The 56,653-nt window shown below is 60.4% G+C and carries 52 protein-coding genes, 3 tRNA genes and 2 pseudogenes (2 of these 57 running past the window's edge); 23 read left to right on the plus strand and 34 right to left on the minus strand.

What is annotated here, in order from left to right; translation table 11 throughout:
* The 15 genes and pseudogenes from RWK44_RS19785 to RWK44_RS19855 all read right to left on the minus strand — a co-directional run.
* A protein-coding gene (locus RWK44_RS19785) for an NADH-quinone oxidoreductase subunit J (RefSeq protein WP_003547387.1) crosses the window boundary here: on the minus strand, positions 1-357 show its 5' portion. Its footprint begins 258 nt before the window's first position; only the first 357 of its 615 coding nucleotides appear in the window; the start codon lies at positions 355-357; the stop codon falls past the left edge of the window.
* A 144-nt stretch (positions 358-501) separates the two neighbouring features.
* Positions 502-993 carry an NADH-quinone oxidoreductase subunit NuoI gene (gene nuoI / locus RWK44_RS19790; RefSeq protein ID WP_017959943.1) on the minus strand — a complete coding sequence of 164 codons (492 nt, stop codon included), beginning with the start codon at positions 991-993 and terminating at the stop codon, positions 502-504.
* Positions 994-1,033: 40 nt separating this feature from the next.
* Positions 1,034-2,077, minus strand: coding sequence for an NADH-quinone oxidoreductase subunit NuoH (nuoH, locus tag RWK44_RS19795; protein ID WP_017959942.1), 1,044 nt, complete (start codon positions 2,075-2,077; stop codon positions 1,034-1,036).
* 11 nt (positions 2,078-2,088) lie between these two features.
* Positions 2,089-4,170, minus strand: a complete 2,082-nt coding sequence (gene nuoG / locus RWK44_RS19800) for an NADH-quinone oxidoreductase subunit NuoG (RefSeq protein ID WP_316029291.1) — start codon at positions 4,168-4,170, stop codon at positions 2,089-2,091.
* 215 nt (positions 4,171-4,385) lie between these two features.
* Entirely contained in the window at positions 4,386-5,102 is a 717-nt protein-coding gene (locus tag RWK44_RS19805) for a 5' DNA nuclease (protein WP_131640336.1), read from the minus strand.
* A 2-nt stretch (positions 5,103-5,104) separates the two neighbouring features.
* Positions 5,105-6,409 carry an NADH-quinone oxidoreductase subunit NuoF gene (gene nuoF / locus RWK44_RS19810; protein WP_316029292.1) on the minus strand — a complete coding sequence of 435 codons (1,305 nt, stop codon included), beginning with the start codon at positions 6,407-6,409 and terminating at the stop codon, positions 5,105-5,107.
* Positions 6,410-6,419: 10 nt separating this feature from the next.
* On the minus strand, positions 6,420-7,586 hold the full coding sequence (locus RWK44_RS19815) for an NADH-quinone oxidoreductase subunit E (RefSeq protein WP_077976229.1): 1,167 nt from the start codon (positions 7,584-7,586) through the stop codon (positions 6,420-6,422).
* A 16-nt stretch (positions 7,587-7,602) separates the two neighbouring features.
* Positions 7,603-7,875 carry a hypothetical protein gene (locus RWK44_RS19820; protein WP_012756961.1) on the minus strand — a complete coding sequence of 91 codons (273 nt, stop codon included), beginning with the start codon at positions 7,873-7,875 and terminating at the stop codon, positions 7,603-7,605.
* Positions 7,875-9,065 (minus strand): NADH-quinone oxidoreductase subunit D, encoded by a 1,191-nt coding sequence (locus RWK44_RS19825; protein WP_018069465.1) that lies wholly within the window; start codon positions 9,063-9,065, stop codon positions 7,875-7,877. The genes RWK44_RS19820 and RWK44_RS19825 overlap by 1 nt, the downstream gene beginning before the upstream one ends.
* 61 nt (positions 9,066-9,126) lie before the next feature.
* Positions 9,127-9,478 (minus strand): annotated as a pseudogene (locus RWK44_RS19830) (four helix bundle protein).
* Between the two features lie 73 nt (positions 9,479-9,551).
* Positions 9,552-10,154: an NADH-quinone oxidoreductase subunit C gene (locus RWK44_RS19835; RefSeq protein WP_131640339.1), complete on the minus strand. Its 603-nt coding sequence runs from the start codon at positions 10,152-10,154 to the stop codon at positions 9,552-9,554.
* Between the two features lie 18 nt (positions 10,155-10,172).
* On the minus strand, positions 10,173-10,757 hold the full coding sequence (locus tag RWK44_RS19840; protein WP_003578567.1) for a NuoB/complex I 20 kDa subunit family protein: 585 nt from the start codon (positions 10,755-10,757) through the stop codon (positions 10,173-10,175).
* Positions 10,748-11,113: an NADH-quinone oxidoreductase subunit A gene (locus RWK44_RS19845; protein WP_010055493.1), complete on the minus strand. Its 366-nt coding sequence runs from the start codon at positions 11,111-11,113 to the stop codon at positions 10,748-10,750. Before RWK44_RS19845 ends, RWK44_RS19840 begins: the two co-directional genes overlap by 10 nt.
* A gap of 246 nt (positions 11,114-11,359) precedes the next feature.
* A tRNA-Asp gene (locus tag RWK44_RS19850) sits at positions 11,360-11,436 on the minus strand.
* A gap of 84 nt (positions 11,437-11,520) precedes the next feature.
* A tRNA-Asp gene (locus RWK44_RS19855) sits at positions 11,521-11,597 on the minus strand.
* A 404-nt stretch (positions 11,598-12,001) separates the two neighbouring features.
* Between RWK44_RS19855 and RWK44_RS19860 the strand changes: the two genes are divergently transcribed.
* The 3 genes from RWK44_RS19860 to RWK44_RS19870 all read left to right on the plus strand — a co-directional run bounded on the left by RWK44_RS19860 (position 12,002) and on the right by RWK44_RS19870 (position 13,331).
* Positions 12,002-12,077, plus strand: a tRNA-Val gene (locus RWK44_RS19860).
* Between the two features lie 100 nt (positions 12,078-12,177).
* Positions 12,178-12,576 carry a hypothetical protein gene (locus RWK44_RS19865; protein ID WP_131664226.1) on the plus strand — a complete coding sequence of 133 codons (399 nt, stop codon included), beginning with the start codon at positions 12,178-12,180 and terminating at the stop codon, positions 12,574-12,576.
* 542 nt (positions 12,577-13,118) lie between these two features.
* A complete protein-coding gene (locus tag RWK44_RS19870; protein WP_131664227.1) occupies positions 13,119-13,331 on the plus strand; it encodes a hypothetical protein in 213 nt (70 codons plus the stop codon).
* Positions 13,332-13,681: 350 nt separating this feature from the next.
* Here RWK44_RS19870 and RWK44_RS19875 read toward each other — a convergent pair whose 3' ends face one another.
* Positions 13,682-14,230 (minus strand): glutathione peroxidase, encoded by a 549-nt coding sequence (locus RWK44_RS19875; RefSeq protein ID WP_131664228.1) that lies wholly within the window; start codon positions 14,228-14,230, stop codon positions 13,682-13,684.
* Positions 14,231-14,362: 132 nt separating this feature from the next.
* Complete coding sequence (locus RWK44_RS19880) at positions 14,363-14,716, minus strand: hypothetical protein (RefSeq protein ID WP_017993619.1); 354 nt, start codon at positions 14,714-14,716, stop codon at positions 14,363-14,365.
* 165 nt (positions 14,717-14,881) lie between these two features.
* Between RWK44_RS19880 and RWK44_RS19885 the strand changes: the two genes are divergently transcribed.
* Positions 14,882-15,487 (plus strand): class I SAM-dependent methyltransferase, encoded by a 606-nt coding sequence (locus tag RWK44_RS19885; protein WP_020049484.1) that lies wholly within the window; start codon positions 14,882-14,884, stop codon positions 15,485-15,487.
* Here the strand turns inward: RWK44_RS19885 and RWK44_RS19890 are convergent, their stop codons facing one another.
* On the minus strand, positions 15,488-15,889 hold the full coding sequence (locus RWK44_RS19890; RefSeq protein ID WP_245503874.1) for a (R)-mandelonitrile lyase: 402 nt from the start codon (positions 15,887-15,889) through the stop codon (positions 15,488-15,490).
* Positions 15,890-16,124: 235 nt separating this feature from the next.
* Here RWK44_RS19890 and RWK44_RS19895 point away from each other — a divergent pair, with 235 nt between their 5' ends.
* Positions 16,125-17,111: an aldo/keto reductase gene (locus RWK44_RS19895; protein ID WP_020049482.1), complete on the plus strand. Its 987-nt coding sequence runs from the start codon at positions 16,125-16,127 to the stop codon at positions 17,109-17,111.
* A gap of 74 nt (positions 17,112-17,185) precedes the next feature.
* Here the strand turns inward: RWK44_RS19895 and RWK44_RS19900 are convergent, their stop codons facing one another.
* The 5 genes from RWK44_RS19900 to clpP form a co-directional block, all read right to left on the minus strand.
* Positions 17,186-19,396 carry an esterase-like activity of phytase family protein gene (locus RWK44_RS19900; RefSeq protein WP_206116668.1) on the minus strand — a complete coding sequence of 737 codons (2,211 nt, stop codon included), beginning with the start codon at positions 19,394-19,396 and terminating at the stop codon, positions 17,186-17,188.
* Between the two features lie 293 nt (positions 19,397-19,689).
* Positions 19,690-19,965: a DNA-binding protein HupB gene (gene hupB / locus RWK44_RS19905; RefSeq protein WP_003547346.1), complete on the minus strand. Its 276-nt coding sequence runs from the start codon at positions 19,963-19,965 to the stop codon at positions 19,690-19,692.
* Positions 19,966-20,171: 206 nt separating this feature from the next.
* Positions 20,172-22,589, minus strand: a complete 2,418-nt coding sequence (lon, locus tag RWK44_RS19910) for an endopeptidase La (RefSeq protein WP_222375329.1) — start codon at positions 22,587-22,589, stop codon at positions 20,172-20,174.
* 402 nt (positions 22,590-22,991) lie between these two features.
* Positions 22,992-24,269 carry an ATP-dependent Clp protease ATP-binding subunit ClpX gene (gene clpX / locus RWK44_RS19915; protein WP_003547337.1) on the minus strand — a complete coding sequence of 426 codons (1,278 nt, stop codon included), beginning with the start codon at positions 24,267-24,269 and terminating at the stop codon, positions 22,992-22,994.
* Positions 24,270-24,565: 296 nt separating this feature from the next.
* Positions 24,566-25,201, minus strand: a complete 636-nt coding sequence (gene clpP / locus RWK44_RS19920; protein ID WP_017959926.1) for an ATP-dependent Clp endopeptidase proteolytic subunit ClpP — start codon at positions 25,199-25,201, stop codon at positions 24,566-24,568.
* A 274-nt stretch (positions 25,202-25,475) separates the two neighbouring features.
* Between clpP and RWK44_RS19925 the strand changes: the two genes are divergently transcribed.
* Together RWK44_RS19925 and RWK44_RS19930 are read left to right on the plus strand one after the other, a co-directional pair.
* A complete protein-coding gene (locus RWK44_RS19925; protein ID WP_206105884.1) occupies positions 25,476-26,891 on the plus strand; it encodes a GGDEF domain-containing protein in 1,416 nt (471 codons plus the stop codon).
* Positions 26,892-26,953: 62 nt separating this feature from the next.
* Entirely contained in the window at positions 26,954-28,198 is a 1,245-nt protein-coding gene (locus tag RWK44_RS19930; protein WP_316029293.1) for a cytochrome P450, read from the plus strand.
* 148 nt (positions 28,199-28,346) lie between these two features.
* Here the strand turns inward: RWK44_RS19930 and RWK44_RS19935 are convergent, their stop codons facing one another.
* From RWK44_RS19935 to RWK44_RS19950, 4 genes are all read right to left on the minus strand, one after another.
* Entirely contained in the window at positions 28,347-30,476 is a 2,130-nt protein-coding gene (locus RWK44_RS19935) for a putative bifunctional diguanylate cyclase/phosphodiesterase (protein WP_316029294.1), read from the minus strand.
* Between the two features lie 262 nt (positions 30,477-30,738).
* A complete protein-coding gene (locus RWK44_RS19940; RefSeq protein ID WP_131664329.1) occupies positions 30,739-31,083 on the minus strand; it encodes a cupin domain-containing protein in 345 nt (114 codons plus the stop codon).
* Positions 31,084-31,106: 23 nt separating this feature from the next.
* Positions 31,107-32,390: an O-acetylhomoserine aminocarboxypropyltransferase gene (locus RWK44_RS19945; RefSeq protein ID WP_131664236.1), complete on the minus strand. Its 1,284-nt coding sequence runs from the start codon at positions 32,388-32,390 to the stop codon at positions 31,107-31,109.
* A 117-nt stretch (positions 32,391-32,507) separates the two neighbouring features.
* Positions 32,508-32,936, minus strand: coding sequence for a CoA-binding protein (locus RWK44_RS19950; RefSeq protein ID WP_316029295.1), 429 nt, complete (start codon positions 32,934-32,936; stop codon positions 32,508-32,510).
* Positions 32,937-33,074: 138 nt separating this feature from the next.
* Between RWK44_RS19950 and RWK44_RS19955 the strand changes: the two genes are divergently transcribed.
* Positions 33,075-33,398: a hypothetical protein gene (locus tag RWK44_RS19955; RefSeq protein ID WP_131664238.1), complete on the plus strand. Its 324-nt coding sequence runs from the start codon at positions 33,075-33,077 to the stop codon at positions 33,396-33,398.
* Between the two features lie 477 nt (positions 33,399-33,875).
* Complete coding sequence (locus tag RWK44_RS19960; RefSeq protein WP_168282669.1) at positions 33,876-34,712, plus strand: EamA family transporter; 837 nt, start codon at positions 33,876-33,878, stop codon at positions 34,710-34,712.
* Here RWK44_RS19960 and RWK44_RS19965 read toward each other — a convergent pair.
* Both RWK44_RS19965 and RWK44_RS19970 read right to left on the minus strand, forming a co-directional pair.
* A pseudogene (locus tag RWK44_RS19965) lies at positions 34,713-35,545 on the minus strand (enoyl-CoA hydratase).
* A gap of 96 nt (positions 35,546-35,641) precedes the next feature.
* The gene (locus tag RWK44_RS19970) at positions 35,642-35,872 is read right to left on the minus strand and encodes a DUF1127 domain-containing protein (RefSeq protein WP_131664241.1); all 231 of its coding nucleotides are present in this window, start codon (positions 35,870-35,872) and stop codon (positions 35,642-35,644) included.
* Positions 35,873-35,957: 85 nt separating this feature from the next.
* Between RWK44_RS19970 and RWK44_RS19975 the strand changes: the two genes are divergently transcribed.
* The 7 genes from RWK44_RS19975 (at position 35,958) to RWK44_RS20005 (ending at position 42,753) form a co-directional block, all read left to right on the plus strand.
* A complete protein-coding gene (locus RWK44_RS19975; RefSeq protein WP_029872870.1) occupies positions 35,958-36,857 on the plus strand; it encodes a LysR family transcriptional regulator in 900 nt (299 codons plus the stop codon).
* Positions 36,858-37,172: 315 nt separating this feature from the next.
* Entirely contained in the window at positions 37,173-37,637 is a 465-nt protein-coding gene (rplM, locus tag RWK44_RS19980; protein WP_003558420.1) for a 50S ribosomal protein L13, read from the plus strand.
* A 2-nt stretch (positions 37,638-37,639) separates the two neighbouring features.
* Entirely contained in the window at positions 37,640-38,107 is a 468-nt protein-coding gene (gene rpsI / locus RWK44_RS19985; protein ID WP_003558419.1) for a 30S ribosomal protein S9, read from the plus strand.
* A 307-nt stretch (positions 38,108-38,414) separates the two neighbouring features.
* The gene (gene cml / locus RWK44_RS19990; RefSeq protein WP_316029296.1) at positions 38,415-39,602 is read left to right on the plus strand and encodes a CmlA/FloR family chloramphenicol efflux MFS transporter; all 1,188 of its coding nucleotides are present in this window, start codon (positions 38,415-38,417) and stop codon (positions 39,600-39,602) included.
* 221 nt (positions 39,603-39,823) lie between these two features.
* Entirely contained in the window at positions 39,824-40,786 is a 963-nt protein-coding gene (speB, locus tag RWK44_RS19995) for an agmatinase (RefSeq protein ID WP_221992902.1), read from the plus strand.
* A gap of 61 nt (positions 40,787-40,847) precedes the next feature.
* Complete coding sequence (gene argC, locus RWK44_RS20000; protein WP_221992904.1) at positions 40,848-41,780, plus strand: N-acetyl-gamma-glutamyl-phosphate reductase; 933 nt, start codon at positions 40,848-40,850, stop codon at positions 41,778-41,780.
* Positions 41,781-41,961: 181 nt separating this feature from the next.
* Positions 41,962-42,753, plus strand: coding sequence for a sulfite exporter TauE/SafE family protein (locus RWK44_RS20005; RefSeq protein ID WP_316029297.1), 792 nt, complete (start codon positions 41,962-41,964; stop codon positions 42,751-42,753).
* A gap of 23 nt (positions 42,754-42,776) precedes the next feature.
* Here RWK44_RS20005 and RWK44_RS20010 read toward each other — a convergent pair whose 3' ends face one another.
* The gene (locus RWK44_RS20010; protein ID WP_222329629.1) at positions 42,777-43,880 is read right to left on the minus strand and encodes a COX15/CtaA family protein; all 1,104 of its coding nucleotides are present in this window, start codon (positions 43,878-43,880) and stop codon (positions 42,777-42,779) included.
* 116 nt (positions 43,881-43,996) lie between these two features.
* Between RWK44_RS20010 and RWK44_RS20015 the strand changes: the two genes are divergently transcribed.
* Together RWK44_RS20015 and RWK44_RS20020 are read left to right on the plus strand one after the other, a co-directional pair.
* On the plus strand, positions 43,997-44,206 hold the full coding sequence (locus RWK44_RS20015; protein WP_003547289.1) for a DUF2842 domain-containing protein: 210 nt from the start codon (positions 43,997-43,999) through the stop codon (positions 44,204-44,206).
* A gap of 223 nt (positions 44,207-44,429) precedes the next feature.
* Positions 44,430-45,686, plus strand: coding sequence for a GNAT family N-acetyltransferase (locus RWK44_RS20020; RefSeq protein ID WP_316029298.1), 1,257 nt, complete (start codon positions 44,430-44,432; stop codon positions 45,684-45,686).
* Here the strand turns inward: RWK44_RS20020 and RWK44_RS20025 are convergent.
* Positions 45,683-47,860, minus strand: coding sequence for an exopolysaccharide transport family protein (locus tag RWK44_RS20025; protein WP_316029299.1), 2,178 nt, complete (start codon positions 47,858-47,860; stop codon positions 45,683-45,685). The two genes, RWK44_RS20020 and RWK44_RS20025, sit on opposite strands and share 4 nt — an antisense overlap.
* A gap of 190 nt (positions 47,861-48,050) precedes the next feature.
* Here RWK44_RS20025 and RWK44_RS20030 point away from each other — a divergent pair, with 190 nt between their 5' ends.
* Genes RWK44_RS20030 through RWK44_RS20045 form a run of 4 tightly spaced genes read left to right on the plus strand, consistent with a single transcriptional unit; the run spans position 48,051 to position 52,658 of the window.
* Positions 48,051-48,626: a polysaccharide biosynthesis/export family protein gene (locus RWK44_RS20030; protein WP_020049461.1), complete on the plus strand. Its 576-nt coding sequence runs from the start codon at positions 48,051-48,053 to the stop codon at positions 48,624-48,626.
* 3 nt (positions 48,627-48,629) lie between these two features.
* A complete protein-coding gene (locus RWK44_RS20035) occupies positions 48,630-49,799 on the plus strand; it encodes a glycosyltransferase family 4 protein (RefSeq protein ID WP_025394066.1) in 1,170 nt (389 codons plus the stop codon).
* Positions 49,800-49,854: 55 nt separating this feature from the next.
* Positions 49,855-51,417: an undecaprenyl-phosphate glucose phosphotransferase gene (locus tag RWK44_RS20040; protein ID WP_316029300.1), complete on the plus strand. Its 1,563-nt coding sequence runs from the start codon at positions 49,855-49,857 to the stop codon at positions 51,415-51,417.
* Complete coding sequence (locus tag RWK44_RS20045) at positions 51,414-52,658, plus strand: O-antigen ligase family protein (RefSeq protein WP_168343125.1); 1,245 nt, start codon at positions 51,414-51,416, stop codon at positions 52,656-52,658. Before RWK44_RS20040 ends, RWK44_RS20045 begins: the two co-directional genes overlap by 4 nt.
* A gap of 25 nt (positions 52,659-52,683) precedes the next feature.
* On the opposite strand, the gene RWK44_RS20050 is transcribed toward RWK44_RS20045, so the two are convergent.
* The 3 genes from RWK44_RS20050 to RWK44_RS20060 all read right to left on the minus strand — a co-directional run bounded on the left by RWK44_RS20050 (position 52,684) and on the right by RWK44_RS20060 (position 55,873).
* Positions 52,684-53,517, minus strand: a complete 834-nt coding sequence (locus tag RWK44_RS20050) for a carbohydrate ABC transporter permease (RefSeq protein ID WP_168343126.1) — start codon at positions 53,515-53,517, stop codon at positions 52,684-52,686.
* Positions 53,517-54,410 carry a carbohydrate ABC transporter permease gene (locus RWK44_RS20055; RefSeq protein ID WP_025394062.1) on the minus strand — a complete coding sequence of 298 codons (894 nt, stop codon included), beginning with the start codon at positions 54,408-54,410 and terminating at the stop codon, positions 53,517-53,519. The genes RWK44_RS20050 and RWK44_RS20055 overlap by 1 nt, the downstream gene beginning before the upstream one ends.
* A gap of 125 nt (positions 54,411-54,535) precedes the next feature.
* A complete protein-coding gene (locus RWK44_RS20060; protein WP_131661160.1) occupies positions 54,536-55,873 on the minus strand; it encodes an extracellular solute-binding protein in 1,338 nt (445 codons plus the stop codon).
* A 176-nt stretch (positions 55,874-56,049) separates the two neighbouring features.
* Here RWK44_RS20060 and RWK44_RS20065 point away from each other — a divergent pair, with 176 nt between their 5' ends.
* Positions 56,050-56,653, plus strand: partial view of a GNAT family N-acetyltransferase gene (locus RWK44_RS20065; RefSeq protein WP_131664330.1) — the 5' portion only. Its footprint extends 11 nt past the window's final position; 604 of the gene's 615 nt are visible here — the first part of the coding sequence; its start codon is at positions 56,050-56,052; its stop codon lies beyond the right edge, outside the window.

A 56,653-nucleotide genomic window follows, 5' to 3' on the forward strand; every position in this document is an offset into this window, starting at 1 on the left:
GATCTCAGGCGAGATGACGCTGCCGCCGATGACGACGATCAGTTCGGCTGCGAGGATCACCCCGATCAGCCCGCCGATCGGCGCATATTCGAGAACGCCGGCCCTCAGTTCGGTGAAGTCGATATCGAGCATCATCACCACGAAGAGGAAGAGGACGGCGACGGCGCCGACATAGACGACAAGCAGGATCATCGCCAGGAATTCGGCACCGAGCAGCAGGAAGAGGCCGGCCGCATTGAAGAACACCAGGATCAGAAAGAGAACCGAGTGAACCGGGTTCTTCGCCCAGATGACCATGAACGCCGACGCCACCGCGACAAAGGCGAAAAGATAGAAAAATAGAGCCTGCAGACCCATGTTGGTGCCTTTTTCATCTTCCCCCGGGCAGCCGGGAGTTTCCCTGCCCGATGGTGCTTTCCCTGGCGCTAACCGGCAAAGCTCCTGTGCATGTTGACCACGACAGGAGCGCTTAAGCTCCAGCGCGGCATTTCAAAATCTCAATCAGCGGTACGGCGAGTCGATCGCGATGTTGCGGGCGATTTCGCGCTCCCACCGGTCTCCGTTATCCAGAAGCCGCGCCTTGTCGAAGTAGAGCTCTTCGCGGGTCTCCGTCGCAAATTCGAAATTCGGGCCTTCGACGATCGCGTCGACCGGGCAGGCTTCCTGGCAGAAGCCGCAATAGATGCACTTCACCATGTCGATGTCGTAGCGCACCGTACGGCGCGTGCCGTCATTGCGGCGCGGACCCGCCTCGATGGTGATCGCCTGGGCAGGACAGATCGCCTCGCAGAGCTTGCAGGCGATGCAGCGTTCCTCGCCGTTCGGATAACGGCGCAGCGCATGCTCGCCGCGGAAACGCGGGGAGACCGGACCCTTTTCGAAGGGATAGTTGATCGTCGCCTTCTGGCGGAAGAAATAGCGCATCGACAGAAAGAACGCGCCGACGAATTCCTTGAGAAACAGCGAGTTGATGGAGCCGGACAAGCTTGCCATCTTTAACCTCCAATTTTGCCGAAAACGAGAGCGGGCATCATCATGCCCAACCCATCAGTTTCAGCACGAATGCAACGATGACGACCATGGCGAGCGACAGCGGCAGGAAGACCTTCCAGCCGAGGCGCATGAGCTGGTCGTAGCGGTAGCGCGGAACAAAGGCCTTGACCATCGCGAACATGAAGAACACCAGGCAGGCCTTCAGCGTGAACCAGATGATGCCGGGGACCCAGTTGAGGATCCAGATATCGACCGGGGGCAGCCAGCCGCCGAGGAAGAGGATCGTCGTCAGCGCGCACATCAGGCAGACGGCCGCATATTCGCCGAGCATGAACATCATGTATGGCGAGGAGCCGTATTCGACCATGAAGCCGGCAACGAGTTCCGATTCAGCTTCGGGAAGGTCGAAGGGCGGGCGGTTCGTCTCGGCAAGTGCCGAAATGAAGAAGATGATGAACATCGGGAAGAGCGACAGCCAGTGCCAGTCGAGGAACGACGCCGGCAAGCCGAGCATGGTGCCGAGGCCGGTATGCTGCGCATTGACGATATCGGTCAGGTTCAGCGAGCCGACGCAGAGAAGCACGGTGACGATGACGAAGCCGATCGAGACTTCATAGGAGACCATCTGTGCCGCCGAGCGCAGCGCGCCGAGGAACGGATACTTCGAGTTCGAAGCCCAGCCGCCCATGATGATGCCGTAGACCTCGAGCGAGGAGATCGCGAAAATATAGAGGATGCCGACATTGATGTTGGCGATCACCCATCCGTCGGCCAGCGGCACCACCGCCCAGGTGGACAGCGCCAGAAGCACCGTTACCAGCGGGGCCAACAGGAACACCGCCTTGTTGGCGCCGGCCGGAATGATCGGCTCCTTGAAGACGAACTTCAAAAGATCGGCGAAGGACTGGAACAGGCCGAAGGGACCGACGACGTTCGGGCCGCGGCGCAGCTGCACGGCTGCCCAGATCTTGCGGTCGGCGAGCAGCACATAGGCGATGAAGACGAGCAGGCAGACGAGAAGCAGCAGCGACTGGCCGACCATGATGATCGCCGGCAAGACATAGCTTGAAAAGAAAGAATCCATAGTCCCTGCCCTTACTCTGCCGCGACTTTGAAGTTGTTGCGGGCCAATGCCGAGCACTCCGCCATGACAGCCGAGGCACGCGCTATCGGGTTCGTCAAATAGAAGTCTTTCACCGGCGACGCAAACCCGGATTTGTTCATCTTGCCGGCTTTTTTCGCAACTGCGGCAATTTGGGCGCTATTGGCTTCGGCGATCTCGTCGATGGCAGCGAAATGCGGGAAAGCGGCATAGAGCCGGACACGCAATTCGCTGAGCGAATCGAAGGGAAGCTTCTTGCCGAGCACGTCGGAAAGGGCGCGGATGATCGCCCAGTCCTCGCGGGCATCACCCGGCGCAAAACCTGCACGGTTGCCCATCTGGACGCGGCCTTCGGTGTTGACCCAGGTGCCGGACTTTTCGGTATAGGCTGCGGCTGGCAGGATGACGTCGGCATGGTGTGCGCCGTTATCGCCATGCGAGCCGATATAGACGGTGAGCTTGGCCTTCTTGGCGGTGAAGTCGAGTTCGTCTGCACCGAGCAGGAAGAGCACGTCCATCGCCGTCAGCATCTCGGCTGCGTTGACGCCCTTGGCGCCCGGCACGAAGCCGAGGTCGAGGCCGCCGACACGCGCGGCAGCGGTGTGGAGGACGGCAAAGCCGTTCCAGCCTTCGACGACCGCGCCGACGGAACCGGCAAGCTTGGCGGCACTGGCGAGAACGCCGGCGCCGTCGGTGCGCGAGAGCGCCCCCTGGCCGATGATGATCATCGGCTTGGCGGCATTCTTCAGCACGTCCGCGAAGGCGTGGGTGCCGTCGACCAGATCCTTCAGCGTGTCGGGACCGCCGCCGAGGTAATCATAGCTGTAGCGCAGTTCAGCACGCTCGCCGATCACGCCGACCGGGAACTTGCCGCGGCGCCAGCGCTTGCGGATGCGGGCGTTGAGGATGGCAGCCTCGAAGCGCGGATTGGCGCCGATGATCAGCAGCGCGTCGGCCTGGTCGATGCCCGAGATCGTCGGGTTGAAGAGATAGCTTGCACGGCCGAGCGACGGATCGAGTGCCGCCCCATCCTGGCGACAGTCGAGATTGACCGACCCCAGCGACTTCACCAGTTCGGAGAGTGCATACATTTCCTCGACGGAAGCGAGGTCGCCCGATATCGCGCCGATCTTGTCGCCCGAGGTGGCGCCGACGGCGGCCTTGATAGCGCCGAAGGCTTCGGCCCAGGTGGCGGGCTGCAGGCGGCCGTCGCGGCGAACATAGGGCCGGTCGAGGCGCTGGGTCTTCAGTCCATCCCAGATGAAGCGGCTCTTATCGGAAATCCACTCCTCGTTGATCGCCTCATTGACGCGCGGCAGGATGCGCATGACTTCGCGGCCGCGGGTGTCGACGCGGATCGCCGAACCGACGGCATCCATGACGTCAATCGATTCGGTCTTGTTCAGCTCCCACGGGCGCGCGGTGAAGGCGAAGGGCTTCGAGGTGAGCGCGCCGACCGGGCAAAGGTCGACGACATTGCCCTGCAGCTCGGAGGTCATCGCCTGTTCGAGATAGGTGGTGATCTCGGCATCCTCGCCGCGGCCGATCAGGCCGAGTTCGGAAATGCCGGCGACCTCGGTGGTGAAGCGGACGCAGCGCGTGCAGTGGATGCAGCGGTTCATCACCGTCTTAACGAGCGGGCCGATATACTTGTCCTCGACGGCACGCTTGTCTTCCTGATAGCGCGAGGTGTCGATGCCGAAGGCCATCGCCTGGTCCTGCAGATCGCATTCGCCGCCCTGGTCGCAGATCGGGCAATCGAGCGGATGGTTGATCAGCAGGAATTCCATCACACCTTCGCGGGCCTTTTTGACCATCGGGGTGTTGGTGAAGACCTCAGGCAGTTCGCCGTTCGGGCCGCCGCGGATATCGCGCACGCTCATGGCGCAGGAAGCCTGCGGCTTCGGCGGTCCGCCCTTCACCTCGACAAGGCACATGCGGCAGTTGCCGGCAACCGACAGGCGCTCATGGAAGCAGAAGCGCGGAACCTCGGCACCGGCATCCTCGCACGCCTGCAATAGCGTGTAATGATCCGGAACTTCGATCTCGTTGCCGTCAATCTTCAGTTTTGCCATCGTCGCTCAGTCCTGTTTCCCCGTTTGCCTGATGACGGCAAACAAACCTATTTTTGCAGCACTCTCATTGCCAAGCCGGATCTTTCGTCCTGCCGACATCTGATGTCGCCCAAATTCTCTGTCGCGCGTTCCAGATCCGGAACCCGCACCGGCATCCTGAGGCCCCCGCCCGTCCGCCGACCTGCCCATCTTTCCGGCCGATCGACACGGCCAGTTCATTTCTTTCTGCGGCCCCGCCCTGCCAGAACTTTGGCTTGGCCGGTCCAGTCGTCACGCAGAATGCGGCCGTTGAAGCCGAGTTCGGTGTCGAACCGGTCGATTTCCTCGTCGGTCCAGGCAGCAATCTCGGCGAAGCTGCGAATGCCCTTGGCGTTCAGCACCTGCTCCAGCTTCGGGCCGATGCCGGCGATCAGCTTGAGATCATCGGTCTTCCCCCGCGCAACCGGTTTTGCCTTCACGGCCACCTTTGGCTCGCTGGCCTTCGTTTGACTGGCTGGCTTCGCTTGGCTGACTGGCTTCGGCCGGCTGGCTGGCGTCGGCTCGCTGACCGGTTTGACGACCGTCAGTCTCGGTCCTGCCTTTTGCTCGGCCGACGGCTTGGTGACCGCCTTCACGACCGGGCGAATATTCTCCGGCCGGATATCGACATCGGGCTTCAGTTCGTCCGGCGGCGTGTCATCGAGGGCGGCCGCGACCTTGCTGGTGGTTTCCAGGGCGCTCTGGAAGGCCCCGAAGAACGCGCCGGCCATCTGGGTCGAGAAACCGAAGCCGATCGCCGTTGCGGCGGCAAAGGCTGCAGCGGGATGCGCCATCAGCGGATGCACCGGCATCGCCCGTGCGTTTTCCAGCATCTCGGCAGCAAGACGGCCGAACCCGGCCGCGAAATCGGCGGCCTCTTCGTTTTTCCTACCCTTGGATGCATTGTCCGCCATGACTATTCAGCCGCCTCCAGAACCGCGCCGTGATCAAGCGCGCTCGCCGTATACTGGTCGATGCGCTTTTCGATCTCGGGACGGAAGTTACGGATCAGACCCTGCACCGGCCATGCGGCGGCGTCGCCGAGCGCGCAGATGGTGTGGCCTTCGATCTGCTTCGTCACCTGGAACAACATGTCGATTTCGCGCTTCTGGGCATTGCCCTTGGCCATGCGCTCCATCACGCGCCACATCCAGCCCGTGCCTTCGCGGCAGGGCGTGCACTGGCCGCAGCTCTCATGCTTGAAGAAGGCGGAGATACGAGCGATCGCCTTAATGACGTCGGTGGACTTGTCCATGACGATCGCGGCCGCCGTACCGAAAGACGAGCCGACACCGCGCAGGCCGTCGAAATCCATCGGGCAGTCGATGATGTCCTTGGCCGGAACGATCGGGCAGGATGCGCCGCCCGGAATGACGGCAAGCAGGTTGTCCCAGCCGCCGCGGATGCCGCCGGCATGGCGGTCGACCAGTTCGCGGAAGGTGATGCCCATTTCCTCTTCGACGGTGCACGGCTTGTTGACGTGGCCGGAGAGCATGAACAGCTTGGTGCCGACATTGTTCGGACGGCCGATGGCCGAGAACCAGCCGGCGCCGCGGCGCAGGATCGTCGGCGCAACAGCGATCGATTCGACGTTATTGACCGTCGTCGGGCAGCCATAGAGCCCCATATTGGCCGGGAACGGCGGCTTCAGACGCGGCTGGCCCTTCTTGCCTTCGAGGCTTTCGAGCAGCGCGGTTTCTTCACCGCAGATATAGGCGCCAGCGCCGTGATGGACGAAGATATCCATGTCCCAGCCGAGCTTGTTGTTCTTGCCGAGCAGGCCATAATCATAGCACTCGTCGATCGCCGCCTGCAGCGCCTCGCGCTCGCGGATATATTCGCCGCGCACGTAAATGTAGGCCGCATTGGCGCCCATAGCGAAGCTCGCGATGACACAGCCTTCGATCAGCGTATGCGGATCGTGGCGCATGATGTCGCGGTCTTTGCAGGTGCCGGGCTCGGATTCGTCGGCGTTGACCACGAGGTAGTGCGGGCGGCCGTCGCTTTCCTTCGGCATGAAGGACCATTTGAGGCCTGTCGGGAAGCCGGCGCCGCCACGACCGCGAAGGCCTGACGCCTTCATCTCGTTGATGATCCAGTCGCGGCCCTTTTCGAGGATCTGCTTGGTGCCGTCCCAGTGGCCGCGGCTCATCGCGCCCTTCAGGGACTTGTCCTTGAGGCCGTAGATGTTGGTAAAGATGCGGTCATTATCTTGTAACATGCTTCACCTCTTACCGCGGCTTCTTGCCGAAGACCTTGATATATTCCGCTTCCCCGCCCTTGGCGAGCGCCTTGGCCTGCTTGACCCAGTCATCGCGCTCGATGCGGCCGCGGAAATTCAAATAGCCATCGACCCATTCGCGTTCGGCCTTCTTCCAGCCTGCGACCTGCGCGAAGGTGAAGATGCCGATTTCGTTCAACGTCGCCTCGATCTTCGGGCCGACACCCGAGATCATCTTCAGATCGTCCGGGGCGGCGGGCTTTTCGATACCGGCTGGACGGTTCTTGTCGGTCAGGGCAGGCTTTGCCGCCGTGGCAGCCTCGGCCTTGACGGCAGCTTTCGGCGTCGGTTCGGCAGCCGCAGTGCCGGAGACCGGCTGCTCCTCGGCTGCCTTTGCGTTTTTCGCAGCCGCCTTGGGCGCCGTTGCCGGCGTCTTCAGGGTAGCATTGGTCTCGGCATCGGTGCTTTTTGGGCGGGCGGCCTCGGAGGGCGGCACCGGCGCGCGGTCGACCGGAGCCGACACGGTTTCGGCATCGGCCTTCTTGGCGCGCGTCCTTGCCTTCGGCTCTTCGGTCGTCAGCGAGGTCAGGCCGCCTTCAGGCGCCGAAAACACCCGGTCGATCTGGGTGCCAGGCTTGATGCTGGCGCCATTGCCGGCGGCAAAGACGTCGATGATTTCTTCGAGACGCTCGGGCGTCAGGTCCTCATAGGTGTCCTTGCCGATCATCACCATCGGCGCATTGACGCAGGCCCCGAGACATTCGACCTCTTCCCAGGACAGCGTGCCTTCGGCATTGCGCTCGAAGGCATGGGCATGGATCTTGCTCTTGCAGACCGACATCAGCGCTTCCGAGCCGCGCAGCATGCAGGGCGTCGTACCGCACACCTGCACATGGGCGCGGGTGCCGACCGGATGCAGCTGGAACTGCGTATAGAAGGTCGCGACCTCGAGCACGCGGATATAGGCCATGTCGAGCATGTCGGCGATCTTTTCGATCGCCGCGCGCGTGACCCAGCCATCCTGCTCCTGCGCCCGCATCAACAGCGGGATGACCGCCGATTGCTGGCGGCCGGCGGGGTATTTCTGGATCGTCTTGTCCGCCCAGACCGCATTCTCATCGCTGAAGGCGAATGCGGCAGGCTGGAATTGATCTTCGGCTAATCGACGAACGGACATTCTTCCTCACGCCTTGTCAGTTTAGGGTTCCACACCGCGAAGCGGTCAAAGACTGCATTTCGCAGGCATAGGCCGACTGGTCTTTTTGCATAAACACTACGAATTTGCTGCCGTTCGGAATGGCAGCCTTGATCTGATAGCCCTTGGACAAAAGCTCACCCATGGACGATTGCTGCGCCGGCGGCGTCTCTTCCTTATGGCCCAGCGGCGTGCCAAGGCTATCGGACTCCTGAGCCGAAACCCCGGATGCCGAAAGAAGAATGACGACGGCCAGCGGCAGAAGCTGCATCAGCGGTCCACCTCGCCGAAGACGATGTCGAGCGAGCCGAGGACGGCCGCGACGTCGGCAAGCTGGTGGCCGCGGCACATGAAGTCCATCGCCTGCAGATGGGCGTAACCCGGCGCACGGATCTTGCAGCGATAGGGCCTGTTGGTGCCATCGGAGACGAGATAGACGCCGAACTCGCCCTTCGGCGCCTCGACGGCGGCGTAAACCTCGCCGGCCGGCACATGGTAGCCTTCGGTATAGAGTTTGAAGTGGTGGATCAGCGCTTCCATCGAGCGCTTCATCTCGCCGCGCTTCGGCGGCACGACCTTGCCGTCGATCGACGAGAATGGACCGGTCTTCGCATCCGAGAGCAGGCGGTTGACGCATTGCTTCATGATACGGACCGATTCGCGCATCTCGATCATGCGGATCAGATAACGGTCGTAGTTGTCGCCATTCTTGCCGATCGGGATGTCGAATTCGAGATCGGAATAACATTCATAGGGTTGGGCGCGACGCAGATCCCAGGCAGCACCCGAACCACGCACCATGACGCCGGAGAAGCCCCAGGCCCAGCATTCCTCTAGCGAGACAACGCCGATATCGACGTTGCGCTGCTTGAAGATGCGGTTACCGGTCAACAGGTTGTCGATGTCGTCGAGCGCCTTCAGGAACGGATCGCACCAGGCGCCGATATCCTGCACGAGCTGTTCGGGCAGATCCTGGTGGACGCCGCCCGGACGGATATAAGCGGCATGCATGCGTGAGCCGCTGGCGCGTTCGTAGAACACCATCAGCTTTTCGCGCTCTTCGAAGCCCCAGAGCGGCGGCGTCAGCGCGCCGACGTCCATTGCCTGCGTCGTGACGTTCAGGAGGTGCGAGAGGATACGGCCGATTTCGGAATAGAGAACGCGGATCAGCTGGCCGCGAATCGGGATCTCGATGCCGAGCAGCTTTTCGACGGCCATCGCATAGGCATGTTCCTGGTTCATCGGCGCGACATAGTCGAGGCGATCGAAATAGGGCACGGCCTGAAGATAGGTCTTGGTCTCGATCAGCTTCTCGGTACCGCGATGCAAAAGGCCGATATGCGGATCGACACGCTCCACAATTTCGCCGTCAAGCTCCAGGACAAGACGAAGAACGCCGTGCGCCGCCGGATGCTGCGGTCCGAAATTGATGTTGAAGTTGCGGACGTTATGTTCGGTCATGGCGATCAACTCGCTTAGAGTGAGTAGTGGCTAGTGAGTAGTGATTAGTTTTGACCGTTCACTATTCATCAGCTTTCCGGTGCTGAACGCTTCGAATAAGCGATCCCAGCATCTTTCCAATTTCGTCACATCGGTCGAGCAATTCGTCCAAGGCCGAGGCTTGAAGAAAGCCAATTCGTCCGGCGATGATCAAATGCGTCTCCAATTCTTTCAACGAGCCCTGAGCGATCTTAAGAAATTGGGCGAACGAGCCTCGATTTTCTCTTCCATAGCCCTCCGCGATATTCGCCGCCACGGAAGCAGAAGATCGTCTAATCTGGCTGGTCAACCCATAAATCTCTTCCCGCGGGAAAGGTTCTCGTCACCTCATAACAAACAACAGACAGCTCAATAGCAAATTGCCAGACTTTCAAGTCACGGTAGGAAGTGATTTTCCCGTTCGTCACCCGGATATCTGCCCGCTACTCACTACCGACTATTCACTACTCACTGCTTCGCCTTTTCGTCACCGGGGAGAACATACTCAGTCCCCTCCCAAGGCGACATGAAGTCGAAATTGCGGAATTCCTGTTTCAGTTCCACTGGCTCGTAAACGACGCGCTTTGCCGCGTCGTCGTAGCGTACTTCGACGAAACCGGTGGTCGGGAAGTCCTTGCGCAGCGGATGGCCTTCGAAGCCGTAGTCGGTTAGGATGCGGCGCAGGTCCGGATGGCCAGTGAAGAGCACGCCATACATGTCCCAGGTCTCGCGCTCGAACCAGTCGGCGCCCGGATAGACGGGGCAGGCCGACGGAACCGGCGTATCCTCGTCGGTGGCGACCTTGACGCGGATGCGCAGGTTCTTCTTCGGCGACAGCAGGTGGTAGACGACGTCGAAACGCAGTTCGCGCTGCGGCCAGTCGACCCCGCAAATATCGATCAGGTTGACGAAACCGCATTTGGCGTCGTCGCGCAGGAAGGCCAGAAGTGCGACCAGGTTTTCACCCGTGGTCGTCAGCGTCAGTTCGCCATACTTCATCTGCGATGCGGCGATCAGGTTGCCGCGCGCTTCGCCAAGGTAGGACGCAAGCTCAGTCAGGGCTTCACTCATATGCCTTGTCCTTAACCCTTAGCGTTCGATCGTGCCGGTACGCCGGATCTTCTTCTGCAGCAGAAGCACGCCGTAAAGCAGCGCCTCTGCCGTGGGGGGACAGCCCGGCACGTAGATGTCGATCGGCACGATGCGGTCACAGCCGCGCACCACCGAATAGGAATAGTGATAATAGCCGCCGCCATTGGCGCAGGAGCCCATCGAGATGACATAACGCGGCTCGGGCATCTGGTCGTAAACCTTGCGCAGAGCGGGCGCCATCTTGTTGGTCAGCGTGCCGGCGACGATCATCACGTCGGACTGGCGAGGCGAGGCGCGCGGCGCAAAGCCGAAGCGCTCGACGTCATAACGCGGCATGGACAGTTGCATCATTTCGACAGCGCAGCAGGCAAGACCGAAGGTCATCCACATCAGCGAGCCGGTGCGGGCCCAGTTGATCAGCTCATCGGTCGAGGTGACGAGGAACCCCTTGTCGGCGAGCTCGTTGTTGATCTCGCCGAAGAAGGCGTCGTTGCTGCCGATCGGCTTGCCGGTCGAGGGATCGATAATCCCCTTCGGCTGCTGGGCAACAAGCGGCTGATTGCTCACAGGGGCTACTCCCATTCCAGGGCTCCCTTCTTCCATTCATAGATAAAGCCGATGGTCAGCACGAGAAGGAAGACCATCATGGACCAGAAGCCGAACCAGCCGATGGCGCCGAAAGACACGGCCCAGGGAAAGAGGAAGGCGACTTCGAGGTCGAAGATGATGAAGAGGATCGACACGAGGTAGAAGCGGATGTCGAACTTCATGCGGGCATCGTCGAAAGCGTTGAAGCCGCATTCGTAAGCCGAAAGCTTTTCCGAATCAGGCGCTTTGAAAGCCACAGCGAACGGCGCGATGAGCAGCGCCAGGCCGATGACGAGCGCAATAGCAATGAAGATAGCGATCGGAATATAGGAACTGAGCAGTTCAGTCATCATGTTCATCCCTGCTTGCCGGAGGCGCCAGACGGCGCATTTGGGCAAATGCCCGGCAAGCGAACGTGCGTTGCAACAAGCCGTGGTTAGCGCAGCCAGAGCCCCGGCGCAAGACTTTTACAGAAGCAATTCGACCAGTATCCGAGGGACCCTATCAAGCACATGCAATGATGTCGCGACAAATCCGCGCAAGCCGCTTCAGCGCGCATGGCTGACCACTGGAAACTGCATGGCTTTCAGGAGAAATGGCGCGAGTGACGGGGCTCGAACCCGCGACCTCCGGCGTGACAGGCCGGCACTCTAACCGACTGAGCTACACCCGCGCATTGATCGGCCACGTTGCGGCCGCGAGGATAAAGAGAACCGGACAAACGACAAATCGCATTTGCGTTTTACAAGACTTGAAATGGCGCGAGTGACGGGGCTCGAACCCGCGACCTCCGGCGTGACAGGCCGGCACTCTAACCAACTGAGCTACACCCGCAATTCATTTCAAGCAGTCCGGATGCCCTAGCACCCTCTCCAAAACGGCTGCCCGTTTCGATGAGCGGCTAACTACGGGGTTCGCCTTTTAGTGTCAAGCAGGTTTGGAGACAAAACCATGACAGTCCGCGAATTGTTTCGGTGGGTTGGATGCCAGACGAACAAAAGTCGGCACTTCCGTCTTCCGCAGCGATGCTCAGGCGCAGACGCAGTGCCTTCGAAACGAAGATGCCCGCCGCCCTTCCCTCGCCTTTCCACAGCCGAGGCGAGCCTGAGCGGCATTGCAAGACAAGGGACCACCACCAAAAAAATCAAAAAATCTTCACAAACACTCTTGCGGTTTTGCCGCGATCCGCATAGATCACGGCCACCAACGCGGCAGGCCGATCCGGCTTCGTTTGCGATGGGCGATTAGCTCAGTTGGTAGAGCGCCTCGTTTACACCGAGGATGTCGGCGGTTCGAGTCCGTCATCGCCCACCATTTCTAATATTTCCCGCTGCTTGTTCATCAGATTAGGCTTCCGAATTAGCTCGCTAATCCGGTCACGATCTGCGCAACGTGTTTCGTCAGGAGACACCTCATGAAAACCGTTGCCATCATCTCTGCGCTGCTTCTCGCTGGCGTGGCTGCACTGCCGTGCATTGCCAAAGAGCCCGCGCAAGAGGTTTTCCTGTCTGCCGGAGACCAGACGATCACGACCTCGGGAGAAACCCCGGCCCGAGAAGCCAGGACCTATCTCCTGAGAATGCCGTCAGATCTGCCGATTATTTTTTCGGTCGATGCCGACAATTCAGCCTGCAGCCTGGAAATCAAGAAAACCAGCCAGCGCGGCGTCTTAAGCACAATCAGCCGATTCCCCGCGTCTTTCAGAGACAGCGGTCAAAGTGGCGATGAATATACATTTTCGTTTTTCCAAAACCGGGTTTCATTTATGAGCGGCGCCCGATGTGCCTTCTCATTTTCTCTGACGCAGATGTGACATCGTGATCGGGGCGATGGAGCATGCTTCGTCGTTTGGAGGCCGCTCGTCGTCTGCCATTTCCTGCCTTCACCAGTTTTTTGTCCTCAGCGTAATCCAGACGCTTCCGCGACGGCTTTGCGGGCAAGCTCTCTGATGACGAGCTAGAGGCTTGGTGGGGGCTCGCTTTGCCCGCGCCCACCTCCGGAAACACAGATGCCGTGAAAGGCACTGACACGTGGCTAACGCTGGCACAAGCGCTATGCGTCGCCTCTTACGAAGCCCTCGCGACGGGTTAGCTCCCACACGGGGCATCTATATCTGCAGAGACTGTCGGCCTCGAATCGAGGCCGCGTTCGGCAACACGTTCCAGCGCAGCAAGGCGTCACGCCGGCAGGTTCACGTGCGGCCCCCGCCTGAAAGCCAGCACTCCACCAAACGGACTACTCCCGGCCGCCGCGCCACCTCCTATTGGGCGAATGGATAGGGGACGGCAAAAGTGGGAGTATTCGTCGCCCGGAAAACCTCCGCGCTTGAAGGTTCATCACGCCTGGAGGTGTGCCATGAGGACCCTGCGCTCCGCATTGACGCTGTGCATCGCGATTGCCCTTTGCACACCAAGTGCAAGGTATGTCACCCTGCCCGGATATGCATTCAAGACGAACCCGACATGCCAGCGCCACGAACCAAAGACGAAATTCGACAAGAGGTGCGACTGGCCGAGAGTGGGCTTCAAGAACTTTACGCCCCCGCTTGTGACCGTGCTTGGGATCTGAAGATCCTGCTCAGTTTCGCAGATCTTTGCAGTCCAGACTCGCTTGGGTAGCCCCGGGGCATTTGTGCCTCTGTGACTGCGACAGAGTCTCCATGCCTTCGCTGGGATCTCCCCACCAAACTATATAGCACTTCGGAATCCCGAAATTGGTTGCGGGGTTGAAATCATTGCATGTTTTTTCCCGTCGACACCTCGCGAAACGCGGCAAATTTCGGGATGACGAAGCGGCATTTTTCCCGCGTCTTTATGAATGGCGCCTGATGCGCTTTCTCGTTTTCTCCGACTGAGATGTGAGAGCGCGATCGGGTAATGAACATCCCTCTGTCTGGTGGGGGCTCAGCCCCTACCGCGTCAGGCCTTCGCCAATTCCCTCTCCACAGCGGAAACCAGCCTCGAATCGTCGGCCGTCACATCGGGCGCGAAGCGGGCCGCGACTTTGCCGTCGCGGCCGATTAGGAATTTTTCGAAGTTCCAGAGGATGTCGTCCTCATCGCCGCCTGTCAGCCCATGGGATTTCAGACGTTCGCGCATCGGGCCGTCGCCCGTCGTCGCGGCACCCGACTTGGTCAGCTGCCGGTAAAGCGGGTGCTGGGCCTCGCCCTTGACCGAGATCTTCGAGAAGATCGGGAAGGTGACGTCATAGGTGCTGGTGCAGAAATCGAGGATCTCGGCGTCGGTGCCGGGCTCCTGGCCCTTGAAGTCGTTGGCGGGAAAGGCGGCAATGACGAAGCCGCGCTCGCGCTTTTCTCCATAGAGCTTTTCCAGCCCGTCATACTGCGGGGTTAGCCCGCATTTCGAGGCGACGTTGACGATCAGAATCACCCTGCCCTTGTATTCGTTGAGCGTGGTCTCACGACCATCCACAGTCTTGACCGGGATATCCAGCACATTGCCCGTCACAGGAACCTCCAATTTCGTAAGGATATGTATCGCCAAGCTTAGCGATATCGCCGCCCTTGTCATCAGCGTCGGGATCAACTTGGCTTCCACAGGACGCCGGTGCGGCTTCTGGCCGCACCGGGCCTCAGCACCTCAGGCGGGAGACGTTTCCTTCACATCGTCGAGCAGGAAGTGCACGACGAGATAATCCGTCTTGTAATGGCGGCCGCTGTCCGACACGGAATCGACACTGCCGCCGTCCTTCGGGTGCCAGGCGTGGTAATGGGGATTGGTGGTGATCAGCGTGATGGCCTTGCCATCTCTTTCGCCAAGCCGGAAGCGCATCTCGGCGAGCGGCCAGATCCGCTCGTAATCCTGCATGGTGATTCGCGCCTTCAGCGCCTTGCGCTGCAGCGGCGCTTCGCCGGCCTCGGCTGGTGTTTCCAACATCACCTCCTCAGCTCCGCTGATGATGGCGTTGAATTCTTCAGGCCACATGCGTTTCATGAAATCGCTCCTCCCGAGGCTTTTTCGTCAGTTCACAGATGGAACTTAGCGGTTTGTTCGAAAGAAGCAAATTCCTGTCATGCGGTTGTCATCGGTGCCGGCTGCTCCTACCTTCCCGTCAAACCGCATCAGGGCCGTCGGTCGCCCGCAATCCCGAGATCAGAAATGAAGACACGTGAAGAAAGGCAGGCGCTCCGGGCGAGCATGCCGCGCACCCCGCTCAGCGCCCATCATATGGAAAACGCCCGGCTGCTGCCGGATCGCGGCGAATTGCTTTATCGGATCCCGAACGGCGGCATCGGCGTCGAGGTCGGAGCAGCCTTCGGCGAATATACGGCGGAGATCCTCGAAAAGAACCGCCCGGCGCAGCTCTACCTCATCGATCCCTGGTCGATGGATCGCTATAGCTCCGGACTCGATGCGATCCACACGAATTTCGCGGCCGAGATCGAGGCCGGCCGGCTGCATCTGATGCAAGGCACATCGCTCGAGAAGCTTGCCGAATTCGCGGACGATTTCCTCGACTGGGCCTATATCGATACAGACCATTCCTTCGAGCTCACCTGGCAGGAACTCCTGCTCTGCGAAAAGAAGGTGAAGCGGACGGGGCGTATCGCCGGGCATGATTTCTGCACCGGCAATACGGTCAAGCCGATCGTTTATGGCGTCGTCGAGGCTGTCACCAAGTTCTGCAAGGATTACGGCTGGCAATTCGAGTTCCTGACGGTCGAATCGCACGCGCATTTTTCCTATTGCCTGAAGCGGCTCTGATTACGCCTGGCCGGAATATTGCTCGTCGCTGACCTTTTCCATCCAGTCGACGTGGCTGCCGTCCAGCGCCTCATGAATGGCGATGTGTGTCATCGCCGTATCCGGGGCAGCACCGTGCCAATGTTTTTCGCCCGGCGCGAACCAGACGGTATCGCCGGCGCGGATCTCGCGGATGTCCCCGCCCCAGCTCTGGGCGAGGCCCTTGCCCGATGTAACGATCAGCGTCTGGCCGAGCGGATGCGTATGCCAGGCGGTGCGGGCACCGGGTTCGAAGGTGACCGAGACCGCCCTCGCCCGTGCGGGTGCCGGCGTTTCCATCAGCGGATCCTGGCGAACGGCGCCGGTGAAATAGTCGGCCGGTGGCTTCGTCGAGGGGCGAGAGCCGACGGGTTTGATCTCCATGATCTTTCCTTTTCCATCCATGCGGTTGAAGCCTTGTAACAGAACGATATTTCATCGGAGCGACCAATCAAAGCCGGATCGACAATTGCCGTAAAGTCACCCGGCTGATAGTGCCATTGTCTTTCATCAGCGGGTCGCATCTTGCTTGAATCATGCGACGCGCTTTGGCGCTTTGTTTTTATGCATGCCGTTGTCCCGCACACGCCCGAGCGGCATGCAGTAGGGAGGATTTTTCATGAAACACCATGCTTTCGGCCGGATGCCCTTCACCGTCACCAATGTCGGCTTCGGCGCTTGGCAGATCGGCGGCTCCTGGGGTGATATCAGTGAAGCCGACGGACGCGCGGCGCTGAATGCCGCGCTCGATGCCGGCATGACATTCATCGATACGGCGGATGTCTATGGCGACGGCCGCTCGGAAAAGATCATTGCCGACGTGCTGAAGACGCGTGGCGACGAACGGCCGATGGTTGCCACCAAGGCCGGCCGCCGCCTCAACCCGCATGTCTCGGAAGGCTATACAAAGGCTAATCTTGAAGGCTTTATCGACCGCAGCCTGACGAATCTTGCCGTCGACAGTCTGGACCTCGTGCAACTGCACTGCCCGCCGCGCGACGTGCTTTACCAGCCTGAAGTCTTCGAGGGCCTGAACGTGCTGCAGAAGGCCGGCAAGATCAAGGGCTACGGCGTCAGCGTCGAAAAGGTCGAAGACGGGCTGAAGGCGATCGAATATCCCGGCGTCGTCAGTATCCAGATCATCTACAACATTTTCCGCCAGCGCCCCGATCACCTGTTCTTCCAGGAAGCACGCCGCAGGAATGTGGCGATCATCGCCCGTGTGCCGCTCGCCAGCGGTCTTCTCTCCGGCAAGATCACCCGGGACACACATTTTGCCAGCGACGACCACCGCAATTTCAACCGCAACGGCGAAGCCTTCGATGTCGGCGAGACCTTTGCCGGCGTTCCCTTCGAGGTCGGTCTGCAGGCGGTGGAAGAGGTGCGCAAGCTGGTGCCCGAGGGCGCCACCATGGCTGCCTTCGCGCTCCGCTGGATCCTGATGAGCGATGCCGTCACCGTCGTCATCCCCGGTGCCCGCAATGCCGAGCAGGCCAGGGCCAACGCGGCTGCCGCCGACCTTGCGCCGCTGTCAGCCGATGTCATGGCGGCAACGCGCGAGATCTACGAGCGGCTGATCGCGCCGCATGTGCATCAGCGCTGGTAGACGCCCAATACTCCGAATCAAAAAATGGCCGGGTTTTCGCCCGGCCATTTTTCTGTCGTGTAATTATAAGAAGCTCAGTTCGTGGCGGTCAGGTCGACCGGGAAGAACAGGGTCTCGCCGGAGGAGTCGCTGACGCCGTCATTGTCGGTGACCGCGTAGGGCTTGCCCGACGCGTCGAAGGTGAAGCCTTCGAGCTTGTCCAGCACATAGCCGTTGGTGGCAGACTTCAGTTCACCGAGGAAGTCATGGGCTTCGGCTTTCTTGACGACCGGCAGCTCGGCCCCGAGCTTGGCGGGCTTCAGGTCCGATATCGCGACCTTGTAGAGCTTCTTCAGCCTGGCGGCATCGCCGACGAGGTTGTCGCGCTCGATGATGTAGACGCTGTCGCCCTGTGCCGAAATCTCAGACAGGCCGACCCAGCCGCTTTCCGTCTTGTCGAGCGGATAGCGAACGGCCCCCCATTCCTTCTTCTTCGGATTGTAGGAGACGAGCTTGACGAAGCCCTTCTCGTCGTCGCTCCACTCGCGCTGGACCGCCATCCAGAGCGTAGTGTCGTCGCCGGTGCCGACAATGGTCACGCCTTCGAAGCCGTAGCGGATTTCGTTGGCGACGAGCTCCTTCGGCAGGGCGATCTCGGCCTTAATGTCGCCCTTGGCGTTGACGTTGTAGAGGGCGTGCGGGACGAGACGCTCGCTGTAGCCTTCCGAGGCCAGCCAGAAGGAGCCGTCGGCGGCAGCCGCGATGCCTTCGATGTCGAGCTTCTGGGCCGGTGCGCCGTCACGCTTGACAACGAGGGCGTCGGTGATGACAGCCGGCTTCTTGCTGGCATCGATCGTATAGATCGTCGGCTGCGAGCCCAGAACGCTGTCGCTGACGGCGTAGAGCATGCCCGGCTTGCCCGGAACGGCGGAGAGACCCGAAAGGGCTGCGAAACCGATCGGATTGCCGTCCTTCTCGGCTGAGACGATATGCGGATAGGCCTTCTCGCCTTCCGAGCGCTCGTAGATCATCACATGCGAACGCGTGCCGCCGTCCTTGCCGAGATCGACCTCGTTGGCGGTCGCAAGAAGATTGCGGGCGGGAATGGCGATCGCGCCTTCCGGCGAAATGCCTGATGGCAGCAGCTGGACGAGTTCGGGATCAGCGCCGGTATCCTTGAAAACGCCGACGACCGAGGCACGTTCGGCGAGCAGGAAGAAATACTTGATGCCGCCGAACGTGGCGGCTTCGAGGCCTTCCGGCTCGACGCCCTTCGATCCCGAGCGGCTTTCCGGATAGTGGCCGATATGGGCGACGGCGCGTTCGAAGGAGGCGCCCGATTCGTAGAGAAGCTTGCCCGTCTTGTCGAAGATGGTGAAGCCGCGCGAGCCGCCCTGGTAGTCGCCTTCATTGGCGACGACGAGGCGGTTGTCGTCCAGCCACTTCACAGCGTCCGGTTCGCGCAGCACGCCTTTGGCTTCGCCTGAGAATTTCAGGGCGCCGTCACGCTTGGTGTCGATGCCGGAGAGATCGACGCTGCCGGCGGAGAAATGCGTCTTCACTTCAGCCGTGTTGGCGTCGATGATGACGATCTCGTTATTTTCCTGCAGCGTCAGGGCAATCTCGTTCAGGCTGTTGAAGGCGACGAATTCCGGCTCCGGATCCTCCGGGGCGACGCCGGTAAGGCCAGTCAGCGCCACGTGCTTGATAGTGCCGCAATCGACGGTGCCATTCTTGACCTGGAAGACGACGAGGTCGCCGGCTGGCATCTGCGGGATCTTGCCGTCATTGACGTCCTCGTCGCGCTCGTTTTCGATTGCGATGGTGCCGAGCGTCTTGTCCTTGTTGAGGGCGATCGAATCCGGCTGACCACCGAGATCGCAGGTGCTTTCGATCTTCTTGCTCGTCACGTCGACGATCGCGAGACGGCCCGAGGGCTTCGCCTTGCTTTCGGAGGTGTTGACGGCAACGAGCGCCTTGCCGGCGCTCGAGGTGACTGAAGTCGGCTCGCCGCCCATCATCAGCGCGCCGCCGGCCTTCGGGGCCTTGGCATCGGTAATGTCGATAAAGCCGATCGCGCCGAGCGGGCTGTCGCTATAGATCAGCGTGTTGCCGTCGTCGGTCGCGGTGATGATTTCGGCGGAACTCACCGAAAGCTTGTCCTTATCAACAGGCAGGTTCGCCGCAACCGGGAAGGAGGCGATGCGGTTGAAAACTGGTTCGGCCGCGGCCGGAAAAGCGACGGATGCGAGAAGCACGGCAGCAAGCGCTGCCTTGCGCGATGAAATTGTCATGAAATCCCCCATGTGTCGAACATTCGAAACAGGAGTTTTCTGCGCGCGCGGTATGACAGAGGCATGACAGATGCGGCATTTTGCACCTGATCACGTCAGACTGGTTTGCGCTCCCGGCGCATCTCGTTTCGCATGATCGGCCCAAAATCATCCGGATCTAAATCAAAAAAGTAGAGCATGATGTCGTCCGAAAACCGCTCACACTTTTCGGCATCATGCTCTAACGCAAGAGGGGCCCGGCAAAGCCGAACCCCTCTCAAATCCCGCACAACCGGTCTCGTTTCCGGCTGGTGGATAATATCAGATCAGCCGTTGACGGCGTCCTTCAGGCCCTTGCCGGGCGTGAATTTCGGCACGTTGCGAGCCGGAATGTCGACTTCAGCGCCCGTCGACGGGTTACGGCCCTTCGATGCGGCACGATGAGAAACGGTGAAGCTACCGAAACCCGCGAGGCGAATGTCGCCCTTGTTCTTGAGTTCAGCCTGGACAACGTCGAAAACCGCGTCAACAGCGGAAGCCGCGTCAGACTTCGTCAGTCCTGCCTTTTCGGCTACTGCGGACACGAGTTCATTCTTGTTCATGTTTCCACCCCTTTCTAAATGGTATGAAACGACTCAAAAGTAAGCTAGGCGCAGAATAGGTTTCATCAGGCCCGCCGAAAACCCAAAAGCCCTGCAAATCAAGGAAAAGCAAGCGTCTACATGACGTTTTCACAAAAAAGGCTGGCGTTTCCGCCAGCCTTTTTCCGTGTTTTGTCCCAATTGGGCATAAATGTGGCAAAGGCCACTCAATGCGCTATGGTTGCGCCTGTCTCATCGAGGCCTTCGACCGTTGCGATGACCGGCGTTTCCACCGTGCCGTCCCATTCGATCGGCTCCGGCCGTCGGATCAGCGCATGCTTGATCACCTCGCCCATGCGGGATACCGGGATGATCTCCATGTTGTTCTTCACGTTATCAGGAATCTCCGCCAGGTCCTTGGCGTTTTCCTCCGGAATCAGCACCTTCTTGATGCCGCCACGAAGCGCTGCGAGCAGCTTTTCCTTGAGACCGCCGATCGGCAGCACACGGCCGCGAAGGGTGATTTCACCGGTCATGGCCACATGCCTGTCCACAGGGATGCCGGTCATGATCGAGACGATCGCGGTTGCCATGGCGACGCCGGCCGAGGGGCCATCCTTCGGGGTTGCGCCTTCCGGCACGTGCACGTGGATGTCGCTCTTGTCGAAGCGCGGCGGCTCGATGCCGAAATCGACGGCGCGCGAGCGGACATAGGAGGCCGCTGCCGAGATCGATTCCTTCATGACTTCCTTCAGATTGCCGGTGACCGTCATGCGGCCCTTGCCAGGCATCATCACGCCTTCGATGGTCAGCAGCTCGCCGCCGACTTCCGTCCAGGCAAGACCGGTCACGACGCCGACCTGATCCTCGCCCTCGGCTTCGCCGTGGCGGAAGCGCGGGACGCCCAGGTAGTCGGAGATGTTGGCCGCCGTCACATGAACGGACTTCGTCTTGCCCTTGATGATCTCGGTGACCGCCTTGCGGGCGAGTTTCATCAATTCGCGTTCGAAGTTGCGGACGCCGGCTTCGCGGGTGTATTGCTGGCTGATCGCCATCAGGGCGTCGTCGCTGACCGAGAATTCTTCCGGCTGCAACGCATGTTCCTTGATGGCCTTCGGCAGCAGGTGCCGCTTGGCGATTTCGCGCTTTTCATCCTCGGTGTAGCCGGCGATACGGATGATCTCCATGCGGTCCATCAGGGGCGCTGGAATATTCAGCGTATTCGCCGTCGTGATGAACATCACATCCGACAGGTCGTATTCGACTTCCAGATAGTGGTCCATGAAGGTCATGTTCTGCGCAGGATCGAGCACTTCGAGCAGGGCCGAGGACGGATCGCCGCGATAGTCCTGGCCGAGCTTGTCGATCTCGTCGAGCAGGAACAGCGGGTTGGACTTCTTCGCCTTCTTCATCGACTGGATCACCTTGCCGGGCATCGAGCCGATATAGGTGCGGCGGTGACCACGGATTTCGGCTTCGTCACGAACGCCGCCAAGCGCCATGCGGACATATTCACGGCCGGTCGCCTTGGCGATCGACTGGGCGAGCGAGGTCTTGCCGACGCCCGGAGGGCCAACGAGGCAGAGGATCGGGCCCTTGATCTTGGCGGCGCGGGCCTGCACGGCCAGATATTCGACGATGCGCTCCTTGACCTTGTCGAGACCGAAGTGATCGGCTTCGAGGATCTTCTCGGCATTGTTGAGATCTGCCTTGATCTTCGACTTTTTGCCCCAGGGAATGCCAAGCAGCCAGTCCAGATAATTGCGCACGACGGTGGCTTCCGCCGACATCGGGCTCATCTGGCGCAGTTTCTTCAGTTCCGCATCGGCCTTTTCACGGGCCTCCTTGGACAATTTGGTCTTGGAGATGCGCTCTTCCAGTTCGCTCATCTCGTCGCGGCCTTCCTCGCCGTCGCCGAGTTCCTTCTGGATCGCCTTCATCTGTTCATTCAGGTAGTATTCGCGCTGGGTCTTCTCCATCTGGCGCTTGACGCGCGAGCGGATGCGCTTCTCGACCTGCAGAACCGAGATCTCGCCTTCCATGAAGCCGAGGGCCTTTTCGAGGCGCTGCTTGACGCTGGTGGTCTCCAGCATCTCCTGCTTCTCGGTGATCTTGATCGACAGATGCGAGGCGACCGTATCGGCGAGCTTGGAATAGTCATCGATCTGGCTGGCGGCGCCAACCACTTCGGGCGAAATCTTCTTGTTGAGCTTCACGTAGCTCTCGAATTCGGAGACGACCGAACGCGACAAAGCTTCCAGTTCGACCGGATCGTCATGCGGCTCCTCGAGCACATGGCCGAGCGCCTCATAGAAATCCTCGCGGCTGGTATAGGTGTCGATCTCGGCGCGGGCGCGGCCTTCGACGAGAACCTTCACGGTGCCGTCGGGCAGCTTCAGGAGCTGAAGCACGTTCGCCACGGTGCCGACATTGTGGATCGCGGAAGGATCCGGATCGTCGTCGCTGGCGTTGATCTGCGTCACCAGCATGATCTGCTTGTCGGAACCCATGACCTCTTCGAGCGCACGGATCGACTTTTCCCGTCCGACGAACAGCGGCACGATCATATGCGGGAAAACCACGATGTCGCGCAGGGGCAGAACAGGGTAGGCAGTGCTGCTCGCTACAGACGTTTTCTTCGTCATTTTATGTCCTTTCCATCGTCCCGTTGCCGGGCTCTCTGCACGGCCGCTTGGGACCGGCCGGCACTCACTTGTTGCTACAAGTGGAGGTTCTAACTATGCTTTTCAAGCCACGCTAACGCCCGCGTCCCTCGGATGTGACAGCTTTATTACAACGGAACGCCAACACTATGAAGCGCGTGGCTGGACCGGCGCTTACCACTTCCGACCCGGCTAAAATACAAACGCCAGCAAGAGGCTTACGGAATCATTGCATCATTGCCAAGCACGATCCCTTGCGCAACATCGGCAAAGGCAATTTCGGTTCCCACGGGCAAATACTAACAGTGCCTCGCATGGTTTTTCAAATAGAAAGGGGCCTGCCTATGGCAAGCCCCCAAAATAATCACGCGAAAGCGGTAAAGGTCACGCCGAAGCGTTGGCTTTTTCTTCCTGGCGATCGGCATAGATGTAAAGCGGACGGGCCGAACCGCGCACCACTTCCTCGGAGATGACGACCTCGCGCACGCCTTCCAGCGTCGGCAGTTCGAACATCGTGTCGAGCAGGATCTTCTCCATGATCGAGCGAAGGCCGCGGGCGCCGGTCTTGCGCACGATCGCCTTGCGGGCGATTTCGCGAAGAGCGTCCTCGTGGAAGTTCAATTCCACGTCTTCCATCTCGAACAGGCGCTGATACTGCTTGATCAACGCGTTCTTCGGCTCGGACAGGATTTGGATCAGCGCGTCCTCATCGAGGTCCTCGAGCGTCGCCAGGACCGGCAAGCGGCCGATGAACTCAGGGATCAGGCCGAACTTGACCAGATCTTCAGGCTCCAGTTCGCGCAGAACCTCGCCGACGCGGCGGTCATCCTGCGACTTGACGCTAGCGCCAAAGCCGATCGAGGTCTTCTCGCCACGGGCAGAGATGATCTTGTCGAGGCCGGCAAAAGCGCCGCCGCAGATAAACAGGATGTTCGTCGTGTCGACCTGCAGGAATTCCTGCTGCGGGTGCTTGCGGCCGCCCTGCGGCGGAACGGAAGCGACCGTGCCTTCCATGATCTTCAGCAGCGCCTGCTGCACGCCCTCGCCCGAGACGTCACGGGTAATCGACGGGTTGTCGGACTTGCGCGAAATCTTGTCAACTTCGTCGATGTAGACGATGCCGCGCTGTGCACGCTCGACGTTGTAGTCGGCCGACTGCAACAGCTTCAGGATGATGTTTTCGACATCCTCGCCGACATAACCGGCCTCGGTCAGCGTCGTCGCGTCAGCCATGGTGAAGGGAACGTCGATGATGCGGGCAAGCGTCTGGGCAAGATAAGTTTTGCCGCAGCCGGTCGGACCGACGAGCATGATGTTCGACTTCGCCAGCTCGACTTCGCCGTTCTTGGAGGCATGCGCCAGGCGCTTGTAATGGTTGTGAACGGCAACCGACAGGATCTTCTTCGCCTGCCGCTGGCCGATGACATATTCGTCGAGGACCTTGATGATGTCCTGGGGCGTCGGAACGCCGTCGCGGGACTTGACCATCGAGGACTTGTTTTCCTCACGGATGATGTCCATGCACAATTCGACGCATTCATCGCAGATGAAGACGGTCGGTCCGGCAATCAGTTTCCGGACTTCGTGCTGGCTCTTTCCGCAGAACGAACAATAAAGAGTGTTCTTGGAGTCGCCGCCGTTGCTGCCGCTGACCTTGCTCATATCACTTTCCTTCCAGCACGCCGCATTTCAAGGCGAAATCGCGGTCCACTCTATCAGCTCCTGGCGGCACTCCGTTTCCGGAGCCTTTGCCGAGAAGGGCTTCAGGGGCTACGAACCGGGCCCAACCAATCATGTCCTGGCCCCGGCGGCAACGAATTCCCCTTCGAATGCCGAATGCTATGTCATAAAAATTCAACATAGCATTAATAGTTACTATTAGCGTCTTCGTCGCCGGATGAAAGCCCTTGTTCGATCACAAATGGGATAGAACTGTGGCGAGGAAAACACCATCCCTATTAATTACTAGCCTGCTCGCCTTCCATTTCGAGGCGCGACGTCAGAACCTTGTCGATCACGCCCCAGCTCTGGGCTTCGTCCGCATCCATGAAATGGTCACGATCGAGCGTCTTTTCAACTTCCTCATAGGTCCGGCCCGTGTGCTTGACGTAAACCTCGTTCAGGCGGCGCTTCATCTTGAGGATGTCGCGGGCATGACGCTCGATGTCCGAAGCCTGGCCCTGGAAGCCGCCCGAGGGCTGGTGCACCATGATGCGGGAATTCGGCGTGGCAAAGCGCATGTCCTTGTGGCCGGCTGCCAGAAGCAGCGAGCCCATGGACGCGGCCTGGCCGATGCAGAGCGTCGAAACCGCGGGCTTGATGAACTGCATCGTGTCGTAGATCGCCATACCGGCGGTGACGACGCCACCGGGCGAATTGATGTAGAGGGCGATTTCCTTCTTCGGGTTTTCGGCCTCGAGGAAAAGCAGCTGGGCGCAGACGAGCGTCGCCATATGGTCCTCGACAGCACCTGTCAGGAAGATGATGCGTTCCTTCAACAGGCGGGAATAGATGTCGTAGGAGCGTTCACCGCGGTTGGTCTGTTCCACGACCATCGGAACGAGGGCCATTGCGGTATCGACTGGGTTTCTCATGTGCGTCCTTTGTCAACGTCTCGCCGGCCGGCGCCGGGAATCAAAGAAAAATATCTTACCCCTACATAGAGTGTCCCGGCCCTCCTCTTCAAGACACGCATGCGGATAACGTTAAGAAGGCGGGGCAAGGCGGCTAAGCTCCTTCTTTTCATGCATGTCGTTATCCCGGAACCGCTGCACACTTCCGGGCGACATGCATTGAGCCTCTTTCCCCCAAACGCCTGTTAACGGCGAGCCCTTGGTACGGTCTCCCCCGGCTTTTCTCCATGACAGGATGAAGGAAGGCTTACTCTATTCGACCGTGCTCATACACGTTTACCCAACGGAAAGCCTACCGGCAGATATCGGCCTGAAACAATGCCGCGGCGCAGCGACATTAAGGAAGTGGCGAGCTTCCTCGGCAAGGATGCAACCTGACAGACAAGGGGTTGCTGCCGTGTTCAATATTGCTACAGGTCTCGCCATCTGGTGTTCAGAGGCCATGACGCTTGCTTTGGTGCTGTTCGTCGCCTGGCGTCACAACATCAGGAACGAGGCCTATCTCTATTGGGGCCTGGGCTTCCTGCTGACCGGCATCGGCTTTGCGATGGTCGCGCTGCGCGGCGAAATCCCCAGCCTGCTTTCGGTAGAGGCGGGCAATGCCATCGCCCTGCTCGGCCAGAGCGCCTGGGTGGCCGGTTTTCTCGCACTCGACCGCAAGCGGATCGAGTGGTGGGCGCTACTGCCGCCGGCAATCTGGCTCGCCGGCGTCTTCCTGCCCTGGGTCAACAGCGATTATTCAAACCGGGTGGTGCTCTATAACCTTGCTTCGGCGACGGGTGCGACGGCACTCGCCATGGCGGTCGCCGCCGGCGACATGCGCCGTGAGCGTACCCGCATCAAGCTGATGAGCGTGTTCGTCATCCAGGGCTGCCTGTGCTTCGGCTCGGCGCTGACGATGACGCTGACAATGCCAAGCGATGTCGAGGCGACGAATCTGGGCGGCGCTTCCGCCATGGCCACCGCCTTCCTGCTGACCATCGCTTTCGCGTTCACCTGCCGGCTGATCATGGAGCGCTCCGAACGACACCTGCGTGCCCTGACCCTGACCGACTCGCTGACCGGCGTGCTCAACCGCCGCGGCCTGCTCAGCCATTTCGGCGGCATCCAGGAAAGAGCTCATAACGAGCAGCGCCAGGTTGCGGTGATCCTTTTCGATCTCGACCATTTCAAGCGCGTCAACGACCGTTTCGGCCACCAGTCCGGCGATGCCGTGCTGACCGCCTTTGCGCGCATGGCCCGCCAGTATATTCCAAACAACATCTTCGGCCGCATGGGCGGCGAGGAATTCGCCGCCTTTGCCGCGGTCACGGATCAGACGGAAGCCGAGGCGATCGCCGAAGCGATCCGTACAGAATTCTGCCGTCTTCCCGTCAGTACCGGCGAAGCGATCGTTCCGGTCACGGTCAGCATCGGCATTGCGCTCGCCTCCTCGATCGAAGCCAATATCGACAAACTGATCTCGGCCGCTGACCGGGCGCTCTATGCGGCCAAGGCCGCCGGCCGCAACTGCACGGTCACCTTCGGCGAAGCGGAGGCCGCAGCCCCTGCACCGGCCACGCCGAACAGCACTGCCGGCGAACTCGTGCCGACGGTCGACGATCAGGTCGAAGCGCTGCAACGTATGGGCACGCTGTCGCGGGCCGGGTAGTCCGAGATCATCCCTGCCCCCGCATCTTTCCGAGGTCCGGCAAATCCGATAAGGCTCGGGGCATGATGATCCCATCCTTTCTCTCGATCGACCGCGGCAACCGTCATGTCTCGCTTGATAGCCGCAACCCGGCCTTCTACGGCAACCCGAACGCCGTTTATGCCGCACTTCACGCCCATTGCCCGACCTTCTACTGGAGCGAGCAGAAGCAGTGGTTCTTCACGGGCTACGACCATGTGAACGGACTGCTGCGCGACCGGCGCTTCGGCCGGCAGATCCTGCATATCGCCAGCCGCGAGGAGCTTGGACTTGCGGAGCCGATGCCGCATCTTGCCAGTTTCGATCTCTCGGAACGTTATTCCCTGCTCGAACTCGAACCGCCGGAGCACACGCGGCTGCGCACGCTCGTCAACCGCGCCTTCGTGTCCCGCCATGTCGAGAAGATGAAGCCGGAACTTGCCGAACTCGCCAACCGGCTGATCGACGGCTTCGCGGAGAAGCGTGAGGTCGAGTTGCTCTCGGCCTTTGCCGATATCATCCCGGTGACGATGATCGCGCGGATGATCGGCATTCCCGAGGAGATTGGGCCGCAATTGCTCGCCTGGTCGCACGCCTATGTCCGCATGTACATGTTCGGCCGTACGCGCGAGCAGGAGGGCGAGGCCGAACGGGCGGCCAAGGAATTCTCCGACTACGTCAAGACGGTCATCAAGGAACGCCGTGCCGAACCGCGCGACGACCTGCTGACCCACATGATCCATACCGAGCATAAGGGCCAGTATCTGACCGAGGAGGAGCTCGTCTCGACGACGATCGTGCTGCTCAATGCGGGACATGAGGCGACCGTGCACCAGATCGGCAACTCCGTGCGCACCATTCTCGATAGCGGCTGCGATCCGGCGGAACTCTTCCGGGACGAGGCGACGACAGAGCGCACCGTCGAGGAAACCCTGCGCATCTGCGCGCCGGTCCACATCTTCCAGCGCTGGGCTCTGGAGCCTGCCGAAATCGACGGCGTCTCCTTCAAGCGCGGCGACAAGGTCAGCCTCATCCTTGCAGCCGCCAATCTCGACCCGGCAAAATTCACCGATCCCCTCACCTTCAAGCCCGACCGCAACGAGGCGGCAAACCTCTCCTTCGGCGCCGGCATTCATTTTTGCATCGGCGCGCCGTTGGCACGGCTGGAGCTCAACCTCGTGCTTCCGATCCTGTTCGAACGGCTGGTGGGCCTGAGGCTGGCAAAGACACCTATGGTCAAGGACGTCTACCATTTCCACGGGCTGGACCGGCTGGATCTGCAGTGGTGATCCGTCCTCTAAGCTGGGCAATGTCTGGAATGCCGGCGAGCAGAGCCACTAGAAAAGCAGGCCACAGCCGAAAACTATCCAACGGAAAATACGGTCGCCGCCGGTAACGATCCGTCAATACCGAGCCTATGCCACGATCTTTACGAGATCACGCGGCCGACTCTTCTCGCAGCCTGCTGGATATGTCGCATGCCGACATGGGTTTTCCGAGCATATACCCTTGAAGCTGGTCGCAGCCGGCGTCTCGCAAGATCGCCGCCTGACGGCTATTCTCAATACCTTCGGCGGTAACGGGAATCTGCAGAGCAGTCGCCAACGAGATGGTTGCCCGAAGAATATCGGCGCCATTTGCGGTTACATCGAGAGCGGACACGAGCGAGCGGTCGATCTTCATGCGATCAAACCCAAACTGCCGCAATGCACCGATGCTGGCGTAGCCGCAGCCAAAGTCATCAAGCGCGAACTTTATGCCGACGCGCTTGAGTTGGTCTATCGACCGCCGGGCCTGATCCGGATTTGTCATCAGAACGCCTTCGGTGATTTCCAGTGTCAGGCGGCTGGGATTAAAATCAAGCTCCTGGAGGACCGAGATCACTTCGGCGGCAAATTCCGGATTGCAGAGCTGGATTGGTGAAACGTTCACCGACAATGCCAGGTCGGGCCAGCTCTTGGCATGCTCGATCGATGTTCTCAGCATATGAACGCCGAGTGCGTCGATGAGGCCGCACCTCTCGGCAAGAGGGATGAAAATCTCCGGGCTGATGTTTCCGGTTGCAGTTCGCCAGCGCGCCAGCGCTTCAAGACCAGTCACAGCGCCGGTCGAAGCAGAGACGAGAGGTTGGAAAACGGCTTCGATTGCGCCACTGCTGATGGCATTCTTCAACAGGCCTTCAAGTTCGGCGACCCTTTGGCGTTCCCGGTCCAATTCGGGGTCGTATTCGATCGCCTGACCTTTGCCATTTGCCTTGGCACGATAGAGGGCCATGTCCGCTCTGCGGAGAAGCTCCAATGACTGGACGTCGCCGCTACGAGCAGCAGCTCCGATGCTTGCGCCAACTTCGATCGTTCGGCCGTCGATTTTGAAGGGCTCGGCAAACAGCGCCAAAATCGTCTTTTCCATCTCTCCGCACGTGGCAGAACCGACGTGCACCAGCGCAAATTCGTCGCCCCCGAGCCGCGCCGCGGCAATGATTTCGGGGTGGCAGGCGGTCAGCGCCTTCGCGACCAGCCGGATCAAATCGTCCCCCACCGCATGGCCCCAGGCGTCGTTGACGGCCTTGAAGCCATCAAGGTCGACCAGATAAAGCCGATGTGGCGAAGAGGTCGAATTCTCCAGCTCTTCCAGCAGGTTGAGAAGCCCATGTCTGTTCAAAAGGCCGCTCAGGCTATCGTGGTCGGCTTCGAAAATCGCTGCTTGCGCCAATTGGCGCAGGCGCCGCGCTTCGGAAGCGCCAACCAGCAGAACGCCGATCAGAAACAGCGCGAGGATGACGATAGCGGCTGCGATATAAGGATAGACCTGATGAAACACGGCGCTTCCCGGCGCTTTGCTGGGCCAGACGAGATAGCCGATGACGGTCCCCTCCATGTCGGTGATCGGCGTGTTCAGGAACTCCGGCTTCGGCGTCGTCTCAAGGCGCAAGCCTTCAAGTTCATGTTCGTTCGAGAGCGTATCGATAACCTCCGACGTAAACTCCTTGTAGAAACTCAGCACACTGAACTTCGGAAGCTTGGGGGCGTCCTCGAAAGGCTGGATCGCCTGCGAGGCGATCAGGGCTATACCGCTTTCGGTCTTGATGAAATTGACCACCGGCGCCCTCGCCGGAGCCGTTGCCGCATTGATCTGCTGATAAAAGACGTCGCCAAAAAAAGTGCCCGGCTGGAAGGGCTTGCCTTTGGCATAGGCCGAGACGATCGAAGACCGGTCAGGGCCGATCACGATCGCGCCGTCATAAAGCGCGTAATCCTCGCTGGTTTTTCCCCAATTCTCATAGGCCCAATCCGCGGCGGCCGAAGATGAGGCAGCACTATAGGCATCGTCCCATATGGCATTGTCCGTCGTTGTCGCGCTCAGGCGACCCACAAACGCACCGATTGCCGCACGGGCGGCGCGACTGGCCCTGGCATCATCGATCTCGTTCGCCGACCGGGTCATCGTGACGACGACATGTGCCATCAGGCCGGTCAGTACGAGAGCAACGACAAGGAAGAAGACCGTTGTCGCGATGATGGAAGACGTCTGGGTCCGAACGTACCTACCTGCAAGATTCGACGACATGCAAATTCCGCAAAGATTAATTGCAAGGCCATGTCTGTGTGACGGCAGGAGACATCATGTCCGCAATGCGCTGCAGATAAGGTTTAGCATTTGTCGATGTAGGCACGATTAATGGGATTGGTTAAAAGCTTTCAATCCTGGACAAAGGGCCAAAAACACCGTTTGCCGGCTTGCCGTTTCGGATCATCGCTACGGCCGCGACGACAAAAACAAAGCCGAAACGGGAAAGGCCCGGGCTTCGTCGCGCCCATTTGCTGGCCGCTCAAACCTTGATCACATAGTCCTTGCGAGTCGTTTCAACGACTTCCCATGTTCCCTTGAAGCCGGGTCTGAGGATCATCCGATCGCCCGCCTTCAGATGAACCGGCTCACCGCCCTCCTCCGTCACGATCGAATGGCCGGCCAGCAGGCTGAAATATTCCCATTCCTCGTAGACGATCCGCCACTTGCCCGGCGTCGCCTCCCAGATGCCGGAATAAAGGCCGCCTTCTCTCTCCTCCAGATTCCAGGTACGGAAACGCGGATCGCCGGAGATAATCCGATCGGCTTCGGGGGCGCCGAATTCCGGTTCGACGCTATCGATGTCGAAGGTGATGTAGTTTGTCATGGTCACCGTAGATCCCTCTGATATCAGATCTTCGAGAGCGCCTGTTCGAGATCGGCGATGATGTCTTTGACGTCCTCGATGCCGACGGAAAGGCGCACCACGTCAGCGCCTGCGCCGGCGGCGATCCTCTGCTCGTCGGTCAACTGCCGGTGCGTCGTCGAGGCCGGATGGATGACGAGCGAACGGGTGTCGCCGATATTGGCAAGATGGGAGAAGAGCTCCAGCCCCTCGACCAGCGTCTTGCCCGCCTCATAGCCGCCCTTGACGCCGAAGGTGAAGACGGAGCCTGCGCCCTTCGGCGAGTAGCGCTGCTGCAGGGCGTGGTTCGGGTCGTCGTCGAGGCCGGCATAATTCACCCAGGCGATCTTGCTGTGCGCCTTCAGCCACTTTGCGACGGCGATCGCATTGTCGCTGTGGCGCTGCATCCTGAGCGGCAGCGTCTCGATGCCTGTCAGGATCAGGAAAGCATTGAAGGGCGAGATCGCCGGCCCGAGATCGCGCAGGCCGAGCACACGGGCAGCGATCGCAAAGGCGAAATTGCCGAAAGTCGCGTGCAGGACCATGCCGTTATATTCCGGCCGCGGGCTCGACAGCATCGGGTAATTGCCGGATTTCGACCAGTCGAAAGTGCCGCCGTCGACGATGAGGCCGCCCATGGAATTGCCGTGGCCGCCGAGAAACTTCGTCAGCGAATGCACCACGATGTCGGCGCCGTGCTCGATCGGACGGATGAAATAGGGTGTTGCCATCGTATTGTCGACGATCAGCGGCAGGCCGTGGCGATGCGCGACGTCGGCAATGGCGGCGATATCGACGAAGGTGCCGCCGGGATTGGCCAGGCTTTCGAGGAAGATGCCGCGCGTCTTGTCGTCGATCTGGCTTTCGAAGCTTGCCGGATCGGCGGCATCGGCCCAACGCACCTGCCAGCCAAAATTCTCGAAGGCATGGCCGAACTGGTTGACCGAGCCGCCATAGAGCTGACGGGCAGCGATGAAATTCTCGCCGGGGCGCATGATGGTGTGGAAGACGATCATCTGCGCCGCATGGCCGGAGGCGACGGCAAGGGCCGCCGTGCCGCCCTCGAGCGCTGCGACGCGCTCCTCGAGCACGGCCTGCGTCGGATTCATGATGCGGGTGTAGATGTTGCCGAAGGCCTGCAGACCGAAGAGGGCGGCGGCATGATCGGAATCATTAAAGACGAAAGCGGTCGTCTGGTAGATCGGCGTTATCCGCGCGCCCGTCGCCGGGTCGGGCTGCGCACCGGCATGGATCGCCAATGTGTTGAATCCCGGATCGTTCTTGGCCATGTCGTCCTCCAGTTGTTGCTGACGGGCAGGATCATAGCCGGTCGCTTGCGAAAGTTAATCGCGATCCATTTCAACCCATGGGCGTTCGGTGGAAAATCCGTCTCAGGGGATCGCAACTCAGGCAATAAGACGAGGATACTCGATCGCCGGGCAGCGGTTCATCACCATCTGGATGCCGGCGGCCTCCGCCGTTGCCGCAGCCGCATCGTCGCGCACACCAAGTTGAGACCAGATGATTTTCGGCAGCGGCCTCAGCGCCAGCGCCTCCTCGACGACCCCACCCAGATATTCGGAAGCGCGAAAGACGTCGACCATGTCGATCGGCACGGGAATGTCGGCAAGCCGGGCATAAACGGTGCGGCCCTGGATCAGTTTGCCGGCTTGCCCCGTATTGACAGGAATGACCTCGTAGCCGCGCGACAGCAGATAGCCCATGACGCCGTTGCTCGGCCGGGCCGGATTGGGCGAAGCGCCGGTCAGCGCGATGGTCTTTACCGAATGAAGGATGCCGGCGAGGTAATCATCCGTATAGGCGTCGTGATTCATGTCCGCTTCTCCACTCCCGAAAGCCCTTCGGCACGGCCGGCTTGTTTTTTTGTGTTTCCGTGAAACCGGCTGCGTGTCTTTCTCGTATATATGAACTGGCCCGTATATGGGAACTGGATACTCCTTGAGGATGATTCGATGAAAAAAATCGCTCTTGCCCTCATGCTCGTGCTCGCCGCATCGCCGGCGCTGGCGATCTCGCGCTACAATCCGCTCACCATGAGCTGTGCCAGCGTGCGCGCCGCCATCCACAATCAGGGCGCAGTCATCTTCCGCTACCAGTCTCCCCGTGGCTTGCCGCTCTACGATCGCTATGTCCGCAACAGCAATTATTGCGACGCGACCGATTATGCGGAATGGACATATATCCCTTCGAAAGACACTCCTCGCTGCCGAGTTCTGAACTGCCAAAACATCGACAACCTTGACGGGATGCTCTTCGTTCCGCATCATCAGCTCTGATGTTTTCGCCGTCATAGGGTACGCAGGAACCGTACGCCTTTCGCGCTTGCGAAAGGTTTGAGGATCAATCCCGCGCTGCGATTTCGTAGCGATTACACAATCAGAAGCTTTAATTTTCCCCTATATCGAAGTTATAGAATAATATCTATATTTCAGCAGCATAGAATAATCCGCTCCCGGACTCTTGGAGATGTTTTCCATTTTTGTTCTTGAGAGTTTCGCGCTTTGTTCCCGTATCCATTAGAAACAGCTCATAGTTGAAAGGAGGGCCGTGGATTGAACGCATGTCGCGCGCACGTAAAAATTGCTAAAATGGGCCGCCATTGTCCACATACCGTAAGGATGCTATTCGACATATGAACGCATAAGCGACCGCCGCCGCGAATTTTCGTGCAAATCGTAGTTGTCTTTTCAGGAATTTGAAACGCCGAAGGCGAGGCGTATTCCGCTTCCTCTCATCCTATCCGGATTACTCCCTTGCCTCTCGACGTTATCCTGCTTGTTCTCTTCGGCGCACTGCTGCACGCGACATGGAACGCCATCATCAAGGCGGGGAATGATAAATCCCTCGATGCGGCGCTGATCTCGGCCGGCGGCGCGGTTTCGGCACTGCCATTCCTGCCATTCCTGCCGTTGCCGCACGCCTCGGCCTGGCCGTTCATCAGTGCCTCCGCCATCCTGCAATTTGCCTATTTTCAGCTGGTCGCCGCCGCCTACCGGGCCGGCGACATCGGCCTCGTCTATCCGCTGATGCGTGGCTGCGCACCGCTCCTGATCGCCGCGACAAGCGGTTTCATCCTGAAGGAAAATCTTTCCGGCGGCGCCCTTGCCGGCACAATGACGATCTCGGCCGGCGTGCTGACACTCGCCCTGGAGGCGCGGCGTGGCAGCAGCCGCGCCATCATCCTCTCGCTTGCCAATGCCTGCGTCATCGCCAGCTACACCTATGTCGACGGAATCGGCGCGCGCATCTCCGGCAATGCGGTTTCCTACACTTTGTGGATGTCGCTGCTGCCGCCGGTGCTGCTGTTTTCCTGGGCAGCGTCCCAGCGCGGCGCTTTCGCCGTGGTGCGTCACGTTCGCCGCAACTGGTGGCGCGGCCTTATCGGCGGCGCCGGCTCGATCGCTTCCTACGGGCTGGCACTCTGGGCGATGACGAAGGCCCCCGTCGCGACCGTCGCAGCCTTGCGCGAAACCGCGATCCTCTTTGCGCTGGTGATCTCGATCACCGTCTTCAAGGAAAAAGCCAGCATCTGGCGCTACGTCGCCGGCGTCGTCATCGCAATCGGCGGGCTGCTTCTGAAACTGGCGTGATCACTCACCTGTCCATTCGGCCTTGCGCTTGCCAAGGAAGGCACCGATCCCTTCCTGCGCATCCTCAGTCAGCATGTTCTCGACCATCACCCTGGCGGTATAATCATATGCCGCCTCCACGGGCAGTTCGAGCTGCCGGTGGAAGGCTTCCTTGCCGATCTTCAGCGTCAGCGGCGACTTGCTGGCGATCACTGCCGCATATTTGGAAACCACCTGAGCCAGATACTGCTTCGGCACGATACGGTTGACGAGGCCGAAATCCTTGGCAGTCGAGGCGTCGATTGTCTCGCCGGTCAGCAGCATCTCCATCGCCTGTTTGCGGTGCGCGGCACGGGAAACGGCCACCATCGGCGTCGAACAGAACAGGCCGATGTTGACGCCCGGGGTGCAAAATGTCGAACTGTCCGTGCAGATCGCCAGATCGCAGGAGGCAACGAACTGGCAACCTGCAGCCGTTGCAAGCCCGTCGACCTCGGCAATGACGGGCTTCGGCAGATGCGCGATCTTCAGCATCAGATCGGCAGCGAGCCGGAAGGTCTTTTCGAAGAAACCGGCACCCTGATCTTCATCGGCGCGATGGGCCGTCAGCTCTTTCAGATCATGTCCCGCGGAAAAGACGTTGCCAGTCGAGGCGATGACGACGACGCGCACATCCGGCTCCGCCCCGGCCGTCTCGAGTTCTTGCATCAGCGCTTCGAGAAGTGCGATCGAAGCACATTGGCCGGTGGGTTGTTGAGCACGAGCCGCAGCACGCCGTCGCGCAGCGAGCGAGTCAGCAAGCTGCCCTCTTCCGCTCCGGCGGCGTCCTTCCGGAAGGATACGATTTCTGCCATGATGCTGCTCCCTGCGCTCGATTCCAGGTAGACGTTTTGCCACAGGGCGCCGGAAATTTCGAGCAGGATCCGCACTCCACGCAGAGACCGCTGCCGTCAGGACCAGAACCACGACTTCGATGTTTCTGCCCTCGCCTGCGCACGGGTCAGACCGACATCGCAAAGCTCGTCGTCGGTGAGTTCCAAAAGCGTGCGGCGGCTGCGGCGCTTTTCGAGGTGATGCTCGATCGTCATCAGCAGCCGCAGGCTCCAGCGCGCCATGCCGTGAAGTCTCGACCGAACAATATTGCGCGGTGTGTCAAGGATCCCGCTCAATTCCAGGGCCATCTCTTCTTCCTTCCTTCAACGGATGCAAGATGCGCTGGAAGATGCGCTGGAAGATGCTGCGAAAGAAGCTTATAGATATTATGATATGCATAAGGATTTCTTTTGTATGCCTCTCCACCTCGATCAGCTTGCCGCCTTCGTCAACGTCGCCGATCTCGGAAGCTTTACGGCTGCGGCCGACAAGGAGGGCCTGACGCAACCGGCCGTCAGCCTGCAAGTAAAGGGGCTCGAACAGCGGCTCGGCGTACGGCTGATCGAGCGTGTCGGGCGGCGGGCACAGCCGACCGCGGCAGGCCTCGACCTGCTCGTGCATGCAAGGCGGCTGCTTCAGGAATCGGCTGCCGCGGAAGAAGCGATGATGCCGTATAGAGACGGCGCCAGCGGCCGCGTGCGCATCGGCAGTGGCGGCACGGCGTCGATCCATCTGCTTCCTCGCGCCATCGCCGTTGCCAGAAAATCCATGCCCGGCCTCGAAATCACCGTCCGCATCGGCGATGCCGACGACATTCTGCGCGATCTGGAGGCCAACAGCCTCGATATCGCCGTCGTCGCCCTGCCGGCATCCGGACGGAACTTCGAGATCGAACCGTTCTACGAGGAGGAATTGCTGGCCGTCGCTCCTGCGGGCAGCCTGATGCCCGAAGGCGGGCCGGACGCCGCCTTCATGCGCGACAGGACGCTGCTGCTTTATGAGGGCGGCAATACCAGGCGGGCGATCGACGCGTGGCTGGCTGCACCGGATACCAGGATCCGGCCTGCGATGGAGTTTGGCAGCATCGAGGCGATCAAGGAGCTGGTGGCCGTGGGGCTCGGCTGGTCGATCCTGCCGGGGCTGGCTCTGAAGCGCGACCGCGCCGGCCTTGTGACGACTTCATCGCTGAACCCGCGGCTCACGCGCCGCCTCGGCATGGTTCTGCGCCGGGACAAACATCTGACACGCGGCCTTCGGGAAATGATGAAATGCCTGCGCGCGTTCAAAGGTTAAGAACCGCTTTCGACCATGGGATGCTATTTCAAACCGGCAGAGACGACGTGAAAAACGTCAAGCGCAGCAGTTCGCGACCGCAGAAATATGAGGCATCAGAATACCACATATCTAAGTATTTGTTTTTGCTTCAAAATTTTTCCAAACCTTCGGGACGTCGATATTGACCCGATGTCATGTTCCCTTTATACACCGCGCCAGAATGCAGCCTACCTGAGCTGCTTTCTTTTTGGCATGCCTAAAGCCTGCCAATCCAAGCAACAAGAAACGCCCTTCAAGCCTTCGGGCCAAGGGTCCCAAAAGAGAGTATTCACTATGGCAACCTTCTCCCAGAAGCCTGCAGAGGTGGAGAAGAAGTGGGTGATCATCGACGCCGAAGGGCTGGTCGTTGGCCGTCTCGCTTCCATCATCGCTATGCGCCTGCGCGGCAAGCACAAGGCAACCTTCACGCCTCACGTTGACGACGGCGACAACGTCATCGTCATCAATGCCGAAAAGGTCGTTTTCACCGGCAAGAAGTATTCCGACAAGGTCTACTACTGGCACACCGGTTATGCCGGCGGCATTAAGGAACGCAGCGCACGCCAGATCATCGAAGGCCGCTTCCCGGAGCGCGTCCTCGAAAAGGCCGTCGAACGCATGGTTCCGCGTGGCCCGCTCGGCCGTCGCCAGATGAAGAACCTGCGCGTTTACGCCGGCTCCAACCATCCCCATGAAGCCCAGCAGCCGGTCGCCCTCGACGTTGCCGCGCTCAACAAAAAGAATGTAAGGAGCGCCTGATCATGGCTGACCTCTCCTCCCTGAAGGATCTCGGCACGGTTTCCGAAGCTGCTGCTCCGGCCCACGTCCGCAAGGTCGATTCGCTCGGCCGCTCCTACGCGACCGGCAAGCGCAAGAACGCCGTCGCCCGCGTCTGGGTCAAGCCGGGCTCCGGCAAGATCACCGTCAACGGCAAGGAATTCGCGGAATATTTCGCACGTCCGGTGCTGCAGATGATCCTGCGCCAGCCGATCGTTGCGGCTGCCCGTGACGGCCAGTTCGACATCGTCGCAACCGTTGCCGGCGGCGGCCTCTCCGGCCAGGCCGGTGCCGTTCGCCATGGCGTGTCCAAGGCGCTTACCTACTTCGAACCGGGCCTGCGCGCGGTACTGAAGAAGGGCGGCTTCCTGACCCGCGACAGCCGCGTCGTCGAACGCAAGAAGTACGGCAAGGCAAAGGCCCGCCGCTCGTTCCAGTTCTCCAAGCGTTAATCGCTTCGGACAGACGGAAGTTACGAAGGCCGGGGCAACCCGGCCTTTTTGTTTTGCGCTGTTTAAACCAATCGGAAGCGTGCCGGCATGCCATTGTCGCATTCCCGCTCTGCTGGTAGAAACTTGGCAAAGCGCTTCGGAAATGAGCGAAGCCGCAGTCAGGGTCGCATCATGGGAACAACCAAGTCCGCAGACAAATAAGCCGCAACAACTCTGCCCTGTTGTTGCGGCGTCTGTCCGGTCAATCCCGATACTGATGAAGAGACAGATCGCCGCCGAATGAAATCATTTGAGCGGGTTCTTTCCCATGTCTTATCCCAAAATCCAGCAATGGACCTATCCCCTGCCGGCAGCCTTGCTGCTGATGGCACCCTTCGACATCCTGGCCTCGCTCGCCATGGATATCTATCTGCCGATCGTACCGGTCATGCCGGAGGCGCTCGGTACTTCGCCGGCGGTCATCCAACTGACCCTCAGCCTCTACATGCTCGTGCTCGGTGTCGGCCAGATGGTCTTCGGCCCAGTTTCCGATATTGTCGGACGACGGCCTGTCCTGCTTGGAGGTGCTGCACTCTTTGCCGCTTCATCCTTCCTGCTTGCCGGCTCCTCGTCGGCGCCGATCTTCGTGGTGTTGAGATTGTTGCAGGCAGTCGGCGCGTCGGCGACCCTCGTCGCAACTTTCGCAACAGTGCGTGACGTCTACGCCGGGCGTCCCGAAAGCAGCACGATCTATAGCCTTCTCGGCTCCATCCTCTCTTTCGTGCCCGCACTCGGCCCGATCATCGGAGCCTTGATCGCAAATCGCTTCGGCTGGCGCGCCATCTTCCTCGTCATCGGCCTCCTTTCGGTTGTCGCCCTTTTCAACGCCGGCATGCGGTGGCACGAAACCCGCCCTGCCGTCACCGCGAAGATCGCTCTCCGCCCGATCCTTACAAGCCCTCCCTTCTGGGTTTATACGGGCGGCTTCAGCACGGCGATGGGCGCCTTCTTCGTCTTCTTCTCGACGGCACCCCGTATCCTGATCGACAAAGCCGGTTTTTCCGGCATCGCCTTCAGCTTCACCTTTGCCACGGTGGCGCTGGTGATGATCGTGACGGCGCGTTTCGCCAGGCGTTTCGTCATGCGTTGGGGCATTGCAGGCAGCCTTGCCAGAGGCATGGCAATGCTGCTTCTCGGCGCCGTGCTGCTTGCCTTTGGACAGCTGTTTCTGCAGCCTTCCCTGGTCAGCTTCGTCGTGCCGATGTGGATCATCGCGATCGGCATCGTGGTTGCGACGGCGGTCACCGCCAACGGCGCGCTCGACGCCTTTGGCGACGCGGCGGGAACGGCGGTCGCGCTCTATTTCTGCGTCCAGAGCGTCATCGTCGGCTTTGCCGGAACCTTCTTCGTGATTCTGCTCGGCGGCGACAGCGCCTGGCCGCTCGTGGGCTATGTCTCAGCGACCGCGCTGACGACGCTGACTGGATTGTGGTGCCTGCGGGAGCCGGCCAGATAGGCAGCGGACAAATGACGCTCGCTCGACGATAACGAGCGGCCGTCGTCCGAACGATTGCTTGAAATCCGTCTGCACCTCGCCTACCCCTTTCTGCGCGGCGGATCGGCCAATTCCTTCGCGAGACCCGCCGCCCGACGTTCTGGCGTCGAACGGCGATCCTGCAATGCAGTGTCCGTATCGGACGCAACTATGGTTTTGCCACCGAAAACAAGGAGTCTCCCTTGGCGAATAGATCGATTGACCACGCCTTCACGGCGACCAGCCTCACTTCCGCCGCCAGCGACCCGACCTTTGCCGGCGCGCTGTCCTTCATGCGCCGCCGCTTCACCAAGGAGCTCGCCGGCGTCGACGTCGCCGTCTGGGGCATTCCCTTCGATGCCGCGACATCGAACAGGCCGGGTACACGCTTCGGGCCGCAGGCGATCCGGCGCGCCTCGGCGATCTTCGACAATGATGCGCAATATCCCTTCAACCGCGAACTCTTCGCCGAAATGGCCGTGATCGATTACGGCGATTGCCTGCTCGACTATGGCAATCATCAGGACACACCAGCAACTATCGAACGCCAGGCGAATGTCATCCTCGACAGCGGCGCCTTCTTGCTGACCCTCGGCGGCGATCACTACGTCACCTGGCCGCTGCTGAAAGCCCATGTGGCAAAACATGGGCCGCTGGCGCTCGTGCAGTTCGACGCGCACCAGGACACCTGGTTCGACGAGGAACGCCGCATCGACCACGGTTCTTTCGTGGCGCGGGCCGCCCGCGAAGGCATCATCGATCCCGACCGCTCCATTCAGATCGGCATCCGCACCCATGCGCCTGAGGATTGCGGCGTCAATATTCTCTACGGTCATCAGGTCGAGGAGATGAGCGCCGCCGACATCGCCTCGGCGATCATCTCCCAGACGCGCGGGGCGCCGGCCTATCTCACCTTCGATATCGATTGCCTCGATCCGGCCTTTGCGCCGGGCACCGGCACGCCGGTTTCAGGCGGACCATCGAGCGCCAAGATCCTCTCGGTGCTGCAGCGTCTGCACCAGCTCGATATCCGCGGCGCCGACGTCGTCGAGGTATCGCCGCCCTACGATCATGCCGATATCACCGCCATTGCGGGGGCAACGGTCGCGATGTATATGCTGGGGCTTCATGCCGAGCGACGCGCCATCGCCGTGTCACAAGGCTGACTTACGGTCGCTCAAACTGAATCCGGAAACCTTGAGAACCCCTTGAAAGCGTAGGTTTAACATGGCACCGAAAATCTTCATCGACGGCGAACACGGCACGACGGGTCTGCAGATCCGCACGCGCATGGCAGGCCGCCGCGATGTCGAACTTCTGTCCATACCCGAAGCCGAACGGCGCAACGCCGCCATGCGCGAGGACATGCTGAACGGCGCCGATATCGCCATTCTCTGCCTGCCCGACGATGCGTCGAAGGAAGCGGTTCAGATGGTTTCGGCCAACAACAATGTGCGCGTCATCGACACCTCGACCGCCTTCCGGATCAATCCCGGCTGGGCCTATGGTTTTGCCGAAATGGACAAGCAGCAGGCCGACAAGATCGCTGCCGCCCGTTTCGTCACCAATCCCGGCTGCTATCCCACCGGAGCAATCGGCCTCATCCGGCCGCTGCGCGCCGCCGGAATCCTGCCGGATGGCTATCCGGTTACGGTCAACGCGGTCTCCGGCTATACCGGCGGCGGCAAGCAGATGATCGCGCAGATGGAAAACCCCGATCACCCGAATGCGATCACCGCGCCGCATTTTCTCTACGGCCTGCCGCTCACCCACAAACACGTGCCCGAAATGACTGTGCACGGCCTGCTCGACCGCGCGCCAATCTTCGCGCCGTCCGTCGGCAAGTTCGCGCAGGGCATGATCGTGCAGGTGCCGCTGCATCTCGACGATCTTGCCGAGGGCACGACGATGGAGAGCATCCATGCCGCCCTCGTTACCCATTATGCCGGCCAGGATATCGTCAGTGTCGTGCCGTTGGCCGAAAGCAAGGCCCTGCCCCGCATCAACGCCGTAGAGCTAGAAGGTAAGGACACTATGAAGCTCTTCGTCTTCGGCACCTCAGGTGCTTCGCAGGTGAATTTGGTGGCGCTGCTCGACAATCTCGGCAAGGGCGCATCGGGCGCCGCCGTCCAGAACATGGACCTGATGCTCGCCTCGTAAGGGTTGAACGACGGCATCGACGTGATGCCGCTCGAGTTTGCATCAATATCTTCATCACGATCTTTCTCGCGGCCGCCTCCCTCGGCGGCCGCAGCTCGCCTTCGGCTCGATCATCGGCGACGATTGGGCTATGAAACCGGATCCTTCCTCGCCGCCCATCCCGAATCACGGAGCCGATGTCATGACGCTGGATGCGATTATCGCCGGCGTAGGCGCATGGTTTGCCGCCGCCTTGCCCGATCATGGCATCTATGCGCTGATGGCATTTGCCTTCATCGCCGGGCTTGCCCGCGGCTTTTCGGGTTTCGGCGCCGCATTGATCTTCATTCCGCTCGGCGGCGCGATCGTCGGGCCGAAGCTGATCTCACCGATCCTGCTCGTCATTGACGGCATTGCCACACTCGGGATGATCCCGCCGGCCTGGCGCGGCGCCAACCGACCCGAGGTTTTCGTCATGGCGGCAGGTGCCGCGCTCGGCGTCCCGGCCGGCACGGCGATGCTGGCGCTGCTTGACCCGACGCTTTTACGCTGGAGCATCACGATCATCGCCATCTCCTTGCTCGCGCTTCTCGTATCGGGATGGCGTTACAACGGCGCACCTTCGGCGCCAATCAGCAGCGGCGTCGGCTTGATCGCCGGGCTTTTCAGCGGCGCCGCACAGCTGGGCGGGCCGCCGGTCGTCGCCTACTGGCTGGGCGGCAAGAGCGACTTCACCCGCGTCAGGGCGAATGTCGTGCTCTACTTCTCGATCTCGTCGGTCTTCAGCGCCATCAGCTACTATATCGGCGGACTGTTCGTACCAGCCGTCTTTGCGCTCACCGTCGTCATCCTGCCGAGTTATGTGGTCGGACTCTACGGCGGCTCGAAACTGTTCGGGCTTGCTAAGGAACGAACCTTCCGCATCGCCTGCTACATCCTGATCGCCGCCTCTGCGATCATCGGCATGCCGCTGCTCGACAGCGTGCTGCGGTAGCCCCCGAGCTAAGGCCACTTATTTCAGTCGCGTTCGGCGATCATCGTCCCGTGCGGATATTCGCCATAAAAGCCGCGCCAGTTGGCGACGGCGAAGCCGAAAACCACAAGCGCGCCGGCCTGATGCAGCAGGCCCCAGTGAAGCGGCACCTGCATCAGCAGCGTGGCTATGCCGATCGCTGCCTGCAGCGTCACCAGCGCGAAGAGCAGGACGGCTCGGCGTGCATGGGTGGTCCATGGCGCTGCGCGCAGAGCGATCACCATGTTGATCAGCGTCAATGCGAAGAGCGTATAGGCGCCGATCCGGTGAATGAACTGCACCGTCTTCGGGTTCTCGAAGGCATTGATCCAGAAGGGCTGCTGTATCAGCAGATCGGAAGGGATGACGGCGCCGTCCATCAGCGGCCAGGTATTGTAGGAGAAACCGGCGTCGAGCCCCGCCACCAGCGCGCCGAGATAGATCTGGAACAGTGAAAAAATGGCGATCGCGGCGGCAAAACCGCGCGAGCTTCTTGTCGGCGCCGGATCGTTGGAATGTCTGGAGAGACCGCGCATGATCCACATGCAGCCGGCAAAAATCAGGCAGGCCATGACGAGATGCGTCGCCAGCCTGTACTGGCTGACGTCGGTGCGGACGGAAAGACCCGAGGACACCATCCACCAACCGATAAAACCCTGCAGGCCGCCGAGCGCCAGGATGCCGACGAGCGGCCAGCGCAGACGCTTCTCGATCCGCCCCGTCAGCCAGAAATAGATGAGCGGCAGCGCGAAGATCACGCCGATGGCACGCGCGATCAGCCGGTGCGCCCATTCCCACCAGAAGATGCCCTTGAACTCATCGACGGTCATGGAACTGTTCAGTTGCTGAAATTCGGGAATGCGCTGGTAGAGGCGGAATTCCTCTTCCCATTCGGCAGCCGACAGCGGCGGGATGACTCCGTGGATCGGCTTCCACTCGGTGATCGACAGACCGGAATTGGTCAGCCGCGTGGCGCCGCCGACGAGCACGAGACAGAAGAGCGCCAAAAGCACGAAGCCGAGCCAGAAGCGCAAGGCGCGGCGGTCGCGATTCTGCTTGCGCATTTCGCTCAGGATCGCCTGTTCCGTGGTCGGGTTTGCAACGGCCATGATGTCTCCTTCTATCCGGCAGTTGATTTGCCCCACCGGCTCATGCAAAACAAGCCCCGAACCTTTGCGGCATGCCGTCGCGCCAGGTTCAACCCGTCCATTGCAAGAGATAGCCGATGCCCGTCCGCCTTCGCAAATTCATCGGCACTATCCTCATCATCGTGCTCGTAGTCGTCTATGCGCTGGTGGCGAACACGATCGCGGTGGCAACGCTCGGCAACGCGCCCTGGTGGGGACATCTGCTCTATTTCCTGCTCACCGGCCTGCTCTGGGTATTGCCGGCGATGGTGATCATCAAATGGATGGCCGGGCCACCGCAGCGCTAAAGCGCTTCGCGATCTGTCAGATTCGCTTGTCGCGCTTTAGGTCTTTGTTTTTACGCATGTCGTTGTCGCAAAATCGCGACACACTTTTGCGCGAGATGCTTTAGGGCCATTAACGGCCGAATAACCGTGATCTGCGGAAAACCTCGCCCATCGCCTGCGGTTAAACCAAATATACGTCTGGCATACCTACCTTCCCGTTCAGCATTCTTGACCGGAGAAAACCGTGCAGACGCAACAGCTCGATGTCCATGAACAGCCGTCCGACGACGCGGCGCTGGCCGATACGGCCATTTCGCGCCTGCGCCAGCTGAGCATGAAACTCGCCATGGCCCAACTCGACATCGAAGTCTTCGACGCGATGCAGCCGCTGGAGGATGACTGGCGGGCGCTGGAGCGCGACAACCTCCAGTCCCTGCATCAGAGCTACGACTGGTGCGCCGCCTGGGTGAGCGCCTTCCAGCGGCCGCTTGCGATCCTCAAAGGCGCTCATGCGGGTCAGACCGCCTTCATTCTGCCGGTCGAGATCGTCAAGTCCCGCGGGCTCAGGACGGCGAGATTCATTGCCGCCGATCACAGCAATATCAATACCGGCCTATTCGCAGAGAGCTTTGCCGAAGCCGGCAGGACCATCGACCCCCATGAGTTCGCCGGTCGGCTCCGGCATGCGCTGACGGGCCGCGCCGATCTGCTGCTGCTGCAGAACATTCCGCTGGAATGGCGCGGGCGAGAGAGCCCGCTCGCCGGGCTGCCGATGGTGCAGAACCAGAATCACGCCTATCAGCTGCCGTTCCTTCCCGCTTTCGAGGACACACTGAAGCAGCTCAACGCCAAGAACCGGCGCAAGAAATTCCGTGTTCAGTCGAAGCGTTTCGAGGCGGCCGGCGGCTTCGAATACGTCATTCCCGAGACATCGGCAGAACAGCACGGCCTGCTCGATATCTTCTTCCGCCTGAAAAGCGCCCGCTTCGCCAGCCTCGGCCTGCCCGACGTCTTTGCCGACAGGGAAACGCAGACCTTCCTGCACGGTCTCATCGACAAGCAGGACGACACCAGGCAGTACTTCGGGCTGCAGATGCATATGCTCCGGCTCAAGGGCGAGCATGAGGGTAAGATCGCCGCGACTTCAGGGATTTCGCGCAAGGGCGACCATATCATCTGCCAGTTCGGCGCGATCGATGAAGAACTCGTGCCGGATACGAGCCCCGGCGAATTCCTCTATTGGCAGACCATCTCGGGATTGCATGGCAAGGGTGTAGCGCTGTTCGATTTCGGCCTCGGCGACCAGACCTACAAGCGTTCCTGGGCGCCGGTCGAGACCGCGCATTACGACGTGGTGCTGCCGGTATCGCCGTTCGGCGTCGTCGCCGGCGCCGCACACCGGCTCGTCACCCGCGGCAAGGCGCACATCAAGGCGCGCCCGAAGCTCTATAAATTCGCCCAGGGCATCCGGGCACGGATCGGCCGATCGTCAAAAAACTAGGCGGCCCGGCCGAGTGCCTGCTCGGCCCCTTCGCCGCCCGACATCAGCAAGACGCGCTCATAGCCGGCAGCCTGGAATTCCGTCATCAGAGCAACGAAAATGGTCTCCTCGACCTCAGGCAGCGAGAGGATGATCTCGACGTCCCGGCTGCGCGTCAGCCGCGAGACGCCGGCAACATCGGCCGAACCGCATTCGACCACCACGAGATCGTAGGCGGCGGCGAGCGCATCGAGCAGCAACGACAGCCGATCGACACCGCGCATGGCGCGGCGCACGTCGCTCTGCCCCTGGGGAATGAGATGGGCATCGGAGAGGCGGTCGCCGTGGATCGTGTCGCCGAAGGCGGCCTCGCCGCAAAGCAGATCGGTGACGCCAAGGGCGGCCGGGTCCTCGGCCATCAGTTCCGTGGGGTAGCCGGAGCCGGTCATATCGATCAGGATGACGCGGTGGCCGGCATCGGCGAGCATGCGGGTCAGCGAAACCGTCGCCGCCGAGCCATTCTCACCAGTCGGCGATATGGCGATTGCCAGCGGCGCGCGGCTGCCGGTGAGATAGTCAGCAACTGAAGCGACGGAGAATTCATTGTCATCCTCCGGCTCGTCCTCTGGCACATCCTCGGCAGCCTTCACGTCCTCGATCGTATCCCCCTCGTCCGCGACGACGGCGAGCATGCTCGGCTGAACGGGTTTTCCGGCGGCGGCGATCGGAGCGGCCTGCGGCACATGTTTCTCCTCGACGACTGCTTCTGCCTCAATTGTTTCCGGGGAGGCATCTGTCGGGCGGAGAGCCCGGCCGCTGAAGAGCTCGGCCAGCATGATGACGATGGCGCTCATGATCAGCGTCGCGACGGCAGCGACGACGACGATCGGCACCACCTTCGGGAAATAAGGATCGACCGGCTCGACGGCCCTCGAAACGATCCGGGCATCAGCCGGGCTCGAATTGCTGTCGGCGCGGGAGGCGGCCTCGCGGTAGCGCACCAGGTAGGTTTCGAGCAGTTGGCGCTGGGCGTTCGCCTCGCGCTCTAGCGCATTGAGACCGACCTCGTCCTCACCGGCGCGGGCGCTGTTGGCCTGGACCGTGTCCGACTGGCGCTCGAGCTCGCTCGCCCTCAGATCCGCAACCTTCGACTCGTTCTCGATGCTCGCCAGGATCTTCTGCGTCTCCTGGCGAATCTGGCTACGGATATCGGAGAGCTGGGCGCGCAGGCTTTTCAGCCGCGGATGATTATTGAGAAGGCTAGTCTGCAGATCGGAGATCTGCGACTGCAGGCCGGATTCCGTCCCCTTCAGCCGCTGGATCGCCTGGGAGGACATGATGTCGGGCAGCGTATCGGAGGCTTCGCCCGAAGACAGTGCATTGCGCACCGCCTGCGCCCTCGCCTCGGCATTGGCCTTGTCGCCCCGCACGCGGGTCAGCTCGGCGGAGATATCGTTCAATTGCTGGGCCGGAAAAGTGGTCGTGCCGTTCGTCTGCAGCAGCCCGTGCGACGTGCGGTATTCGGCGACCTTCCTCTCGGCTTCGCTGACCTTCTGGCGCAGACCTTCGATCTCCGGCTCCAGCCAGCGGGTCGCCTCGGAATTGGAATCGAGCTTGGCGCCGCTCTGGGTCGAAAGATAGACATTCGCCATGGCATTCGGGATGGCGGCGGCGAGCTTCGGATCCTTGGAGGTGAAAGTGATGCCGATGACGCGTGAACCCGGCACCTGATAGACCTGCAGGCGTTCGACGAAGGCGTCGATGACGCGCTCTTCCGGCGGATTTTCCAGTGGGTTCTTCTTCAGGTGCAGCTTCACCAGGATACTGCTCATGGCCGAGCCGCTGGCGGCATCGTCGAATTCCGGCAGGTTATAAAGCTTCAGATCGTTGATGACCTTCTTGAGGAGATCGGCCGATTGCAGAAGCTGCACCTGGCTGGCGATGTTCAGTTCATCCATCAGCGGACCGGCGCTGGCGTCATTGGCCTGCTGCGTGCTGGCGAAAGCCGGCGCACGGGGTTCGATGAGGATGCGTGTTTCGCTGCGATATTGCGGCGACATGATTTTGGCGCCGGCAAAGGCGACGCCCGCCCCCACGAGGGTGATTGCCAAAATCCGCAGACGGCGCGCCCAGACCGCACGGACCAACTGGCCGAGGTCGATGTCCACATCCTGATCACGAGCTACGCCCGACATGCTCTTACTCCACAACAAAGGTGCCGTAAGCGTAAACGACCATGATAACTCAACGGTTAATGGCGATCTCGCCGAGAAATGAGCGATGATCGATGAAGGATACCGGGAAATTGCAAGCGCCCTTTACCGGGCATTAACCCTAACGGATCGATAACGGCTGCACCGAGTTCATTTTTGTGAGCACAAGCGGATGTCTGTCGTCCAGCCCAAGATCCTTTTGGCCCTGAGCCTTGCAGCCATGACGGCAGCACTGAGCGGCTGCACGACGTACAAGCCGGCGCCGAAGGCCTTCAACGAGGCCACCATACAGCCCTATACGCTGGACAGCGGCGATCGGCTGCGCATTACCGTCTTCGACCAGCAGAGCCTGACCAATACCTATACGGTGGATCAGGCAGGTTATGTCGCCTTCCCGCTCATCGGCCAGGTCCCTGCCCGCGGCCGAACCCTGCAGCAACTCTCGGGACAGATCGCCCAGAAACTGCAGCAGGGCTATCTTCGCGATCCCGACGTCACCATCGATGTCGATCGCTACCGCTCGGTCTTCATCATGGGTGAAGTCGGCCAGCCCGGCCAGTATGCCTATGTTCCCGGCATGACGGTGCAGAATGCCATCGCTGTTGCCGGCGGTTTCACCAGCCGCGCCAACCAGCGCATGGTCGATGTCACCCGCAAGATCAACGGACAGGTGCTGACCGGCCGCATCAACATATCGGGGCCGATTATCGCGGGTGACACGATCTACGTTCGCGAACGGCTTTTCTGAACGATGGCAAAGCAGCAGCCGCTCCGCATCCTCCATTGCTTCAGGTCGCCGATCGGCGGAATTTTCCGCCATGTCCGCGATCTCGTCGAAGAGCACAGCAAGGCCGGCCATGAAATCGGCATCCTCTGCGACAGCTCGACCGGCGGCGAGTACGAGGACAGCCTCTTCGACGATATCCGTCCCTATCTCTCGCTCGGCCTGACGCGCGTGCCGATCCGGCGCTCGATCAGCCCGTCCGATATTGCGACGATGTGGGATACATACAAGAAAATCAAAAGTTTGCGGCCGGATGTGCTGCACGGACACGGCGCCAAAGGCGGTGTGCTCGCGCGACTTGCCGGCTCAGTGTTGCGGGTGAACAGGTATCGCGTAGCCCGCCTCTATACCGCGCATGGCGGAAGCCTGCATTATTCGCGCTCCTCGCTCAGCGGACAGTTCGTCCTCCGGATGGAGCGCCTGCAGGAATATTTCACCGATGCGCTGGTCTTCATCTGCGAATATGAGCGCGACACCTATGCGCGCAAGGTCGGACGGCCAAGGACGAAGACGAGACTGATCTACAACGGCATCGGCGAGCGCGATTTCGAGCCGATCCCGACTCGCTCGGATGCCGTGCATTTCATCTATGTCGGAATGCTCCGGGACCTCAAGGGTCCCGATCTGTTTGTCGATGCCTTCGCCAAGACCGAACGGCTGCTCGGCAGGCCGCTGTCGGCGCTGATGATTGGCGACGGGCCGGATCGCGACCGCTACCGTGAGATGATGGTCGAACGCGGCCTTGGTAAACGCATCGGCATGCTGCCGGCCATGCGGGTCCACGAAGCCTTCTCCATGGCGCAGAACCTCGTCGTTCCCTCGCGCGCCGAAGCCATGCCCTACATCGTGCTCGAGGGGCTCGGCGCCGGCAAGACGATCATCGCAAGCCGTGTCGGCGGCATTCCCGAGGTGCTCGGCGCCGACAGCGCAGCACTGGTGGAGCCCGGCAATTCCGACGATCTCGCCCGCGTCATGGCGGAAACGCTGAGCACGCCCGACTGGCACGCCAGGACGATGCCGAAGCCCGAGGCGGTGAAGGCGGTGTTTTCTTCGGCCGTCATGGCACGCGATGTCCTGAAATTGTACCATGAGCTCGTCAATCCCGCTGCCGGCCAAGCAATGCCCGTTGCCTCGTAAATATTTCTTAGGGGCTTTCTGGTATTTCGCTTGGTGACAACGAGCGAAAAGCCCCATGAACAAGCTGGAAAAAGGCGATCAATTCGACGTGGAAGCACTGCGCAAGCAGGTCTCCGACGTCGAGGCGCGCGGCGGCGCGGGTCAGGAGAAGCCTTCCGACCCGACCGAAATCAACCCCTTTGCCCGGCAGATCGCCGAGCAGTTCCGCGACGGAACCAATTCGCCTGTGATCATCATCGGCCAATTGCGGCTGCTGGAATTCCTGGCGCTCTTCGCGATCGCCCTGATCTCCCACTATTTCTGGCCCGGTGACGGCAGCGATTCCACCTCGATGCGGGCGGGCATGGCGGCGATCGCTTCGGCCCTGACCGTTATCGGCCTGCAGCTTGCCGACACCTACACCATTCCCGCCCTCCGGGCGAAGCTGCGGCTGATGCCACGCATCCTCGCCTCCTGGACGATCGCGCTTCTCCTGAGCGTCGGCCTGTTCGCGCTCATTCGCGGCACCACATGGGCGATGGTCGATGCCTATATCCCGTGGTTCGCCGCAGGCGCGCTCTTCCTTGCGGCCGAGCGTTTCCTGGTTGCCTACGGCATCCGCAACTGGGCGCGCAACGGCATCATGGAACGCCGCGCCGTCATCGTCGGCGGCGGCGAGCCGGCCAAGGACCTGATCCGCATCCTCGAACAGCAGGCCGACAACGACATCCGTATCTGCGGCATCTTCGACGACCGCGGCGAGAAACGCTCGCCGATCATGGTCGCCGGTTATCCGAAGCTCGGCACCGTGGCCGAACTCGTCGAATTCGTGCGGCTGACGCGCATCGACATGCTGATCATCGCCCTGCCGCTGTCGGCCGAGGCCCGTATCTACGACCTTTTGAAGAAGCTCTGGGTTCTGCCGGTCGATATCCGCCTTGCCGCGCATGCCAATCGGCTGCGCTTCCGGCCGCGCGCCTATTCGCATGTCGGCTCGGTGCCGATGCTCGATATTTTCAAAAAACCGATCCGCGACTGGGATTCCGTCGCCAAGCGCGGCTTCGACATCTTCTTCACTTTGGTCGCGCTCGCACTGCTCTGGCCGCTGATGATCGCCACCGCGATCGCCATTAAGGCGACTTCCGAAGGCCCGGTCTTCTTCATGCAGAAGCGCCACGGCTTCAACAACGAAATCATCAACGTCTTCAAGTTCCGCTCGATGTACACCAACATGGCCGACCCCACCGGCAAGGCCGCGGTAACCAAGGGCGATCCACGCGTCACCCGCGTCGGCCGCTTCATCCGCAAGACCTCGATCGACGAATTGCCGCAGCTTTTCAACGTTTTGAGGGGCGATCTCTCGCTGGTCGGCCCACGCCCGCATGCCGTTCTCGCTCAGGCGCGCGACCGCGCCTTCGGCGATGTCGTCGAGGGTTATTTCGCCCGCCATCGCGTCAAGCCCGGCGTCACCGGTTGGGCGCAGATCAACGGCTGGCGCGGCGAAGTGGACAATGACGAGAAGATCAAGTTCCGCACGGCCTACGACCTCTACTACATCGAGAACTGGTCGCTCTGGTTCGATCTCAGGATCCTGTTCCTGACGCCGATCCGACTGCTCAACACGGAAAACGCCTATTGACCGCGATCGAGGCGACATATCCCCGTGTCGCCCAACCGCAGCGGATGACGCTGCGCCTAATCGGCTCGGCCTTCGTCGCCTTCGGCGTCTTCCTTTCCGGTTTCGTGATCGACGAGCCGGCACCCTATGAACTCTGGGTCGCGGGGCTGAGCGGCCTCTGGTTCATCCTGGGCCTCAGGATTTCGCGCAGCGTGGCGCCGCTGCTTGCCCTGCTGCTGACCTTCAATATCGGCGGCATGCTGTCGCTGACGCAGATGAAGGACCTGGCAACGGCGCCGATGTATATCGCGGTGTCGACCTTCCTGGCGCTGACGGCGGTCTTCTATGCGGCAATCATCGAGGACAGCCACAAGCGGCTGCCGCTGATCTTCAATGCCTGGACTTTTGCCGCCGTCGCCACCTCCGCGCTCGGCATACTCGGCTATTTCCACGCCTTCCCGGGCGCGGAAATCTTCACGCTCTACGACCGCTCCAAAGGCGCCTTCCAGGATCCGAATGTTTTCGGCCCCTTCCTGGTGCCCCCATCGCTCTATCTCGTCCACGGTATCCTGGCCGGCGATCTGAAGAAATCGCCGCTGAAGGCCGCCGCCCTGCTCGTGCTTGCGCTCGGCATTTTCCTCTCCTTTTCCCGCGCCGCCTGGGGGCTCTTTGCGCTCGGCGTGGTGCTGCTGATCTTCATCATGCTGCTGAAGGAGCGCAGCGGCGCCTTTCGCTTGCGCGTCCTGGTCCTGTCGCTGGCGGCGATCATCATGCTGATCGCGTCGCTGCTGGTGGCGCTGCAGATCCCGAAAGTCGCCGAACTGTTTTCGGCGCGCGCCCAGCTGGTACAGCAATATGACGGCGAACATCTCGGCCGCTTCGAGCGCCACCGGATCGGCTTCACCATGATGATGGAGCGCCCGCTCGGCATCGGCCCGCTGGTGTTCGGCACGATGTTTCCCGAGGACGAGCACAATATCTGGCTGAAATCGCTCACCTCCTATGGCTGGCTCGGCTTCGTCAGCTATGTCGGCATGCTTCTCTGGACGCTGGCTCTCGGTTTCCGGAACCTGCTGCTCGACCGGCCGTGGCAGCCCTTCCTGATGATCGCCTGGATCTCGGTTCTCGGCCATGCGGCAATCGGCAACGTCATCGATATCGACCACTGGCGCCATGTCTATCTGCTGCTCGGCACGGTCTGGGGCTGCGCGGCGCTGGAAGTGCGCCACAAGCGCGAGCGAAGACGCCGCGAGGCGGCGTGAGGTCTTGCCGTCAATGGGCGGCTGTCTATTTCGTCGCTCCTGCCGTCAAGCCAGCAATAAACCGTCGCTGGAAAATGAGATAAGTCACGATGAGCGGGAAAATAACAATCACCGCGCCGGCCGTCAGAACCGGCGTGTTGACGGTATAACGCCCTTGGAAAAACAGCATGCCGAGGGGCAGCGTCCGATAGTCGTCGTCGTTGACCAGGATGAACGGAATCAGAAACTCGTTCCAGGTCCATATGAACAGGAACAGCGCCAGTGTCGACATTGCCGGCACCATGAGCGGGACGACGATCTTGCGCAGGATATGGAAGCGTCCGGCGCCATCGAGAACCGCCGCTTCGAGAACTTCTTCCGGCAGTTGCTGCATCGCGCTGGCGAGGAAGATCGTCGAGAACGGTATCGACATCGCGATCTGCGGCAAAATCAGAGCCGCATAGGTATTGATCAATCCCAGATACCGCATTTCATAATAAAGCGGGATGATGAAGGCTTCCGCCGGCACCATCATGCCGAGCGTCAGGATAGCGAATAGCGTGCGCCGGAACGGGAACGACAGGTAGGCGAAGGCAAAACCAGTCAGCAGGCCTAAAAAGACGCTTGCAGCAACGACGGGTATGACAACGATGATCGAATTCCAGAAATAAATGTTGAAATGTCCGGCATTCCAAGCAGCGAGGTAATTTTCGAAATGTGGATATGCCGGCAGCGCGAATGCACCCTGCAGAACGTCGGCCTTGCTTTTTATCGAGGTCAGAAGCAGAAGCAGGAACGGCGTGATCGTTACGAAAGCAAGAAGCCAGAGCACAAGGCGAAGGAATAGCGTACCGGCGGAGAAATTAGACCAACGGCTCATCAAGCCCGTCCTTTATTCTGCGAGCCCACCAGCCGGTGAATTGCAAAGTTGATGATGAATGTGAGGACCGCGCCGACAATGGCGATGGCCGCCGCAGCGCCGAACCGATTAAGCTCGAAGCCGAGCTGATACATGTAGATGTTCGGCACGAGCGTCGCGTTGGCGGGTCCGCCCCTGGTCATTGTAAAAATCAGGTCGAAGCTTTTGATTGACGCTATGACCGTCAGGAGCAAAACCACCCTTATTTCAGGCAAGAGAAGCGGCAGCGTTATCCAGAAAAAGGTTTTTCGCGCCGAAGCGCCATCGACCTTGGCAGCGTCGAAAAGAGACGGGTCGATGCGCTGAATTCCGGTCAGGAAGATGACCATGCAAAAACCGAAGAAATACCAGGTGGCAACGATCCCGACCGCGGGAAGCACAAAATTGAAATCTCCCAGCCACGGGAGTGCGAAGGCGCCTAACCCCACTGCTCTGAGAAACTGATTGAACGGGCCAAATGCAGGATTGTAGAGCCATGCCCAGATGATGCCCAACACGGCGGTCGGCATGATGTAAGGCAGGAACAAGAAGGTGCGCAGTGCAAGTTGTTCGCGCTGCTTCAGATTCCAGACGCAAGCGGCGAGAGTTATGCCGAGCACGAGCGGCAGGACACAGTAGAAGATCATGAGCTCGGCATTATTACGCAAGGCAATATAAAAACGGCTGTCAGAAAAGAGATCGACGTAATTGCCGAGACCAACCCACTTGGGCATGCTCAGGCCGTCCCAGCTGGTCAGGCTCAAACCCAAAGCCGCGACGATCGGTCCAAAGACAAAAGCCGCGTAGAACAGCAATCCAGGCAATAAATAGATAAAATTGGTCTGTTGCGAGCCATCAAGTGCGGAGCGTTTCATCCATTACTCCATAAAGCTAAAGCTGTGGTCGTCGCGCAGCAAGCCGATCGCAGTGCTCATTTATTTGGATCGGCGAGACTGAGGTCACGACCGCAGGGGACGGCCGTGACCAGCGCCCGCAATCTTTATTTCTTATCCTTCAGGTAGGCCTGATAATCCTTGTCCATAGCATCGACAAAGGCTTCGGGCGTGATATTGCCGGACAGAAGAAGCGGCGTGTTGTCGTCTATTGTCTTCAGCATCGTCGGGCTCGACCAGTCGGGGTAATGTCCGAGGGCGTCGTTTGCGTTGAGTGTCTTCCACATTTCGATGCCGGAGCTGAGGAGCGGCGTGAGCTTTGGCTTTGCATCAGCCGCGAGCGACGTTGCCGGAAGATAGCCAGCATTGGCCCAGGTTTCAGCAGCCTTTTCCGAGACCATATAATCGATATATGCGCCGGCTACGTCCTGTGTCGGCTTCGTTTTGGCAAGGCTCGTTATCGCCCAGGCAAGATCCACGCCCCCAACACTCATGGGCTTGGCAATACCTTTCGGGGCGGGAATTGCCATGAAGCCGATATCCGGATTGTGTTGCATGTCACCGAAATACCAGGTTCCGGAGATCAGGAACGCGCCCTGCCCGGAAATGAAAAGCTGGACGGCGTCGTCACCCGAGATGCCTTCGAAACCGGGGAAAAAGTAACCGCCCTGTGCCCATTGCTGCACGAGTTTGGCGGATTCGATGTTCCCCTTGGTGTTCCACGAGCCGCCCCGGCCGTAAATCAGATCGTCAAGCTCGGCACGATTGCTGGCGTCGATATGCGCCTGCTCGATGGCGCCGATCATGTGCAGGGCCAGATGCTGCTTTGCCGAGCCCATCATGAAGGGCGCAACGCCCTTTTCCTTCAGCTTATCAAGACCGGCCAACAGCTCCTCGAAGGTTTGCGGCAGCGCTACTCCCGCATCGCCGAGGATCTTTTTATTGTAGTAGAGGCCAACGATCTCGCCGAGGCCTGATATGCCGTAGGTCTTACCGACCCCAAATTTTCCATCTTCCCAGCGGTCTCGAGCAAGCACCGAATCCGACTGGCGCTTATCCCAGCCGTAGTTTTTGATGTAGTCGTCGACCGGCAGGAGCAATCCTTCCTTGACCATCGCTCCCATGTCACCGGCACCCTGATTGACTTTCGTGATGACAGGGCCATCACCTGCCGAAACCGCAAGCTTCAGCGTCAACTTCATGTCATCAAAGGTACGGGCGGTGCGCTTGATCGTGACGCCGGGATGCGCAGCTTCGAACTCCTTGTTGAGCTGCTCTATGACCGCGCTCTGACCTTCATAGGTTTGGTCATCCCACACAGCCAGGTCGTCGGCGCGCGCGGCTGCCGAAAGGCCAAAACTCAAAAGCGCCGCGCCAACAAGCGCGACAGCTGCTTTCAATCGGTATGCCGGCAGTATGCGGATCGATTTCACGGTTCTTTTCATCTGCTCCACCTCATCTGGTTTATTTTCCACTCCCGTTCAGGCCTTGCGCCAAGCAGCGGCCGAACGTTTTCTTCCCCCAGAGCTTTGCCTGGCTGGCGAATCTGAGGTAATCGTCAATGCATCCGCTCCTCTCGCGACCTAAAATGACAAAGCGCCACGCAGGAGGTGGCAAAGTGATGGACACCAGCTGCTTCATCCGCCCCGCGACTGAAGCGGATATCGACGCCCTTTTCGACATCTGCCTGAAAACCGCGAATGGCGGTGAAGATGCCAGCGCGCTTTATAGCGACCCGCATCTGCCCGGCTACATCTGGTCGGTACCCTACCTCAAATTCGCCAAAGACTTTGCCTTTGTTCTCGTTCAGGACGACCGGCCAGTCGGCTACGTTGTAGGGGTGGCGGACACCAGCAGGTTCGACAGAGACTTGCAAACGAACTGGTGGCCGTTCGTCCGCCAGCAGATTGCGGGACTGGCACCCACCCGTCCGCGCGACGCCGACGTGATGGAACGAATTCAAAATCCGCGCAGCGGAACGGCTTGGCTTCAAGACCAGTATCCCGCGCATCTCCATATCAACATCCTTCCCGGACTTCAGGCAAGCGGTTGGGGGCGCAGGATGATCGCCACGGAGCTTCAAGCGCTTCGAAACCACGGGGTCGGAGCCGTGCATCTCGGGGTCGACCCAAACAACGAACGCGCCAGGGGTTTCTACCGTCGCCTCGGCTTTTCCGAATTCGAGCAGGATGGCTCCGTCGCCTTCGCAATGCGGATCGATGAGG

Source organism: Rhizobium sp. 25PS6, from assembly GCF_032464655.1.
GTDB classification, from domain to species: domain Bacteria; phylum Pseudomonadota; class Alphaproteobacteria; order Rhizobiales; family Rhizobiaceae; genus Rhizobium; species Rhizobium laguerreae.

Excerpts from the sequence above, each read along its gene's own strand:
- nuoI (WP_017959943.1), bottom strand. The coding sequence starts at position 993 with ATGGCAAGCTTGTCCGGCTCCATCAACTCGCTGTTTCTCAAGGAATTC.
- nuoH (WP_017959942.1), bottom strand. The coding sequence starts at position 2,077 with ATGGATTCTTTCTTTTCAAGCTATGTCTTGCCGGCGATCATCATGGTC.
- nuoG (WP_316029291.1), bottom strand. The coding sequence starts at position 4,170 with ATGGCAAAACTGAAGATTGACGGCAACGAGATCGAAGTTCCGGATCAT.
- RWK44_RS19805 (WP_131640336.1), bottom strand. The coding sequence starts at position 5,102 with ATGGCGGACAATGCATCCAAGGGTAGGAAAAACGAAGAGGCCGCCGAT.
- nuoF (WP_316029292.1), bottom strand. The coding sequence starts at position 6,409 with ATGTTACAAGATAATGACCGCATCTTTACCAACATCTACGGCCTCAAG.
- RWK44_RS19815 (WP_077976229.1), bottom strand. The coding sequence starts at position 7,586 with ATGTCCGTTCGTCGATTAGCCGAAGATCAATTCCAGCCTGCCGCATTC.
- RWK44_RS19820 (WP_012756961.1), bottom strand. The coding sequence starts at position 7,875 with ATGCAGCTTCTGCCGCTGGCCGTCGTCATTCTTCTTTCGGCATCCGGG.
- RWK44_RS19825 (WP_018069465.1), bottom strand. The coding sequence starts at position 9,065 with ATGACCGAACATAACGTCCGCAACTTCAACATCAATTTCGGACCGCAG.
- RWK44_RS19835 (WP_131640339.1), bottom strand. The coding sequence starts at position 10,154 with ATGAGTGAAGCCCTGACTGAGCTTGCGTCCTACCTTGGCGAAGCGCGC.
- RWK44_RS19840 (WP_003578567.1), bottom strand. The coding sequence starts at position 10,757 with ATGGGAGTAGCCCCTGTGAGCAATCAGCCGCTTGTTGCCCAGCAGCCG.
- RWK44_RS19845 (WP_010055493.1), bottom strand. The coding sequence starts at position 11,113 with ATGACTGAACTGCTCAGTTCCTATATTCCGATCGCTATCTTCATTGCT.
- RWK44_RS19865 (WP_131664226.1), top strand. The coding sequence starts at position 12,178 with ATGAAAACCGTTGCCATCATCTCTGCGCTGCTTCTCGCTGGCGTGGCT.
- RWK44_RS19870 (WP_131664227.1), top strand. The coding sequence starts at position 13,119 with ATGAGGACCCTGCGCTCCGCATTGACGCTGTGCATCGCGATTGCCCTT.
- RWK44_RS19880 (WP_017993619.1), bottom strand. The coding sequence starts at position 14,716 with ATGAAACGCATGTGGCCTGAAGAATTCAACGCCATCATCAGCGGAGCT.
- RWK44_RS19885 (WP_020049484.1), top strand. The coding sequence starts at position 14,882 with ATGAAGACACGTGAAGAAAGGCAGGCGCTCCGGGCGAGCATGCCGCGC.
- RWK44_RS19890 (WP_245503874.1), bottom strand. The coding sequence starts at position 15,889 with ATGGAGATCAAACCCGTCGGCTCTCGCCCCTCGACGAAGCCACCGGCC.
- RWK44_RS19895 (WP_020049482.1), top strand. The coding sequence starts at position 16,125 with ATGAAACACCATGCTTTCGGCCGGATGCCCTTCACCGTCACCAATGTC.
- RWK44_RS19900 (WP_206116668.1), bottom strand. The coding sequence starts at position 19,396 with ATGGGGGATTTCATGACAATTTCATCGCGCAAGGCAGCGCTTGCTGCC.
- hupB (WP_003547346.1), bottom strand. The coding sequence starts at position 19,965 with ATGAACAAGAATGAACTCGTGTCCGCAGTAGCCGAAAAGGCAGGACTG.
- lon (WP_222375329.1), bottom strand. The coding sequence starts at position 22,589 with ATGACGAAGAAAACGTCTGTAGCGAGCAGCACTGCCTACCCTGTTCTG.
- clpX (WP_003547337.1), bottom strand. The coding sequence starts at position 24,269 with ATGAGCAAGGTCAGCGGCAGCAACGGCGGCGACTCCAAGAACACTCTT.
- clpP (WP_017959926.1), bottom strand. The coding sequence starts at position 25,201 with ATGAGAAACCCAGTCGATACCGCAATGGCCCTCGTTCCGATGGTCGTG.
- RWK44_RS19925 (WP_206105884.1), top strand. The coding sequence starts at position 25,476 with ATGAAGGAAGGCTTACTCTATTCGACCGTGCTCATACACGTTTACCCA.
- RWK44_RS19930 (WP_316029293.1), top strand. The coding sequence starts at position 26,954 with ATGATGATCCCATCCTTTCTCTCGATCGACCGCGGCAACCGTCATGTC.
- RWK44_RS19935 (WP_316029294.1), bottom strand. The coding sequence starts at position 30,476 with ATGTCGTCGAATCTTGCAGGTAGGTACGTTCGGACCCAGACGTCTTCC.
- RWK44_RS19940 (WP_131664329.1), bottom strand. The coding sequence starts at position 31,083 with ATGACAAACTACATCACCTTCGACATCGATAGCGTCGAACCGGAATTC.
- RWK44_RS19945 (WP_131664236.1), bottom strand. The coding sequence starts at position 32,390 with ATGGCCAAGAACGATCCGGGATTCAACACATTGGCGATCCATGCCGGT.
- RWK44_RS19950 (WP_316029295.1), bottom strand. The coding sequence starts at position 32,936 with ATGAATCACGACGCCTATACGGATGATTACCTCGCCGGCATCCTTCAT.
- RWK44_RS19955 (WP_131664238.1), top strand. The coding sequence starts at position 33,075 with ATGAAAAAAATCGCTCTTGCCCTCATGCTCGTGCTCGCCGCATCGCCG.
- RWK44_RS19970 (WP_131664241.1), bottom strand. The coding sequence starts at position 35,872 with ATGGCCCTGGAATTGAGCGGGATCCTTGACACACCGCGCAATATTGTT.
- RWK44_RS19975 (WP_029872870.1), top strand. The coding sequence starts at position 35,958 with ATGCATAAGGATTTCTTTTGTATGCCTCTCCACCTCGATCAGCTTGCC.
- rplM (WP_003558420.1), top strand. The coding sequence starts at position 37,173 with ATGGCAACCTTCTCCCAGAAGCCTGCAGAGGTGGAGAAGAAGTGGGTG.
- rpsI (WP_003558419.1), top strand. The coding sequence starts at position 37,640 with ATGGCTGACCTCTCCTCCCTGAAGGATCTCGGCACGGTTTCCGAAGCT.
- cml (WP_316029296.1), top strand. The coding sequence starts at position 38,415 with ATGTCTTATCCCAAAATCCAGCAATGGACCTATCCCCTGCCGGCAGCC.
- argC (WP_221992904.1), top strand. The coding sequence starts at position 40,848 with ATGGCACCGAAAATCTTCATCGACGGCGAACACGGCACGACGGGTCTG.
- RWK44_RS20005 (WP_316029297.1), top strand. The coding sequence starts at position 41,962 with ATGACGCTGGATGCGATTATCGCCGGCGTAGGCGCATGGTTTGCCGCC.
- RWK44_RS20010 (WP_222329629.1), bottom strand. The coding sequence starts at position 43,880 with ATGGCCGTTGCAAACCCGACCACGGAACAGGCGATCCTGAGCGAAATG.
- RWK44_RS20015 (WP_003547289.1), top strand. The coding sequence starts at position 43,997 with ATGCCCGTCCGCCTTCGCAAATTCATCGGCACTATCCTCATCATCGTG.
- RWK44_RS20025 (WP_316029299.1), bottom strand. The coding sequence starts at position 47,860 with ATGTCGGGCGTAGCTCGTGATCAGGATGTGGACATCGACCTCGGCCAG.
- RWK44_RS20030 (WP_020049461.1), top strand. The coding sequence starts at position 48,051 with ATGTCTGTCGTCCAGCCCAAGATCCTTTTGGCCCTGAGCCTTGCAGCC.
- RWK44_RS20035 (WP_025394066.1), top strand. The coding sequence starts at position 48,630 with ATGGCAAAGCAGCAGCCGCTCCGCATCCTCCATTGCTTCAGGTCGCCG.
- RWK44_RS20040 (WP_316029300.1), top strand. The coding sequence starts at position 49,855 with ATGAACAAGCTGGAAAAAGGCGATCAATTCGACGTGGAAGCACTGCGC.
- RWK44_RS20050 (WP_168343126.1), bottom strand. The coding sequence starts at position 53,517 with ATGAGCCGTTGGTCTAATTTCTCCGCCGGTACGCTATTCCTTCGCCTT.
- RWK44_RS20055 (WP_025394062.1), bottom strand. The coding sequence starts at position 54,410 with ATGAAACGCTCCGCACTTGATGGCTCGCAACAGACCAATTTTATCTAT.
- RWK44_RS20060 (WP_131661160.1), bottom strand. The coding sequence starts at position 55,873 with ATGAAAAGAACCGTGAAATCGATCCGCATACTGCCGGCATACCGATTG.